The organism is Lactiplantibacillus sp. ME-2, assembly GCF_022549155.1.
Taxonomy (GTDB): Bacteria; Bacillota; Bacilli; order Lactobacillales; family Lactobacillaceae; genus Lactiplantibacillus; species Lactiplantibacillus plantarum.
In genome coordinates this window covers 1-57,671 of the sequence record NZ_JAKZEQ010000019.1, presented here as the reverse complement: position 1 = coordinate 57,671, position 57,671 = coordinate 1, and the positions used below count along the sequence as shown (strand labels likewise).

Annotated in this window: 53 protein-coding genes (1 of these 53 running past the window's edge); 15 read left to right on the top strand and 38 right to left on the bottom strand. The window is 45.5% G+C overall.

Annotation, left to right across the window (positions count from 1 at the left end; translation table 11 throughout):
- Positions 1–1,945: the 5' portion of an LTA synthase family protein gene (locus MMY95_RS08565; RefSeq protein WP_053267058.1), read on the bottom strand. Its footprint begins 161 nt before the window's first position; only the first 1,945 of its 2,106 coding nucleotides appear in the window; the start codon lies at positions 1,943–1,945; its stop codon lies beyond the left edge, outside the window.
- A 155-nt stretch (positions 1,946–2,100) separates the two neighbouring features.
- Positions 2,101–2,337 (bottom strand): YkuJ family protein, encoded by a 237-nt coding sequence (locus MMY95_RS08560; RefSeq protein ID WP_003643297.1) that lies wholly within the window; start codon positions 2,335–2,337, stop codon positions 2,101–2,103.
- A 191-nt stretch (positions 2,338–2,528) separates the two neighbouring features.
- Here MMY95_RS08560 and MMY95_RS08555 point away from each other — a divergent pair, with 191 nt between their 5' ends.
- Complete coding sequence (locus MMY95_RS08555; protein WP_053267059.1) at positions 2,529–3,716, top strand: pyridoxal phosphate-dependent aminotransferase; 1,188 nt, start codon at positions 2,529–2,531, stop codon at positions 3,714–3,716.
- 160 nt (positions 3,717–3,876) lie between these two features.
- On the opposite strand, the gene MMY95_RS08550 is transcribed toward MMY95_RS08555, so the two are convergent.
- The 7 genes from MMY95_RS08550 to MMY95_RS08520 all read right to left on the bottom strand — a co-directional run bounded on the left by MMY95_RS08550 (position 3,877) and on the right by MMY95_RS08520 (position 11,398).
- Positions 3,877–5,115: a D-alanyl-D-alanine carboxypeptidase family protein gene (locus tag MMY95_RS08550; RefSeq protein WP_016511307.1), complete on the bottom strand. Its 1,239-nt coding sequence runs from the start codon at positions 5,113–5,115 to the stop codon at positions 3,877–3,879.
- Positions 5,116–5,178: 63 nt separating this feature from the next.
- Entirely contained in the window at positions 5,179–6,234 is a 1,056-nt protein-coding gene (locus tag MMY95_RS08545; RefSeq protein WP_003643294.1) for a lysylphosphatidylglycerol synthase transmembrane domain-containing protein, read from the bottom strand.
- Positions 6,235–6,237: 3 nt separating this feature from the next.
- Positions 6,238–7,260 carry a glycosyltransferase gene (locus MMY95_RS08540; RefSeq protein WP_003643293.1) on the bottom strand — a complete coding sequence of 341 codons (1,023 nt, stop codon included), beginning with the start codon at positions 7,258–7,260 and terminating at the stop codon, positions 6,238–6,240.
- Between the two features lie 75 nt (positions 7,261–7,335).
- Entirely contained in the window at positions 7,336–8,514 is a 1,179-nt protein-coding gene (locus MMY95_RS08535; protein ID WP_003643292.1) for a glycosyltransferase family 4 protein, read from the bottom strand.
- Between the two features lie 540 nt (positions 8,515–9,054).
- On the bottom strand, positions 9,055–10,785 hold the full coding sequence (ptsP, locus tag MMY95_RS08530; protein WP_053267061.1) for a phosphoenolpyruvate--protein phosphotransferase: 1,731 nt from the start codon (positions 10,783–10,785) through the stop codon (positions 9,055–9,057).
- A complete protein-coding gene (locus MMY95_RS08525) occupies positions 10,785–11,051 on the bottom strand; it encodes a phosphocarrier protein HPr (RefSeq protein WP_003638282.1) in 267 nt (88 codons plus the stop codon). The genes ptsP and MMY95_RS08525 overlap by 1 nt, the downstream gene beginning before the upstream one ends.
- Before the next feature lie 149 nt (positions 11,052–11,200).
- A complete protein-coding gene (locus MMY95_RS08520; RefSeq protein ID WP_003646540.1) occupies positions 11,201–11,398 on the bottom strand; it encodes a hypothetical protein in 198 nt (65 codons plus the stop codon).
- 482 nt (positions 11,399–11,880) lie between these two features.
- On the opposite strand from MMY95_RS08520, the gene MMY95_RS08515 reads away from it, so the two are divergent.
- Positions 11,881–14,100, top strand: a complete 2,220-nt coding sequence (locus MMY95_RS08515; protein ID WP_003644206.1) for an ATP-dependent Clp protease ATP-binding subunit — start codon at positions 11,881–11,883, stop codon at positions 14,098–14,100.
- A 114-nt stretch (positions 14,101–14,214) separates the two neighbouring features.
- On the opposite strand, the gene MMY95_RS08510 is transcribed toward MMY95_RS08515, so the two are convergent.
- The 10 genes from MMY95_RS08510 to MMY95_RS08465 all read right to left on the bottom strand — a co-directional run bounded on the left by MMY95_RS08510 (position 14,215) and on the right by MMY95_RS08465 (position 24,607).
- Positions 14,215–14,766, bottom strand: coding sequence for a tyrosine-type recombinase/integrase (locus MMY95_RS08510; RefSeq protein ID WP_003646539.1), 552 nt, complete (start codon positions 14,764–14,766; stop codon positions 14,215–14,217).
- A gap of 193 nt (positions 14,767–14,959) precedes the next feature.
- Positions 14,960–15,349, bottom strand: coding sequence for a MarR family transcriptional regulator (locus MMY95_RS08505; RefSeq protein ID WP_003643287.1), 390 nt, complete (start codon positions 15,347–15,349; stop codon positions 14,960–14,962).
- 540 nt (positions 15,350–15,889) lie between these two features.
- Positions 15,890–16,855 (bottom strand): ATP-binding cassette domain-containing protein, encoded by a 966-nt coding sequence (locus tag MMY95_RS08500; RefSeq protein ID WP_104795629.1) that lies wholly within the window; start codon positions 16,853–16,855, stop codon positions 15,890–15,892.
- Positions 16,856–16,861: 6 nt separating this feature from the next.
- Positions 16,862–17,941, bottom strand: a complete 1,080-nt coding sequence (locus tag MMY95_RS08495; protein ID WP_241277592.1) for an ABC transporter ATP-binding protein — start codon at positions 17,939–17,941, stop codon at positions 16,862–16,864.
- Between the two features lie 15 nt (positions 17,942–17,956).
- The gene (locus tag MMY95_RS08490; protein WP_003643239.1) at positions 17,957–18,991 is read right to left on the bottom strand and encodes an ABC transporter permease; all 1,035 of its coding nucleotides are present in this window, start codon (positions 18,989–18,991) and stop codon (positions 17,957–17,959) included.
- 3 nt (positions 18,992–18,994) lie between these two features.
- Positions 18,995–19,924: an oligopeptide ABC transporter permease gene (opp3b, locus tag MMY95_RS08485; RefSeq protein WP_003644204.1), complete on the bottom strand. Its 930-nt coding sequence runs from the start codon at positions 19,922–19,924 to the stop codon at positions 18,995–18,997.
- Between the two features lie 157 nt (positions 19,925–20,081).
- The gene (locus MMY95_RS08480) at positions 20,082–21,725 is read right to left on the bottom strand and encodes a peptide ABC transporter substrate-binding protein (RefSeq protein WP_003643237.1); all 1,644 of its coding nucleotides are present in this window, start codon (positions 21,723–21,725) and stop codon (positions 20,082–20,084) included.
- Between the two features lie 546 nt (positions 21,726–22,271).
- The gene (locus MMY95_RS08475; protein ID WP_003643236.1) at positions 22,272–22,652 is read right to left on the bottom strand and encodes a DUF1634 domain-containing protein; all 381 of its coding nucleotides are present in this window, start codon (positions 22,650–22,652) and stop codon (positions 22,272–22,274) included.
- Positions 22,652–23,497: a sulfite exporter TauE/SafE family protein gene (locus MMY95_RS08470; protein ID WP_003644203.1), complete on the bottom strand. Its 846-nt coding sequence runs from the start codon at positions 23,495–23,497 to the stop codon at positions 22,652–22,654. The genes MMY95_RS08475 and MMY95_RS08470 overlap by 1 nt, the downstream gene beginning before the upstream one ends.
- A gap of 228 nt (positions 23,498–23,725) precedes the next feature.
- Complete coding sequence (locus tag MMY95_RS08465) at positions 23,726–24,607, bottom strand: LysR family transcriptional regulator (protein ID WP_087509516.1); 882 nt, start codon at positions 24,605–24,607, stop codon at positions 23,726–23,728.
- A gap of 140 nt (positions 24,608–24,747) precedes the next feature.
- Between MMY95_RS08465 and MMY95_RS08460 the strand changes: the two genes are divergently transcribed.
- Entirely contained in the window at positions 24,748–25,773 is a 1,026-nt protein-coding gene (locus MMY95_RS08460; RefSeq protein ID WP_104795627.1) for a MucBP domain-containing protein, read from the top strand.
- A gap of 89 nt (positions 25,774–25,862) precedes the next feature.
- On the opposite strand, the gene MMY95_RS08455 is transcribed toward MMY95_RS08460, so the two are convergent.
- Both MMY95_RS08455 and MMY95_RS08450 read right to left on the bottom strand, forming a co-directional pair.
- Positions 25,863–27,317 (bottom strand): hypothetical protein, encoded by a 1,455-nt coding sequence (locus MMY95_RS08455; RefSeq protein ID WP_202861332.1) that lies wholly within the window; start codon positions 27,315–27,317, stop codon positions 25,863–25,865.
- Positions 27,318–27,915: 598 nt separating this feature from the next.
- Complete coding sequence (locus MMY95_RS08450) at positions 27,916–29,493, bottom strand: peptide chain release factor 3 (RefSeq protein WP_003643227.1); 1,578 nt, start codon at positions 29,491–29,493, stop codon at positions 27,916–27,918.
- Positions 29,494–29,790: 297 nt separating this feature from the next.
- Between MMY95_RS08450 and MMY95_RS08445 the strand changes: the two genes are divergently transcribed.
- The 4 genes from MMY95_RS08445 (at position 29,791) to MMY95_RS08430 (ending at position 35,077) form a co-directional block, all read left to right on the top strand.
- Positions 29,791–31,113: an NAD(P)/FAD-dependent oxidoreductase gene (locus MMY95_RS08445; RefSeq protein WP_053267066.1), complete on the top strand. Its 1,323-nt coding sequence runs from the start codon at positions 29,791–29,793 to the stop codon at positions 31,111–31,113.
- Between the two features lie 170 nt (positions 31,114–31,283).
- Positions 31,284–32,180 (top strand): phosphogluconate dehydrogenase (NAD(+)-dependent, decarboxylating), encoded by an 897-nt coding sequence (gene gnd / locus MMY95_RS08440; RefSeq protein WP_003644199.1) that lies wholly within the window; start codon positions 31,284–31,286, stop codon positions 32,178–32,180.
- Positions 32,181–32,195: 15 nt separating this feature from the next.
- Entirely contained in the window at positions 32,196–33,710 is a 1,515-nt protein-coding gene (locus tag MMY95_RS08435; RefSeq protein ID WP_104795626.1) for an FGGY family carbohydrate kinase, read from the top strand.
- Between the two features lie 11 nt (positions 33,711–33,721).
- The gene (locus MMY95_RS08430) at positions 33,722–35,077 is read left to right on the top strand and encodes a gluconate:H+ symporter (RefSeq protein ID WP_003643223.1); all 1,356 of its coding nucleotides are present in this window, start codon (positions 33,722–33,724) and stop codon (positions 35,075–35,077) included.
- A 164-nt stretch (positions 35,078–35,241) separates the two neighbouring features.
- Here MMY95_RS08430 and tagD read toward each other — a convergent pair whose 3' ends face one another.
- Positions 35,242–35,640 (bottom strand): glycerol-3-phosphate cytidylyltransferase, encoded by a 399-nt coding sequence (gene tagD, locus MMY95_RS08425; RefSeq protein WP_003643222.1) that lies wholly within the window; start codon positions 35,638–35,640, stop codon positions 35,242–35,244.
- Positions 35,641–35,692: 52 nt separating this feature from the next.
- Positions 35,693–36,886, bottom strand: coding sequence for an AI-2E family transporter (locus tag MMY95_RS08420; RefSeq protein WP_003643221.1), 1,194 nt, complete (start codon positions 36,884–36,886; stop codon positions 35,693–35,695).
- A 163-nt stretch (positions 36,887–37,049) separates the two neighbouring features.
- Here MMY95_RS08420 and MMY95_RS08415 point away from each other — a divergent pair, with 163 nt between their 5' ends.
- On the top strand, positions 37,050–37,976 hold the full coding sequence (locus tag MMY95_RS08415; RefSeq protein ID WP_003644197.1) for an L-lactate dehydrogenase: 927 nt from the start codon (positions 37,050–37,052) through the stop codon (positions 37,974–37,976).
- 126 nt (positions 37,977–38,102) lie between these two features.
- Here the strand turns inward: MMY95_RS08415 and MMY95_RS08410 are convergent, their stop codons facing one another.
- Both MMY95_RS08410 and MMY95_RS08405 read right to left on the bottom strand, forming a co-directional pair.
- Entirely contained in the window at positions 38,103–38,297 is a 195-nt protein-coding gene (locus tag MMY95_RS08410) for a type II toxin-antitoxin system Phd/YefM family antitoxin (protein WP_003645953.1), read from the bottom strand.
- Positions 38,298–38,450: 153 nt separating this feature from the next.
- Positions 38,451–38,828: a helix-turn-helix transcriptional regulator gene (locus MMY95_RS08405; protein ID WP_003645954.1), complete on the bottom strand. Its 378-nt coding sequence runs from the start codon at positions 38,826–38,828 to the stop codon at positions 38,451–38,453.
- A 175-nt stretch (positions 38,829–39,003) separates the two neighbouring features.
- On the opposite strand from MMY95_RS08405, the gene MMY95_RS08400 reads away from it, so the two are divergent.
- A complete protein-coding gene (locus MMY95_RS08400; RefSeq protein WP_027822088.1) occupies positions 39,004–39,735 on the top strand; it encodes an NlpC/P60 family protein in 732 nt (243 codons plus the stop codon).
- 212 nt (positions 39,736–39,947) lie between these two features.
- On the opposite strand, the gene MMY95_RS08395 is transcribed toward MMY95_RS08400, so the two are convergent.
- The 3 genes from MMY95_RS08395 to MMY95_RS08385 all read right to left on the bottom strand — a co-directional run bounded on the left by MMY95_RS08395 (position 39,948) and on the right by MMY95_RS08385 (position 42,188).
- Positions 39,948–40,496 carry a DUF402 domain-containing protein gene (locus tag MMY95_RS08395; protein WP_003643214.1) on the bottom strand — a complete coding sequence of 183 codons (549 nt, stop codon included), beginning with the start codon at positions 40,494–40,496 and terminating at the stop codon, positions 39,948–39,950.
- Between the two features lie 97 nt (positions 40,497–40,593).
- Positions 40,594–41,397, bottom strand: coding sequence for a recombination regulator RecX (gene recX, locus MMY95_RS08390; protein WP_016511295.1), 804 nt, complete (start codon positions 41,395–41,397; stop codon positions 40,594–40,596).
- Between the two features lie 32 nt (positions 41,398–41,429).
- Complete coding sequence (locus MMY95_RS08385) at positions 41,430–42,188, bottom strand: competence protein ComK (protein WP_053267069.1); 759 nt, start codon at positions 42,186–42,188, stop codon at positions 41,430–41,432.
- A gap of 234 nt (positions 42,189–42,422) precedes the next feature.
- Here MMY95_RS08385 and MMY95_RS08380 point away from each other — a divergent pair, with 234 nt between their 5' ends.
- The 4 genes from MMY95_RS08380 (at position 42,423) to MMY95_RS08365 (ending at position 43,785) form a co-directional block, all read left to right on the top strand.
- Positions 42,423–42,971, top strand: coding sequence for a sigma-70 family RNA polymerase sigma factor (locus MMY95_RS08380; protein ID WP_003645957.1), 549 nt, complete (start codon positions 42,423–42,425; stop codon positions 42,969–42,971).
- Between the two features lie 47 nt (positions 42,972–43,018).
- Positions 43,019–43,201, top strand: coding sequence for a hypothetical protein (locus MMY95_RS08375; protein WP_225442998.1), 183 nt, complete (start codon positions 43,019–43,021; stop codon positions 43,199–43,201).
- Positions 43,202–43,315: 114 nt separating this feature from the next.
- Positions 43,316–43,528, top strand: a complete 213-nt coding sequence (locus MMY95_RS08370) for a hypothetical protein (RefSeq protein ID WP_003644190.1) — start codon at positions 43,316–43,318, stop codon at positions 43,526–43,528.
- 29 nt (positions 43,529–43,557) lie between these two features.
- Positions 43,558–43,785, top strand: coding sequence for a DUF2922 domain-containing protein (locus MMY95_RS08365; protein ID WP_003643208.1), 228 nt, complete (start codon positions 43,558–43,560; stop codon positions 43,783–43,785).
- 101 nt (positions 43,786–43,886) lie between these two features.
- Here the strand turns inward: MMY95_RS08365 and MMY95_RS08360 are convergent, their stop codons facing one another.
- A complete protein-coding gene (locus MMY95_RS08360; protein ID WP_011101326.1) occupies positions 43,887–44,192 on the bottom strand; it encodes a hypothetical protein in 306 nt (101 codons plus the stop codon).
- 876 nt (positions 44,193–45,068) lie between these two features.
- Between MMY95_RS08360 and MMY95_RS08355 the strand changes: the two genes are divergently transcribed.
- Complete coding sequence (locus tag MMY95_RS08355) at positions 45,069–45,737, top strand: sugar transferase (protein WP_047673142.1); 669 nt, start codon at positions 45,069–45,071, stop codon at positions 45,735–45,737.
- Between the two features lie 436 nt (positions 45,738–46,173).
- Positions 46,174–47,592 (top strand): polysaccharide biosynthesis C-terminal domain-containing protein, encoded by a 1,419-nt coding sequence (locus MMY95_RS08350; protein ID WP_104795623.1) that lies wholly within the window; start codon positions 46,174–46,176, stop codon positions 47,590–47,592.
- A gap of 189 nt (positions 47,593–47,781) precedes the next feature.
- Here the strand turns inward: MMY95_RS08350 and MMY95_RS08345 are convergent, their stop codons facing one another.
- The 9 genes from MMY95_RS08345 to MMY95_RS08305 form a co-directional block, all read right to left on the bottom strand.
- Positions 47,782–48,558 (bottom strand): DUF4422 domain-containing protein, encoded by a 777-nt coding sequence (locus tag MMY95_RS08345; protein ID WP_202861331.1) that lies wholly within the window; start codon positions 48,556–48,558, stop codon positions 47,782–47,784.
- 135 nt (positions 48,559–48,693) lie between these two features.
- The gene (locus MMY95_RS08340) at positions 48,694–49,773 is read right to left on the bottom strand and encodes an acyltransferase family protein (RefSeq protein WP_241277591.1); all 1,080 of its coding nucleotides are present in this window, start codon (positions 49,771–49,773) and stop codon (positions 48,694–48,696) included.
- Positions 49,757–50,866: a polysaccharide biosynthesis protein gene (locus MMY95_RS08335; RefSeq protein ID WP_104795620.1), complete on the bottom strand. Its 1,110-nt coding sequence runs from the start codon at positions 50,864–50,866 to the stop codon at positions 49,757–49,759. The genes MMY95_RS08340 and MMY95_RS08335 overlap by 17 nt, the downstream gene beginning before the upstream one ends.
- Entirely contained in the window at positions 50,863–52,083 is a 1,221-nt protein-coding gene (locus MMY95_RS08330) for a polysaccharide biosynthesis protein (RefSeq protein WP_104795619.1), read from the bottom strand. Before MMY95_RS08330 ends, MMY95_RS08335 begins: the two co-directional genes overlap by 4 nt.
- Positions 52,070–52,693, bottom strand: coding sequence for a polysaccharide biosynthesis protein (locus tag MMY95_RS08325; protein WP_223843879.1), 624 nt, complete (start codon positions 52,691–52,693; stop codon positions 52,070–52,072). Before MMY95_RS08325 ends, MMY95_RS08330 begins: the two co-directional genes overlap by 14 nt.
- A gap of 5 nt (positions 52,694–52,698) precedes the next feature.
- Positions 52,699–53,826 carry a polysaccharide biosynthesis protein gene (locus MMY95_RS08320; RefSeq protein WP_238352289.1) on the bottom strand — a complete coding sequence of 376 codons (1,128 nt, stop codon included), beginning with the start codon at positions 53,824–53,826 and terminating at the stop codon, positions 52,699–52,701.
- 21 nt (positions 53,827–53,847) lie between these two features.
- A complete protein-coding gene (glf, locus tag MMY95_RS08315; RefSeq protein ID WP_003644178.1) occupies positions 53,848–54,981 on the bottom strand; it encodes a UDP-galactopyranose mutase in 1,134 nt (377 codons plus the stop codon).
- A 512-nt stretch (positions 54,982–55,493) separates the two neighbouring features.
- Complete coding sequence (locus MMY95_RS08310) at positions 55,494–56,426, bottom strand: glycosyltransferase family 2 protein (protein WP_024002496.1); 933 nt, start codon at positions 56,424–56,426, stop codon at positions 55,494–55,496.
- A gap of 33 nt (positions 56,427–56,459) precedes the next feature.
- Complete coding sequence (locus MMY95_RS08305; RefSeq protein ID WP_053338797.1) at positions 56,460–57,368, bottom strand: glycosyltransferase family 2 protein; 909 nt, start codon at positions 57,366–57,368, stop codon at positions 56,460–56,462.
- Between the last annotated feature and the right edge of the window lie 303 nt (positions 57,369–57,671).

The window sequence follows — 57,671 nt, the reverse complement described above, 5'->3', positions numbered from 1 at the left end:
TCAGCTTATAACTATAGTCCGACTTATTGCCCTTCTTAAAGCCCTTAGGCGTGTAGAACCGTAGTAAGTCACCCTGGATGACCCGATCAGAGAGTGAGAGTTCCGTCGTCACATGATTTTGCATCTGTTTGACAGTATCCTTCTGCTTCGTCGTCATATCCGTTAGCTTCTTACCGGTCTTCGAATCATAGACTGTCCCACTGATCTTCGTATATGTCGGTGAGACAAAATCCCCGTTCCGGAAAGCCACTGTCTGGTTATGCTGTTTCGACAGTAAGTCCGTTCCGAACTGGATGTAACCCTTGTTCTTGATCCCTAACAGGTCAAAAATCGTTGGCAACGCATCAATTTCACCACCATACGTGTGGTTAATACCACCCTTGATTCCTTCAGAATGAATCATAAATGGTACTTTCTGGAATTGAGCCAAGTCGAAACTCGTTACCGACTTTTTACCCAATAACTGTGCAATGGCAGCCTTATGGTTGTTTGAAATCCCATAATGATCTCCATAAAGCACAATCATACTATTCTTATATAAGCCGGCCTTCTTCAAGTAACTAATGAATTCGGCAAAGGCTTGATCAAGATAATGGGCCGTTTGAACGTAGCCATCAACGGTTGAATCCCCGGTCGTCGTCTTATCGATCGACTGGTTCTTCTTATCCAATTCGTATGGATAGTGGTTCGTCAACGTAATCAGCTTTGCGTAGAATGGTTGTGGTAATTGCTCCAAATACTTAACAGAGTCTTTGAAGAAGATTTTATCCTTCAAGCCATAACCAATATTGTAGTCTGACTTCTCTTTATAGTAAGAAGAGTAGAAGAAGTAGTTATACCCCCACGACTTATACGCGTTATCCCGATTCCAGAAACTAGCCACATCACCGTGGAAAGCCGCAGTCGTATAGCCCTTTTGTGACAGGATTGCTGGCGCTGCCTGGAACGTATTCGACGTCCCATACTGCGTCATCGCTGACCCGGTTGGTAAACCAAACAAGGAGTTTTCCATCATCATTTCAGCATCAGAGGTCTTCCCTTGCGCCACTTGATGGTAGAAATTATCAAAACTCAAAGTACTCTTATCATGATAGAACTTGTTCAGGTTCGGGGTAACTTCCTTACCATCGACCTTATAATCAATTAAAAATTGCTGGAAACTTTCCAAATGAATCACGAAGACGTTCTTGCCCTTCGCTTTACCAAAGTATTTGACGTTCTCGCCAGCCTGGTTTTTCTTGAGGTAGGCTAACACACTCTTCATATCACTACTACTTGCTTGGGCGCGCGTCGCACTTTCCTTTTCGGTCTGATAGAAGCTATACCCTGCATATGTGTTGAGTCCCAAGTACTTAACGATGTAGTTGTTATCAAAAGTCCGCGTCAATAAATCTGAACGGTCATGTTCAGACATGCCGAGGTCAACAGCAAACAACGCCACCCCAATCATGGTCAGTGTTGCCGCATACCGAATTTTGAAAGGCCGTGGATCGATCCGAATGACCTTGAAGGCTAATAACAGAATCAGCAACACGACATCTGCATAAACTAGGAAGTCGGTTCCATGAATGATCTGTCCCAAACTCTTTCCGAGGTTATTACTAGCAGCACCGGAACTCTTAATTACCCCCGCCGACATGAAATCAGAGAATTCCCGGTAATACAAGATATTGGCAAATAACCACGTCGTCTGTAGGGCGTCAATGATCATCATAATCCAATACTTTAAGCGACCACGGAAATATAGGGCAATACCGAGCAGCACGATCGCTGTCGGAAATGGATTCAAGAACAAGATAAATTCCTGAACGGGTCCCTTAACCCCTAAAGTAAACTCGCTCTTATAAGCGATATATGTCTTTAGCCAAAATAAGACCACGGTTAGGAGGTAAAAGCCCAACGTTGTGTTGACCTTCCCAACCGTGTTTTTTATAAATTTAGGCATGGTAATTTCTTCCTCCGTTATTGCTATTAACAAATCCATATTATAACGGTTGCGTACTAGTTAGCAATATCTTGAAGATTTCTTCAAAAATTCTTCAACATTACAACGCGTCATAATATGGATCTATCGAAAATCTATCTGGATTTTGGGGGAATCTAGTTATCCGTTAGCAAATCGTATAATTCAATTGCCACGAGGTCAATGTTATCAAATTCAAACGTTTGGTCTGGATTGAATTCTTGTAACGTGTACGTCGAGGTAGCGGGATCATACGCTACTTGCCCACGTTGAACGCCTTCCTTTTCGAACCGCCGTGATTGCACTTCGGTTGCTTCAGTTGTGCGCATGGCTTCTAGTCGTTTGAGAATTGCTGATAGTTCAGATTTATCCATTATACTAATCTCGCTCCTTCAAGTTTTGTTTACATTCTAGCAAAAAATAGGACTAATAACACGTTTTTTTAGTAGAAAGCCCATTTTTACCACAAATTTTCACACTTATAATTATACCCTAACTTCCTGCTAAGACGGTGAGAAGTTGTGCTAAAATTAGAACAACTTATAAATTAAAGGAGTTCGGATATATGACACTATTTAGAGACGATCTCAATGAAACCATCAGTCACATTCAAGTTTCAACCATCCGCCAGTTTGACGAAGAAGTTAGTGCGATACCTGATATGGTCAAGTTAACGCTCGGTGAACCCGATTTCAACACGCCTGAGCACGTTAAAGTGGCTGCTAAAAAGGCGATTGATGACAACTACTCCCACTATACTGGCATGGCAGGTCTGTTGGAGCTACGCCAAGCGGCCGCCCACTTTCAAGAGACAAAGTACGGCGTCCACTATGATGCTGAAGACCAAGTCTTAGTGACCGTGGGAGCGACTGAAGCTATCGCAACTGCATTAACGACGATCTGTAATCCTGGTGACGCCATTATCATCCCGTCCCCAATCTTTCCAGCGTACATCCCCATCATTCAAGAAGCACATGCCAAGCCCCTCTTCATGGATACGGGCGTTAACGATTTTGTCATTACGCCTAAGATGGTCGACGATTTTATTGCTGCTCATCCTGACGAGAACTTCAAGGGAATCGTGTTAAACTACCCGAATAACCCCACTGGTGTCACCTATGTTGAAGATGAAATCAAAGCGCTCGCCGACTGTTTCCATCGCCATAACTTGTGGGTCGTATCCGATGAAATTTACAGTGAACTGACTTACGGTAGCGACCACGTCTCAATTGCTAAATTCATTCCTGACGAAGTGATCCTGATCAATGGCTTATCGAAGTCTCATGCTATGACTGGCTGGCGAATCGGCTTCCTGTTTGCCTCTAAGGAAATGACGGCCCAACTTAAAAAAGTCCACCAATACTACGTCACTGCAGCAACCACGATTGCTCAGAAGGCCGGTGTTGAAGCCCTCACCAACGGAATCGATGATGCGCAACCAATGCGGCAAGAATACCAAGCTCGGCGTGATTTCGTTTATCAAACGATGTCGAAGCTCGGTTTCAAAATCGCACGTCCTACCGGAGCCTTTTATATCTTCGCGAAAATTCCAGCTGGCTTTGAACAAGACTCGATGGCATTCTGTAAAGACTTAGCACGCAAGAATCAGCTCGCGATTATTCCAGGGACTGGTTTTGGTGCCGAGGGGGAAGGCTACGTGCGTCTAAGTTACGCTGCTAGCATGGAAAAGCTCCACCAGGCCATGGATCGCCTCACTGCATATATGCAGGAACCTGCTAACTGTATCAACTAAGCAACGACAGTCCACCAACTAACTGTCCTAGGTCATCACTGTTAGTCATTTCAATGACTGAATTGGATTCAACTCAAAAAGGTGCGCCAACTACTCGTAAATTACGATAGTTGGCGCACCTTTATTTGTCTTCAGCATCACACGATCTATTAAGCGAGCATCACTTTGCGAACGCATACGTGCCCGTGGTGGTCCGTTTCGCGGGCGCCGTTGCCCATTGAAGTGGTCCAAGCATCGTCAGCGCTTCAGGCGTCCGATAAATGACTTCCTTCGTCGTTCCTGACAATGGATCCGTCAATCGCAATTTAAGAACGGCCGTATTAGCAGCCAGATAATTTGGCGCTGTCCGATGTAATGGCCACAAAGCAATTTTGGTCTGCGTTATTGGCTGCTTACTATTCACCCACAGTTTTGAATTGTACTTCGTCACCAGACGCACTTTGGTCTGCGTCCCCGGAATCTGATAATTGATGCTCTTAGGTACAACCTGTTTATACTGCTCGGTCGTTTTGAGCATCAGCCGCAAGTTGTTGTTCGCCGTAAACTGCCACGCACCGCCAAGTGTTGTTGCAATCATCCGGTGGCCGTTCTGCCGGTATGTAGCGACTAAGCAAGCACCGGCCTGATTCGTATAACCGGTCTTCAGTCCATCGACTGGCACGCGGGGATCATAGTACTCGGCGCCCTTCAGGATCTCCACCGAAGTTGGGACCGTATACTTATGAATTTTGACTGAACGTTGATTAGCAACTTGAATAACATCGGGGTAAGCATCAATCAAATGTTGTGCAATGGTCGTCACAGCCCTTGCTGACACCAGATTTTGGTCCTGATCGCTGGTTCCCTTGATTTTTAAATCGTAATTTTTTAAATCAGTATTATCAAGTCCCGAAGCGCTAATAAAACTCGCATCCAAATGCCATTTGGCCGCTTGTTGATTCATTAATTTAATGAACTTATCATTACTGCCAGCAACATACTCCCCCAGCGCAATGGCACCACTATTCGAAGACCCTACCAAGGTAGCTGCGAATAACTCCCTAACCGTAAACGTCTCCTTGGCAGGCATCGGCATTACGGATAAAGTTGCACTGGTTGCCATCTTGCGGACATTTTTGCGAATTGGGACTGCATCCGTCCACTTGATTTGACCATGCTCGATGGCCCGTTCAACTAAATACAGCGTCATGAGCTTACTCAAGGACGCAATTGGTAATTTCTGATCGGCATTCTGCGCATAAACGACCTGACCAGACTTGGCATCCATCACGTAGGCGGCTTTGACCTCATCCGCCTTACTACTGGTCGCGTGTGCCGCTACATTGCAGCTCAACACCCCGCTGACTGTCGCTGTCAACACTAGTCCCCATACCAACCGTTGTTTGATTAACTTTAACATAGTACCTTCCTTTAATTCGTAACCGCGAAAAATGGGTCGAACAATGATGTCGGCCCATTAAAATTACTGTTCTTGTGAATCCGACCGGCTAGGTGCCGCAATCGGAATTTCTTCTGCTTTTTCAGGCCGCATCGCCATGGCGATCATCCCTAAGAATAGTCCTAAATAATACGTTAAGATCCGCCAGATCAGCATCGCTAAAATCAGCTTACTGTGGCTGGGAATGAACTTAGCAAACAACGCCGTGAAACCAAATTCAGCACCACCGGCCCCACCTGGAATCGGGAATAGTGATGTCACTAAGAAGATCAACACGTTCAAACTAGTCACCATAATCAAATTAACATCATCGATTCCCATTGCCCGCATAATAAAATACGGAATCAGGTAGTAAAACAGTAGCTGTAAGAAGGTGACGATACAAACTTCGACCAGCATCCGCCAGTCCTTGGTCATTCGAACGCTTTCTTCGTAGAACGAATCGATTTTTTCACTAATATTGTTTTCGAACTTGGCAAATCGCTCAGCTTTCATAAACCAGCTGACCGGGATCAAGACGATCTTCACCGCTCGTTTTGTAAAGTTGTACCAGTACATCACCAGCAACAGACCAACAATCACCGCAAAGTGAATCAGAAAACCTAACAAAACGTATAGTGACAGGTAACTTAACTTTTCAGCTAAATAATGAAAACCAATTAACATGGCGAATAAGAAATTCAATACCACCATGGCCTGAAAAACAACAAACTTCATCAATGCAACTGAACTTGCCCGCCCAGCGTCAATCCCTGATTGTGCCATCACGAAGATTTGGGCAGGTTGGCCACCCGAAGAAAACGGGGTGATACCGTTGAATAGTTGCTCGGCTAAAGGAACGCGCAGGGCACTCTTAAAGCGATAGTTCCGATAACGGTGCCTGACAAACTTTTGCACCACCACGGCTTCCAGACCGAAGTATAGTCCGACACACCCTAACGCAACTAATAACCACCACCAATTCAAAGTGAGAATATCGTCCATTAGATTGCTTAGTTTGACATTGCGCAGTGAGTACCACGAAATGCCGACGCCTAACGCAACCATTACGAGTAATGACCAGATATTTTTTCTTGTCATTGACTACCCCTCTTTTGCCTGTTGCAAATAAAAATCATGCCAAACTTTGGCAAGGCGCTCTTCCGAATAATCCTGAGCAGCCAAAACCGCCTTGTCATGCAAGAATTGCAACCCGGCTGGATTATGGCGTAACTGGTCGATCTGTCGTTGCATATCATCAACATCACTGGCTGCTTGATAGTAGCCATCAATGATTGCCCGGTACAAATCTAAATCCCGGAGCAATACTGGTGTCCCACAACTGAAGGCTTCCAACACGGACATCGGAAATAACTCGTTATAAGAAGGCAGTAAGAAAAGATCCGCCATATTATAATAGTCCACCAATTTCTCACGAGGAACGATGCCTGGAAACGACAGATTAGCTGGCGGGTTATCCACCACCTGCTTCAACTCCTGATAACCATCCGTAATTCGGCCAAACGAGAACCCACCGGCCCATACAAACTGGATATCTGGATTCTGCTTTGCAAGCGTAATAAAATCAGGAACACCTTTCCGATCCTGAATCTGACCGGTCCCGATAATCATGAATTTATTTTGATCATAGCCGTATTGTTGGCGCAAGCGCAACTGTTTAGCCTTAGTCATTTCGTAAAATTCACGTTTGCTGACAAAATTCGGAATATACGTTACATCTGCTCTTTTGATATGGTATGCTTCCAATTTTGGAATGAAAGTCGGGTTCACCACCACAATGTGGTCCATCCGCTTATAAAATGAGATTAAATAACGATTGAAAATCATTTGGAATGGTCGTGGCAACTTCAAGCTACCCTCGAGCGTCTCTGGTAAGAAATGCACGTAACCGATTTTACGGCCTCGATTAGGCATAAACGTAGACAGGTAAAACATTGGATTAACCGTATGGTAATGTGAAACGGCGGAGCGCCCATATCGATTGACTTTAATATTAAATTCATCCTGCCAATGGGTCCGCAACAACCGCATCAATTCTAGATAGGCGCTGCCGACTCCCTGACCCTTGACGGAGTCAGCTTTTGAAAACATGGTAATGTCTAACATAATTCGTCCCCTTACGCGTCATACGTCGAATAAGCATCCCCGGTTTGGCGGTGCTCATTGACGATTTGACACACGTTAATTACTAATATTCGCCGATTTATCCGCTGATTCAGAATACGCCAGCTGTACGTCTTGATAGTAGTTGATCACTTGCTTGCCGAAATACTCTGCGGAAATTTGGTAAAGCTTCTTCTGCCGTGGCTTGGGATCGTTAAAAGTATTGGGATGTTGTAAATAACGCACAACATCCTTGATCAGATCGGTCTCACTTGTAAAGGTCGTCCCCAGTGACGGATCATCAAGTAATTGATCCGTGTACGGACTAGCAGCCACTACCGTTTTAAGGCCCGCAGCCATTGCTTCAATGTACGTCAGCCCCTGTGATTCTGAGTTCGAAGCCGAAACGAACAGGTCAGCCATCTGGTAATAGTTATAAACTTCATCATTATCAATTTCACCGGTAAATTGTACGTGCGCCGTTAAGCCGGCGTCTTGAACCTGATTTTCCAGTGTTTCACGTGCCGGACCATCACCTACAATCAGGAGTTGGGCATTCGGCACCTGTTCTAAGATCGCCGGTAGGGCTGCAATGACTTCGTGAATGTTTTTCTCGTAGGCCAAACGACTCAAGGAAAGTAATACTGGCGTATCAGACTGATAGCCGAGTCTTTGCCGATAATCCACCGTCGACTGCTGCTCGTACTGATTAATGTCGATTCCAGTCGGAATAATGCGAATTGGCGCTTTAACGCCGTAGCCCGTCAGTGTATTTGCAACCCGCTCACTCGGTGCTACAATCCCGTTCAGATGATAACAATACGCCCGTGTGGCCTCCTTAACGTGGTATGGCTTTAACAACTTACCATTCGCAATATAATGTAGATAATCCTCATACATCGTGTGGTACGTATGGATACATGGGACTTTTAATTGTTTGGCAACAAACTTACCAATCATCCCCATGGAGAATTCTGTCTGCGTATGAACAATATCCAGGCCAAGATCCTTAGCAACCTGGTAAGCCTTAAAAAGCCCGCGAACGGCGATGCGCCGATCCGTGAACGAAACAAATGGAATACTCGTAAACCGAAAAATATTGCGTTCATAAATATTCTTATCAACATGGGGATCCGTGGTCGTAAAGATATAGACTTGATGACCAGCCCGTTCGAGTTGATTGCGTAACACCTTGATTGACGTTGCGACCCCACTCACTTGTGGATAGTATGTGTCTGTAAATATCCCGATATTCACGTAGATTCTCCCCTTATTTCCATCAATTAACCGTGCTGCTAATCGATGTTGCTTAACCGCGCTTAGATCATTATTTCATGATCATCACGAATTCGACTTAATGCCTGTATTATAAACATTATATTGGTTAAATATCCGAGTTGCAAATAATCTTAATATAAATTAAGAGTTCATGACAAAATCTATCTGACCAGCTACACCTATAGAAAATGAATTCGAAATGATGAATTGTAATCGCTAGGCATCACTCAACACCGCCATTACATCGTTTTCACTACACCAACTCTTCACCGTCAACAGCGAGTAGCAATGTGCCCTGTGTCCATCATTGACTAGCGCGCGGTCGCAACTATGGACAATTGTCACAATGCCTAAATGTCCAGTCAATTCGCGTCATGTACTGTGCCAGCTCTCATCATACCGGTGCGGGTAGCCCACTCCCCCGTCGTGCTAAACCCGGGGCTAGTACCAACTGGTTAATGACCCGCATTTACCCACAAAAAAAGAGCAAATCTGCAGATTTGCTCTTAGTTTGATTGTTTATTTACCGAAGACGTTCTTTTCAACTAATTCTTTGACTTCTTCGTTAGTAACACACTCGTTAAGTGCCTTATCAGCTAATTTAGCCATTTCCTTAGTATCAAGTTTCTTCATTAATGAACGTGTCTTAAGCACGGAAGTTGAACTCATTGAGAATTCATCCAAACCTAAGCCCATCAATAATGGCACCGCAATCTGATCCCCAGCAACTTCACCACACATACCCGTGAAGCGGCCGTTCGCGTGAGCAGCGTCAATAACATGCTTGATCAAACGCAACAACGATGGGTTGTATGGTTGATACAAGTATGACACTTGTTCGTTACCACGATCAGCAGCAAATGAGTATTGAATCAAGTCGTTAGTCCCAATACTAAAGAAGTCGACTTCCTTAGCAAACTGGTCAGCTAAAATAGCTGCCGCTGGGATTTCAATCATGATACCAAGCTTGATGTCGTCAGCAACAGGCGTACCAGCTGCAACCAACTTGGCTTTTTCTTCCTCAAAGATAGCTTTGGCTTTACGGAATTCGTCAAGCGTTGCAATCATTGGGAACATAATCCGTAATTGACCGTAATGTGACGCACGTAATAACGCACGTAACTGGGTCCGGAAGATGTCATCACGATCGAGGGAAATCCGAATAGCCCGATAACCCAAGAATGGGTTCATTTCATCAGGTAATGGCAAGTAAGGTAATTCCTTGTCACCACCGATATCCATGGTCCGAACAATAACGGGTTTGCCGTTCATCCCTTCGACAACCTTCTTGTAAGCTTCAAATTGGGTATCTTCGTCAGGTAATTCTGAACTGTTCATGTACAAGAATTCTGAACGGAATAATCCAATGGCTTCAGAGCCAGCATCCAAAACCCCATCCATATCGTCAGGTGTCCCGATGTTAGAAGCTAATTCAAAGTGCTTGCCGTCCTTAGAAACGGTGGCCTCGTTCTTCAACTTAGCCCATTCAGCCTTTTGCGCAACAAAGTCTTTAGCCTTTTGTTGGTAATCAGCAACTTCAGCATCCGTTGGGGATACTAAAGCGTCACCGTTGATACCATCCAAGACGACCGTATCGCCTTCTTTGATATCAGTCGTGGCAGATTCAGATCCAACGACCGCTGGAATTTCAAGCGTCCGTGACATGATGGCTGAATGACTAGTCCGACCACCAATGTCAGTAATGAAGCCCTTAACATACTTACGATCAAGTTGAGCTGTATCACTAGGTGTTAAATCGTGGGCAACCACGATTACTTCGGAGTCAATTAAAGCTGGACTTGGTAAGGTTACCCCTAACAAGTGGCTTAAGACCCGCTTCGTTACGTCGCGAATATCACCGGCTCGTTCTTGCATATATGCATTATCCGTCATCGCTTCAAACATTGAAATGAAAGTATCAGTAACTTCCTTCAAAGCTTCTTCAGCATTGACTTTATCATCCTTGATCTTACCTTCAATTTGTCCGAGCATTTCTGGGTCAGACAAAATGGTGATATGAGCTTCAAAAACTTCTGCTTCTTCTTCACCCAAGTTTTCAACCGCTTTGTCTTTAATGACCTTTAGTTCAGCCTTGGAAGCATCGAAAGCGTCATGTAACCGTGCAACTTCAGCATCCGTATCGGAAACTGTTGTCTTTTCGAATGATAAATCTGGATCAACTAGCATATAGGCCTTAGCAATTGCAACACCATCACTGGCCGCAATTCCTTTTAGTACCTTTTCAGCCATTATTCAGATAATCCTTCTTTCTTCATCGTTTCAGTTAAAGCTGCGATAGCGTCGGCTTCGTCGGCACCTTCAGCAGAAATGGTAACGTCAGCGTCTTTACCAACACCGAGTGACATAACACCCATGATGGACTTTAAGTTAACGGACTTGTCTTGGTATTGCAACGTAATTTCTGAGTTGAACTTACTTGCTGATTGTACCAATAAAGTTGCGGGACGTGCGTGGATACCAGTGTCTGCGATAACGTGAAATTCTTTCTTTTCCATAACTATTCGATCTCCTTCAAGATAAATAAATTTAAAATTGGTTCCGAGTCAATTCGAGTTGCCGCCAACACGTATACTCAAGAGCCCTTAATAATGATGATAGCAATTATCCAATTAAAATACAAGCCCTTTCATTCAAGCTAGGCCTATTAATTGGTTGTCTTACCATCCTTCTCGAAATGGTAAACAATGCGGCCATCTAAGTCCGCTGTACCAATGACTCGTTTACGATACTCATACTTCATATAGGCGTCGTGAAAAGCCATAAATTCATCCGGCGTTACGGTAAAACTGTCGCGTTCGCCATGACGCAACGCTTCCATTAACTGGGTATAATCCGTTGCCAAACAATTACCGCCTCCTCAAAGTTAGGTTGACACATTACTGCATCATTATTTTGATATTTACGAACAAAGTTCTCCGCCGCTCACTGGCTGTTGACGGTCACCAATGAAAAACGATGCGCTGCAAACATCAAAACTGGTCAGGCTCGATACATGCAAAAAAACCGCTTTGTACTATAATATAGACAGACAGTTACATCATCACTTATCCTAACCAGATAATTAATATACAACGAATCCGGTTACATGACAAGCTATGAGTTGCGACTATCCAGACTATTCAGAAATAATTGAATCAATCAGCCATTGCGAATTATCCCGGCCGCACGTCCAGTTTTGACCCTGAGGCTTTTCACTTGCAACAGTCCGTAAATTCGCTATACTAATAGTCAAAGGTCAACAAAGGTCAAAGAGCCGATGAACCTTTAACTATGATCCTAATCGATTTAGTTATATTTCTGATGCGAAAGGTGTGTGACAGCATAATGCTTTGTGACAATTGCCATAAGAACGAAGCGACGATCCATTTATATACGAGCGTCAACGGTCAGCGGCGACAAATCAACCTTTGTCAAAATTGCTATCAACTGCTAAAGAATCAGGAACAGCAACCAAATAACGGAGTTGGAGGTGCTGATATGGCACAAGATCCATTCGGTTTTGGTGGTCTTGACGACATTTTCCGTGCAATGCAGGGTGGCGTTGATCCTAATAACGCTTACCGGCAACAACAGACCCCACCGACCCAGCCAGCTGGTCCTAATGGCGGCAATCGTCGTGGCAATAACAACGGCGGTGGCCTCCTTGGCCAATACGGCTTCAACTTAACAGCGCAAGCTAAACAGGGCAAAATCGATCCAGTGATTGGTCGCGATACCGAAATTAATCGGGTTATCGAGATTTTGAATCGCCGGACCAAGAATAACCCCGTTTTAATTGGTGAAGCTGGGGTTGGTAAAACGGCGGTCGTGGAAGGACTAGCACAGAAAATCGTTTCTGGTCAAGTTCCACAAAAACTGTTAGATAAAGAAATTATTCGTTTGGACGTGGCTTCCCTTGTTCAAGGTACCGGTATTCGAGGTCAATTTGAACAACGAATGCAACAATTAATGAAGGAAGTTCAAAGCAATCCGAATATCATCCTCTTCATTGACGAAATCCATGAAATCATGGGTGCCGGTAATGCTGAAGGTGGTATGGATGCTGGGAACGTCCTGAAACCCGCCCTTGCCCGTGGTGATTTCCAATTAGTTGGGGCCACGACATTAAACGAATACCGCGACATCGAAAAGGATGCCGCCCTCGCCCGCCGGTTCCAACCGGTCACGGTCAACGAACCGAGCGTGGAAGAATCTATCAAGATTCTCGAAGGTATTCAGAAGAAGTACGAAGACTATCATCACGTTAAGTACGATCAAGATGCCATTGTGGCAGCCGTCAAGTTGTCAAATCGTTACATTCAAGATCGTTTCTTACCTGATAAGGCCATCGATTTACTCGATGAAGCTGGTTCACGTAAGAACTTGACGTTGAAGACGGTCGATCCAAAGACGATTCAAGAAAAGATCGACGAGGCAGAAAAGCAGAAACAGGACGCCTTGAAGAAGGAAGACTACGAAAAAGCCGCCTACTATCGCGATCAAGTTGCTAAGTTAGAAAAAGCTAAGCCCGATGAAAGTTCAGACCAGCCTAATAACGATACTGCCACTGTAACAGTCAAGGACATGGAACAAATTGTCGAAGAAAAGACAAGTATTCCAGTTGGTGACTTGCAGGCTAAGGAACAGGCTCAAATGAAGACCTTAGCACCCGACCTTAAGAGTACGGTTATTGGTCAAGACCAAGCGGTTGAAGCAGTTGCCCGGGCCATCCGGCGTAATCGAATCGGTCTGAACGGAACTGGCCGGCCAATTGGTTCCTTCATGTTTGTTGGCCCAACCGGGGTTGGTAAAACTGAATTAGCTAAACAACTTGCTAAGGAACTGTTTGGTTCCCAAGACGCCATGATTCGGTTTGACATGAGTGAATACATGGAACCACATTCAGTAGCTAAGTTGATCGGTTCACCGCCTGGCTATGTTGGCTATGAAGAAGCCGGTCAGTTAACTGAACAGGTTCGTCGTCATCCATATAGCCTAGTCTTACTAGACGAAGTTGAAAAGGCTCATCCGGATGTCATGCACATGTTTTTGCAAATCCTCGATGATGGCCGGCTGACCGACTCACAAGGTCGGACTGTCAGCTTCAAGGATACGATCATCATCATGACTTCCAACGCTGGGACTGGCGACAGTGAAGCTAATGTCGGTTTTGGTGCCGCTGCTGAAGGCAAGACGCACGATATCACTAGCCGGTTGACGGACTACTTCAAGCCAGAATTCTTAAACCGGTTCGATGACATCATTCAATTCAACGCTTTATCTAAGGAAAACTTGATGAAAATTGTTGGTTTGATGATCGAAGATGTCAACGGCATGTTAGCTAACCAAGGCTTACACGTCCACGTCACAGAACCTGTCGAGGAAAAACTCGTTGAACTAGGTTACAACCCTCAGATGGGGGCTCGCCCACTCCGGCGTGTTATCCAGGAACAAATCGAAGATCGCATCGCCGATTTCTATTTGGACCACGGCGACGTTAAGAACATGGTTGCAAAAGTTGAAGACGGCAAGATTGTTTTGGCGGCTGAGACGAAGTCCGAATAAGATAATTAAATTTAGAGCCAGAAGCGTAAACAATCGTTTACACTTCTGGCTCTTTTTTGTGCCTACCTCAAATCCTCATTGAGTCGCTATGAATAGCCCGCGTCTCTGCCATAATTAAACGCCTAATTTAAAGTCCCATAATTGTCGTTCCAAATTATCACGCTCAATGCCAATATAGCGTTTTGTCACCTGCTCGCTCGAATGATTGAAAATCATCATCAATCCGGCAATGTCACGAGTCTTTTGATAATAATGATAGCCAAATGTCTTGCGCAACGTGTGCGTACCAATATCATCCCGCTCCAGGTACTCACCGGCCGTCTGAAAGACTCGATAGACACCATTAACGGTTAAAGCTCCGCCCCGACCACTACAGAATAACGGTTCATTTGCCCCCCGATACCGCGTAAAGTGGGCTAATTCCGTTTTGAGGTTTTTCAAAAACAACCAGCGCTTCTTGCCCGTTTTTTGTTCCATGATCATAACACGATCTTTGCCACGTACTTGCCCAACCTTCAGTCGTAAAATATCACTCATTCGTAATCCCGTGTTAATTCCAACCAAAACAATCATGCGATTACGCTCCCCATAACGCGCTTGTGAAACAGCCCATAAAAAATCATCGATTTCTTGGTCCGTTCTTAGCGGTTCAACATTATAATGCATACGCTCCATTACACCTCAATCAATCTTATTAAGTTTAAATTACTTAACCTAGAGTAAACTAAACAAAGTAATTGTTAACCTATAATGCTCCCCACTATTAAGTGCTAAAACAAAAGCGCGGGACAAAGAGTCTCCCCTTTATCCCGCGTTAAGGATATTACTTCACTTAATATCCGTGAACGTGTACATCTGCCTATAATTGCAAAGCTGATAATTGATCCGCTAACTGTGTTGCTGGTGTCGTGTCAAGTGATTTAGTCAATTGTGCATCAACATCCTTCATTCGATCCTGACCAGCCTTCGTAAGCGTTAAGACCCGTAAACGCCGGTCTTGTTTAATTGGTTGACTTTTCAACCATCCTTGGGTTATCAAGGTGCCAATATTTTGTGCCAACGAGGCTTTCGCCACATTCAACGCATTTGCCACATCACCAATCTGGATACCAGGATGTTGTTCGACATAAACTAAGATCCGTAACTCGTTCAAACTAAGCCCTGTGGCGGACGACCAGTTCGACGTAAGTCGTTTTAAGTCCCGTTCAAGGTGCATGATATTCATAATATAATTAATTGGTTGTTGCATACTAACAGCATCCTTCCTGAAATTTGTACTTTTTTCATTAACCGTTCAAAACAAGCCATTGTCCCTTCGCATGATTTTTAAAAAAATAGTGCGAATTGATTCCTGTTAAATCAATATTTTTGATACGATTCGTCATTGCCGCTCGATAACCGTATCCTTGACGACCTCAATTAAGTCAACGTTTCACTCGCAATATTTTTTTAAAAATGGTGCGAATCAATTATTAAGACGAATAGTTATATTTGTTAACAAACTTTATTAACAATATTATTATTGCATAATTACAAAATTTACACAAATAACTTTGACTACCGGTCACAGTTTAGCTGGTCAAAAATAGCCGTCTATCCCCGATTTAATCGGCTTTTTGACAATTGATTCCATCAATATTTTTTACATATTAAATTTATATGTCAAGTTAACATGAGTTAATTATAATGGTTATTAATTAATAAACTTATCTAAACAGTTAATTAAATATTCTACTGAATAATAAAACAGACGTCGAGTATTCGCACTCGCCGTCTGTTTTATTAGCCGTTACTCAGAAAATTCCGTAATTAACCCCGCGTCAACAGCCCGCTTGGTGTATATCGGGATTTCGTCTTCAGTTGCCCGGACAAAGTGCCCTGGTGCAATTTCGACCATTCGCCGCTTCTTACCGTCATGTTCGGTCGTTTCGTCATAAGGAACCTGCTTACGGTTACGTTCAAACTCTGGATCAGGTACCGGCACCGCCGAGATCAAACTCTCGGTGTACCTGTGTAACGGATGATTATACACTTCATCCGCAGGCCCAATTTCCAGAATCTTACCGTAATGCATAACGCCGATCCGGTCACTGATATACTTAACCATTGACAAATCATGCGCAATAAATAAATAAGTCAAGTTCTGCTTAACTTGTAATTCCTTCATCAAGTTAACCACTTGGGCTTGAATCGAAACGTCCAGCGCAGAAATTGGTTCATCAGCAATGATGAATTTAGGCTCTACCGCTAACGCCCGGGCAATCCCGATCCGTTGACGTTGACCACCTGAAAATTCATGTGGATAACGACTAGAGTGGTCCTTGTTAAGACCAACCGTCTCCAATAAGTCTTCAACTTGCTTGGTTCGGTCTGCATCATCCTTGGCTAAACCGTGAATATCAATCCCTTCCGCCACGATATCCTTGACTTTCATTCGTGGATTCAATGAGGCGTATGGGTCCTGGAAAATCATTTGGATCTCCCGGCGAAATTCATGGCGTTCCTTCTTAGTGTATAATTTAGAAACGTCCTTACCGTCAAAAATGATTTCACCATCAGTTGGTTCATATAAGTGAATGATGGAACGTCCGGTCGTGGTCTTTCCTGAACCAGATTCACCAACTAACCCAAATGTTTCACCTTCATAAATGTCAAAGGAGACGTCATCAACGGCCCGGACTTCATCTTTTTTGCCGACATTAAAATACTGCTTTAAATGGCGAACTTCTAGAATTTTTTTACGTTCATCAGGCATGTCTACTTACTCCTTTGCTACGAGATTTGAAATTGGTGCTTGCGGTTTTTGCATGGCCGCAAACTTTTGCTGACGCCGAACGATTTCAGCAGGTGGCGTTACCTTTGGGGCATCTGGATGAAGCAACCAGGTTGCCGCGTAATGGGTATCAGAAACCTTAAAGAATGGGGGTTCCTTCTCCGTATCAATCTTCATCGCGTAATCGCTCCGCGCTGCAAAGGCGTCACCAACTGGTGGTTCCAACAAATCTGGTGGGGTCCCTGGAATCGCTGATAATGAGCCACTTTCAGTATCCAAGGTTGGCATCGAATTGAGTAACCCCCAGGTATAAGGATGTTGTGGATTGAAGAAGATCTCATCGACTGTCCCGTATTCCACGATTTTACCGGCATACATCACTGCGACCCGATCAGCCATTCCGGCCACGACACCTAAGTCATGGGTGATAAAGATAATCGACGTATCAATTCGATTTTGTAAATCCTTCATCAAGTCCAGAATCTGGGCTTGAATCGTCACGTCCAAGGCAGTCGTTGGTTCATCAGCAATCAGAACTTCAGGATAGCAGACCAATGCAATCGCAATCACAATCCGTTGCCGCATCCCGCCTGAGAATTGGTATGGATAATCATTGATTCTGCCTTCAGGATTAGTAATCCCAACCAATTTCAACATCTCTAGCGCTTGGGCAATCGCTTCTTTTTTCTTCAAACCCTTATGTTTCATCAAAGGTTCCGCAATCTGCATCCCAATCCGCATTGTTGGATCCAATGATGTCATTGGGTCTTGGAAGATCATGGCAATATCCTTACCACGAATGTGTTGCATGTCTTTTTCGGACTTTTTAATAATATCTTCACCGTGGAACATAATGCTCCCACGTTTAATTTCAGCATTAGGTGCTAACAGGCCCATCAGTGAACGTGTCGTCACTGACTTACCAGACCCTGATTCACCAACAATTGCCAAGGTTTCACCCTTACGTAAATCAAAGCTAACGTCACGGATGGCTTTAACTTCGCCCGCATAAGTATGGAAATTGATTTCCAAGTTGCGGACCTCAATCACATTTTCTGGTTTTTCCATAGTGCTGCCGTCCTCCTAACGTTTTGACTTTGGATCAAACGCATCGCGCATCCCGTCACCTAACAAGTTAAAGGCGAGCATCAAGATGATCAGCACGATGGCTGGGTACCACATCTGATATGGCAAGAATTGGAAGTTCTTCTGCCCATCAGAGATCAACGTCCCCAATGAAGCTTGTGGTGAACTGATCCCAATCCCGATATAACTCAAGAACGCTTCGAAGAAGATCGCACTTGGTATCGTGAACATCGTTTGAATAATAATGACACTTGAAAGGTTTGGTAACAAGTGTTTCCAAGCAATCTTGACGGGTGATTCACCCAGTGTCCGTGCAGCCAAAATAAAGTCTTGATTCTTCAATTGCAAGGTCTGTGCTCGAGTCAGCCGGGCCATCGTGGTCCAACCAGTGATCGCGATAGCCGCAATGATTGAGGCCATCCCAGTCTTCGTGAAGGCCGTGGCCATCAACACCATGATAACCAATTGTGGGATGGACGAGAGGATTTCAATCACACGTTGCATGAATAAATCGACGCGCCCACCTTTCCAACCGGAGAGTATCCCGAATCCGACCCCAATCGTCAGGTCAATCAAAGTAGCAATCAACGCAATTTCAAGTGAGATCCGGGTCCCATACATAATCCGCGCCAGTAAGTCCCGGCCCAGATAATCAGTCCCGAGAAGATAATGCACGTCAGACTTTGCACCGGCCGCCGCATACGCATCAACGTCCTTACCAGATTGAGTCAAGTGACCATTCAAACCATGGATACTAACACCCGGAATCTTCGGAGGGAGGTTCGCATACCGTGGCGACTGTGCATTAGGATCAACATGGTAGACTGCCCGTCCACCAAATGCCACTAAGAATAAGAATACTAACACGATAAAGCTGATAAAAGCGGTCTTGTTAGACTTCAATCGCCGCCATACATCTTGGCCGAACGTTAAGGAAGGTGCTGCGATCCGTTCATTATCAGGACCCGCTTGTTTATCTAACGGCTCGAAGTCGCCGGGCTTAATATCGATACTACTTGGATTTTCTGCCATTAACTAGTCCCCATTTCCATTTAAACGAATCCGCGGATCAATAATTCCGTAGACAATATCGGTCAACAATAATAGTAAGCAAAGGAGTGCTGAATAGAAAATCGTCACACCCATGATGGTTGGGTAGTCGTTAACCAGAATTGATTTAACGAATTGTTCCCCAATCCCAGGTACTGAGAAGATATTTTCAACAACCATTGAACCCGTCATCAAGGCGGCGGCCAATGGTCCAATCAGCGTAACCATTGGAATCAAACTGTTCCGCAACGCATGGTGATACACGATACCAAATTTCGACAACCCTTTGGCTTTAGCTAGCTCAATATAATCCGAACTCAGCACGTCCACCATGTCGGTTCGGATAAACCGAGCCGTTTCGGCCAGCGGACTGGCGGCCAAAGCTAACGTTGGTAAGATCGTGTAAGCGAAGCCTTCCCAACCAGCAACAGGGAACCAACCAGCCTTTAAGCCGAGGTAGTATTGTAACAGGATGGCTAACACGAAACTTGGAACTGCGATCCCTAAGATCGATAAGATGGTTGCTAAACGGTCGGCCCAAGTATCCTTCTTGATGGCCCCAACGGCCCCTAGGATAATCCCAAAGACGATTCCGACGACCATCGCTTGACCACCTAACTGCATTGATGGTCCCATCCGGCTACCAATCAGGTAACTGACGGCTTGATCAGAGAACTGGAAGGATAGCCCTAAGCTCCCCTTGAAGATCCCGCCAATGTAAATGAAGTATTGCAACCAAACAGGTTTGTCCAACCCGTATTGGGCCAAGATCGACGCCTTTTCGCTAGGGGTCAATTTAGCTTCATTTTGCAGCGGTGTTCCGGGCATTAACTTCATTAAGAAGAACGTGGCGGTCGCCACAATGAATAATGTCAGGAACAAGTAAAATATCCGCTTTAAAAGATACTTTCTCATGAGAATTCCTCGCATTCTATTAAAATCAACTTAAAAAATAATGACATCCCTCATTATAAAACAAAATGGTAAGGATTAACAATGTGTCAATCCTTACCCCTTTGCTTCACATTCATTCAGTTAAAGCACACACACTTTTTTCTGTGGATTTACATCATTATTTTACGGACATGTACTTGAAGTTGTAGTTTGAGCCCGCAGTGTTGTAGATGATGCCCTTCAGATTGCTCCGAGTCAACGTTGCTGAGGCTTGTTGATAGATTGGGATGACCCCTTGATCATTCATCAATTGCTTTTCAGCAGCAACCATGTCAGCCCAACGTGCAGTCTTGTTATTGGCATCGGCACCTTCCGCCTTCTTCACAGCATCGTCGTATGCGGCACTGTCATACTTCCCATTGTTGTATGAGTTGTCGGACGTGAAGAGTGACAAGAAGGAAATTGGGTCGGTAAAGTCAGCATTCCAGGCAGAGATAACCGTATCGAAGTTCCCGTTTTGTGACCGTTGAAGACGGGTCTTGAATGGGACGTTCTGGTTAGTAACGGTCAGACCAGGTAATTTCTCCCAAGCACCTTGAATAAATTCAGTAGACTTCTTACCACCATCAGTATCGTCAGAAAGAAGCTTGATGTTCAGCTTAGTTTCACCAATTTCTTTCATCCCTTCTTTCCACAACTTCTTAGCTTTCGTTAAGTTGTAGTCAACTGCAGAAGGAACGGCAGCGTCAGTCGTAAAGTCCTTACCAGTTGTCGGGTTTTTAGCTAAGTCTTCAGAAACGTAACCTTTAGAAACGGTCGAACCGTTACCTAACGTATTATTAACGTAGGACTTCCGGTTAATTGCTAATGACAAGGCCTGACGAATCTTCTTGTTCTGGAAAGCTTTGGCTAAAGTCTTATCGCTATCCTTACGATTAAATTCAACGTAGAAAGTTGAAGCCGTCTTCCGAACTAAGTAGTTCTTATCATTCTTATAATTCTTAACTTGTTCGTTGGAAAGTGTCGTAAAGTCGAGCTTATTGGAATTAAATAAGTTCAAGCCAGTTGAAGGATCCTTAACGACTTGGTACTTGATGCTGTCCATCTTAACAGCTTTCTTATCCCAATAATCGTTATTCTTCTTCAAGGTCCATGACAAGTTTGTCCCAGTCCAACCAGTCATCTTGTAAGGGCCGTTATAAACCATGGCCTTACTGCTCGTCCCATACTTAGAACCGTACTTCTTAACCACTTTTTCATTTTGTGGGAAGAAGTTGACAAAGCCCATCAGCTTGTCAAAGTAAGCAATTGGCTTATCCAAAGTGACCGTCAACTTGTAATCACCATCAGCCTTGATCCCTAAACTAGAAACGGGCTTCTTGCCATTGACGATAGCGTCAGCGTTCTTAATCCCTGAATATAAGTATGCGTATTGTGACGCAGTCTTTGGATTAACGGTCCGTTGCCAACCATAAACAAAGTCTTTGGCAGTAACTTTATCCCCGTTACTCCATTTTGCGTTCTTCCGTAAAGTGAACGTATATGTCTTCCCACCATTAGTAACCTTAGTGGATTTCGCAATTCCGGGTGTGACCTTCCCGTTCTTACCGAGACGGTATAACCCTTCATTAGTGTTATTCAACGCGTTAGAACTAACCACATCGGTGGACTTAGAAATGTCCATCGTTGGTAATTCGGCTGATTCGGTCCAATTGGCCGTTTGCTTAGAACTTGAAGAACTCTTGCTTGAGCCACAAGCAGCTAAGAATAGTACGGATGCGCCGGCAACGACGGTTACTTTTGCAGCTGTTTTGAAATTCATATAACCCAACCCCTAACTTTAAAATAGTTTGTGTGTGCTTTTCCCTCGAAAAGTTAAAGTAATTGTATATTATAAATAAATTAAAATCAATCCTAAACTCTAATTTTTATCATTATTTCGTCATAATCGTCTTAATTATTTCATTTTGCGATTATTATCCATACTGATAAACATGCCTGAAATTACTGATATATAAGCAATTATATTCTCACATCAGTGTTCAATTATCAAGTGAACACAATCGGCAATTTTTCTTAATAAATAATTCAAATAACGATAAAAATGACGATATTAGGTCTTTTTTACGTTAGTCAAAACAGCTAAAAGTGCACAAATAAAAAAGAATGCTGATTTTTTATCAGCATTCTCTTATTATTAAACAATATTGGCTAGTTAAGTACTCGTACATCGGCATAAAACACACCAGCCCGTGAATTTACACCAACTTAGATTCTTTCCACATTAACCTCGAAACAAGCTGGTAGCCATTTTAGATGTGCGCCCATTTTAATCACGACTCAACCTGATTAATCAGCTCCGTCTAGCCTAGTTACCGAGATACCCAATCACCGAAGCAACAATCAAGATGATGAGAACAATCGTCGTAATCCAAACATATAAGTGGTCTTTTTCCACTGCAAAGGCGTAGATAGAGACCGCAACCCGCAAAGTTGGCGTTAAAATCAATAGAAATAAACCTAACATAATCACGGCATATGGTTTAAGTGCCACAATGCCGGCTAGAATATCAGCGACCGTATGGGGTTCCATACCATTTGCATAACCACCATTGCCCTGAATCAACATCAGAAGCATCCCAATAATAATCACGATTGCAGAAACAATGACGCCAATTCGTAGAATATACCCAATCATCATTTCAACGGCGTGCATCTCTTGCGCTTTAGTTGTTTTTTGCTTATCCATTAGATGGTCACCCCGAATCCTTTAGCAATCATTTGAATTCCCAGATAGAGCATCACGGGCACAAAGATCATGCGAATCAAGCGTGGCTTGAGCCGCGTCATGATTCGTGAGCCGATTAAGGCACCGACGATAATCCCGATAGCTAATGGGGCCGCGATTCCGGGTTTGATTGACCCATTAAAGAAGTAGACCATCGCACTCGCTGCCGCCGTCACCCCCATCATCAGGTTAGAAGTTGCTGATGACGGTTTAAGCGGCATATGCATAATCGTATCCATGGCTAGCACTTTGAACGCGCCACTCCCGATCCCCAACAAGCCACTGGCGAAACCAGCACCGAACATCATGGAAAAACCACCCGGCACGTTTTCAACCTGATAATCAACTTGCTTATTCAATGCTTTATCATAATAAGTACCATTTAAGTTCAACTGTGTCGCCAGCTTGTCATCTTTGACTGACGGTAATTCACCGTTCTTACTCATTAATTTACGAATCATATTATACGTCGTGAAAACTAACAGCGCCCCAAATAGGAAGTACAGGAATGTTGCATTAAGCACCCCCGTCAACACTGCCCCGAGGACGGCCCCGACCGTCGTCGCAATTTCAAGAAACATCGCGACGCGTAAGTTCAACATCTCATCACGTAAATATGCAATGGTAGAGCCCGAACTCGTGGCAATCACGGCGATAATACTGGCCCCAATCGCATACTTAATATCTAATCCCAAACCAAGTGTCAGGATTGGTGTGACGATCATGCCACCACCGATACCTAAAATAGCACCGAAAATTCCGGCAATTACCCCAACGCCGAGCATTAGCCCTAACGAATAAATCATTTCCTTCACCTTCACCCTTTAAATTTCAATTGTTAGTGTACCATTTAAACCGATTGATATCTAATTATTAAATGAAGGTTAGCGTATCCCCAGTACGACAGTCATTAGGCTTATTTTGCGTCTGAAAACACCACTTCAATTTCTAGCTAGTGTAATCGGTAACAACCCGATTAAATCAGCAATCCACCCTTAACCGCGATTAAATTTTTAGATATCAAACTGATTAAACTAGTCTAGCGACTGCGCTTGCTGGAATTGTGCCATCAAACCGGCAACTAATGGGGTCACTAAGGCTTCCGGGGTCGTTGCTAGGGCCAGTTGAGTCTGAAAACGATGATCCGCCAATGATCGAATCAGCACGTCACCACCGTCATAGGTTTCAGCCAATGACCGTGGCACCAGGGCCACTCCCAATTGGTGATTAGCCCAGTGCATCGCCGTGCGGGCATCATCACAAGTCATGATGTAAGTCGGCGTAACCGACGCTTCCAGAAAGGCAACGTGGAATAATTCATTAAAACGACGGTACTTGATCAATGGTAACGTAGCGAGGTCACTTAGTTGTAACTGGCGCCGCTTTTCAAACCGTGAATATCGCTTCGGAATGACTGCTGCCATCCGTTCTGCGGGAAAGTAACGACAGACTAGATGTTGCGCGTTGAACGGTGTTCGTAACACCGCCACGTCTAGCAACCGTTTATGCAGATCGTCTAACAACTCATACGTATTGCCTTCCGTAATCGCAAGCTGAACATCGGGATGTTGCCCTAACCACTTTAGTAATGCCGTATTCGGCATGACCCCTGCCGAGGATGAAACTGTCCCCAGATTAATGGTCCCCGTCACGCCGTGTGCCAGGGCCCGGACCTTGTTCTCCGCAGTCGCCGACAACTGCGTGAGCTGTTGGGCATACCCCACCAGTAGCTTGCCAGCTTCAGTAACAGTCACACCCTGAGGCAAGCGATTGAAGAGGGTGACGCCTAGTTCAAGTTCTAATTGCTTAATCTGATAGCTCAGTGGTGGCTGCGCCACGTGCAAGCGTTTGGCGGCCGCTGTCATCTGACCTTCCTCTGCCACGGCCAAAAAATATTGTAATTGTTTTAGATTCATCCGTTAACGCCCCCTGTTATTAAATATTAGTATACACGACTGACAAAGCGGGAATTTTACAATTTATTTAAGACGTGCCAGAACCCTTGTGAATGCGTTATACTAGTGATAATTAATTTATTAATGAAAGGAGTGGTCACGTGTCGTTTCTTGACCGACTTAAAGGAATGCTTCAGGCACTAAACAGCACGGAAGCCGCCACAAGCGCTACTGAGGCACCACGTTCCATTGCCGCACAAACTGCCGCAGCACCTACAGTTAACCAAACAGAAGCATTAGTTCTCGTTCACCACCTAGATCAGGATGGCAATGAACTGCAGGCTGCTGATATGATTGCTGGCACCATTGGCGAAGAGATTCACTTGCCAGCCGTCAGCATCACCGGCTACCACCTCGTCCATATCGAAGGCTTGACTCGCTGGTTTACGACCCCACAGGCTAGCATCACGTTGACTTACGAACGCCAAGCTGGCCAACCAGTCTGGATGTACGCCTATGACATTGACCGCCGCGAACTAATTGGCCGGCCGACCATGTACCGGGGGAAATTAGGAACCCCTTACGAAGTCAGTGCGCCGACCGTCGCCGGTTTTAAGCTCCTCCGTTCCGTAGGCGACGTGACTGGGGAATACACGACCACTTCCAAGACGGTCCTTTTTTTCTACCGCAATCAAAATTGGCAGAAAACTGACCTCAGTACTGGTTTTGTCCAAGTCAACAAGTTGACCGCCGTTTATCCGTATCCTGGGGCAACTACGACCAACTATTTAACTAAGCTCCAGCCCGGTAGCACTTATAAAACGTACATGCGCGTTCGCTTAGTCACTCACGAGACCTGGTATGCGATTGGCGATGATCAGTGGATTCCGGAGACGCACCTCCAATTAACTACCGGTGACACACTGTTACTCAAGTTGCCAGCCGGCTACCGCGTCCAAAATAAACGGCCTGTTCGCCAAACCGGCGTTGTCAGTTTTGTCCCTGGCAAACAGGTCCACACATACATCGAACCATATGGCCGCTATTTAACCACCGTCACTCATGGTGACACGGTCAATTTGATTGAGCGAATGGCCGACGACAACGGGGTCGTCTGGTATCGCCTGCAAGATCAAGGTTACTTGCCGGGCCGTTATTTAACGAAATTAGACCCACCGTTTGCTTAAACAAGACTTTTGTTCGATTAACGCGAACCATGCTAAAATGCGCCACTCGCTAGCTTCAATCTAATCTAGCGAGTGGCGCATTTTAATATCTACTTATCAACAATTATGCGCATCAACTCGATGCCCCGATTCGTCAGCAAGAAACCTTCCTGGCTGTGGTGCATGAAGACTAACCCTTCAAACTCGCGATCACTAGCAAAGTTCGCCTCACCGACCTGACTAGTCGTCAAGTGTCCCAGTTTAGCCGCTGGAAGTGACGTAATACTCTCATCGGAGACCAGGTAGAGCCGACCAGTAATCTCGTTATATCCAATCGATTGGGCGAAGAAACCCGGATTATTAGCTAACCCCTGCGCGAGTTGTTCAAAATGTACACCAGTCGTCGAACTGATTGTGCCACGATAAAGCGTGACATTGCCATTTCTGAGCTGACTCGCATGCGTCCAATAATAGGCCTGCCCAGCGCGATCAAAAGTCAGTTCATCACCTAGACGCCCGCTACCAGTAGTAAAGGCAATTTTAAGATCCGGCGTCAGGGATTGCGGATTTAGTCGCGCAACACTTGCAAGCTGATCACGTGCCGTCGATGAAATAAACCACAGCTCGTTCGTCTTAGGATTTAAAGCTAGTGACTGAACGTGTCCCGCCGTAAACTCCGGCCCCACTTCAATGGCGGCCAGCACCCGACGGTCAAAAGCCGTCATCTTCCCGTCGAATTGGTGAGCTGCTGCTACTCGGACCATCGCCATCTTCCCTGATTGCCCAGCCCCTAAAGCCATCAGGCGTTGCCAATCATAGCGAACGACCCAGCCAGTCTGGTCGGCGCCACCCAACTGTTGATCATTGACGTACATGACGTACAAGTACCGATTGTCAGCTGAAAACGTCGCACTCTGTGGGTCATTCAATAAGCGGCTCCCTAACTGTTGCGGTAAATACAGTGCTGTTTTGAAATGATAATGGTCGCGATAGCCACTACTCTGGCGCAACGTGTCTGGCTGATTTTGTAGCCCCTGAGTCGCTAGATACGCGGCGGTAGGACGAAACAAAATATGCTCAGTGGTGTACCGTCCCGCCCCTTTTAAGGGTAAATAACTCAGCTTATTGGCCGCGCGCGTCACCCCGTGTTCCTGTTGATCCGTTGTCACCACGCGCATCGGTTGCCGCGTGGGTGTCTTAATATCAGTGACCCTGGTTCCGACAACTCGTACGGTGTCCGCCAACGCCCAGCTCAGTCGCCCAGCAGTCCCGTGACGCACCTGCCAATAAGTCACTAACCGCTTGTTTTGTGTCACCATCACCTGACCAACCCGTTGCCAGTGACTAGTCGTCCGGGCCGTCCCACGTGGCGTTAATTGCATCGTTGCACGATTTAATTGATATAAGCGCGTTTGTTTCGATTCAAGTTCACAATTCCGGGGCGCTAAGCTTTGCACCGCTGGCCACCGTACCAAGTTCGTCGCCGCGTGCACCGTCACCGGGCCCCACAACCCCATTCCTAACATCAATCCCAGCATCCAGCGTCCCCTTATTTTCAATCTCATCGCCCCCTACAATCTAAATTGCAGATTGATTGTATCGTAATTCTCTCACCTTAGCAGTGCTACAACGTTGGTTTACATGGTGAATTTACATGGACCGATAAGCATGTTAGAAGAACCTCTCATATCACTTCTATCCGGTCCCGCCACACAAAAAATGATGAGACCGCCAAATCAACTTGGCAGCCCCATCATTTTATGAACTATTCACATATTTGTTTGTGCTTTTGCTTGAGACACATTGTAACTTTTCTATCCGTTAAATCAAGAGCAGCCAGCTTAGGCCCGCTGGAAACATTTCGAGTTAGCGACCAATTGCACCAAGTTAAGTGGCCGTTCATCAGCCATTCGAGCGGGTTCCCGAAACGTGCTCGGTGACAATGCTCAGTAGCCAAATTATTCTTAGCTGGAAGTGATTTTCTTCCGGCTTAGAATAAGACTCGTATTTGAGCTAACGCGGGTTGTGCGTTAACTCAAATTGATGTCGGCTTACGTTCCAGCAATAGTCACCCAGCCCCGGAGGTCGAAATAGGACGCACATCGACTGACGAACAGTAATCTAACTAGATTGGTCAGCTAAGTGTAAACCACAATATAAATCCTAGAGCTTCGAGGTCAGCTTGACATCCGGATACTTATCCGCAAACCAGCGTTCGGCAAAGGCATTTTCGAATAAGAAGAGCGGTGCCCCGTAACGGTCCTTGACCAATAGATTCCGCGAACTAGACATCTTTTCATCCAATTGTTCGGGATCGATCCAACGGGCAGTCTTGCTACCCATTGGTTCCATGACAACTTCCGAATTATATTCATTTTGCATCCGGAATTTGAAGACTTCAAATTGAAGTTGACCGACTGCACCGAGAATATAGTCACCCGTTGAATATGAAGTGTACAACTGAACGGCACCTTCTTGAACCAGTTGTTCAATACCTTTATGGAAGGACTTCTGTTTCATGACGTTCTTGGCTGTAACGCGCATGAAGAGCTCCGGCGTAAATTGCGGTAACTTTTCGAATTGAACCGCATTTTTGCCAGCGTAAATCGTATCTCCAATTTGGAAGTTACCTGTGTCGTAGAGGCCGACGATATCGCCAGCAACGGCAGTTTCCACCGTTTCACGGGTATCGGCCATGAATTGCGTAGAGTTGTTTAAGCGCATCTTCTTACCAGTCCGCTGCAAGACCACGTCCATCCCCCGGTCAAATTCGCCAGAACAAATGCGGACAAAAGCGATCCGGTCACGATGGTTCGGGTTCATGTTGGCTTGGATCTTGAACACAAAACCGGCAAATTCATCGTCGGTTGGCTGAACGACTTGGTCATCACGAGTCTTATGAGCAGCGGGTTTAGGCGCATACTGCAGATACGTCTTCAAGAACGTTTCGACCCCGAAATTGGTGAGGGCGGACCCAAAAAATACTGGCGTCATGTCTCCCGCCATTACTTTAGCTTCGTCAAAATCATTACCAGCTTCGTTGATCAATTCGACTTCATCCAACGTGTCACGATAAATACTGTCCTTGGTCAATTCATTACTAGGATCAAGCTCACCGTTCTCGTCTAGTGGTAAGAACGTTTCGCCATGAGCTTCATTATGATAAAGTTCCACACGGTGATTGTAACGATCGTATAAGCCCTTTAAGCCCTTACCCATACCCATTGGCCAGTTCATTGGATAAGTTTCGATTCCGAGGACTTCTTCGACTTCGTTCAACAAGTCCAATGGTTCGCGACCATCACGGTCCAACTTGTTCATGAACGTAAAGATCGGAATGCCCCGCATCTTACAAATTTGGAATAACTTCTTCGTTTGTGGTTCGATCCCCTTAGCCGAGTCAATGACCATGACAGCGGAATCGACCGCCATCAAAGTCCGATAAGTGTCTTCCGAGAAATCCTCATGTCCGGGCGTGTCCAAGATGTTGATCCGTTTGCCATCGTAATCGAATTGCATCACGGAACTTGTTACTGAGATTCCCCGCTTCTTTTCAATTTCCATCCAGTCAGACTTGGCAAAGTTCCCACTTTTACGGGCTTTAACCGTTCCGGCCTGACGAACAACGCCACCAAACAATAACATTTGTTCCGTAATGGTGGTTTTCCCGGCATCCGGGTGAGAAATAATCGCAAAGGTACGCCGGGTATTGACCGCGGCGGTTAATTCTGTCTTATTCATTAAAAATTCCTTTCATCATAACCTGTATATTCAACGTGCACGGTGGTACCGTCCCACCGTAAAAAAACATAGCCTTACATATTTTACTGATATTTGACCAAAAAATCCAGTACCACCGACTATCTTGCACCGATTCGGTGGGAATTCACTTAACAAAGTCATGACAGACCAGTTGCAATCGATTTCAGGGCCATACTTTTAAATTAAGGCCGCGTTTTATTTGGCATGTTAAATTAAGTTGTGTACAATGTATTTGTTTTTAAATAACTGTGATTTGGGAACGAGGAGGATTTTAATATGTCAGAAAAATTTGACGTTGTATATCTAGGTAGCGGTCACGGAACGTTTGACGGGGCCATTCCGTTAGCGGCTCGTGGCAAAAAAGTAGCCGTCATTGAAGCTGATTTGATTGGTGGTACCTGTCCTAATCGGGGTTGCAACGCTAAAATCACCTTAGACCAGCCGGTAGCATTAAAAAATCAAGTTGCTAACTTCCAAGGATACGGTCTGCGTGGTGAACCGACGATTGATTGGCAAGCCAACTTTGACCACGAACGCGACGTCATCGCCGGCTTACCAGATATGATTGCTGGCTTAATGACTAGTGCCGGCGTGACCCTCATCAATGGCCGCGGAACGTTCGTCGACGACCATACGATTCAGGTGGCGGACAAGACGTACACCGCCGATAAGATTGTCATCGCAACAGGTCAGCATCCACATCGTTTGGACATTCCCGGCACCGAACTCGCCCATGACAGTAACGACTTTTTGAATCTGACCACTTTGCCACACCACATCACCGTGATTGGTGCCGGCTACATCGGACTCGAATTCGCCAATATGGCACTAACAGCCGGCAGTCAGGTCACCCTACTCATGCGTGGTGACCAAGCGCTTCGTCAATTCCACCAACCATTCGTTGAACGATTATTGGCCATTCTCGTGAAACAAGGTTTAGTCCTAAAACGTGAATGGGTGCCAACTGCGATCAAGTCGACTGGTGACCACTTCGAAGTCCTCAGTGCGGATGACAAGATTACAACGGACTGGATCTTGGATGCGACGGGCCGCCAGCCCAACACCGCAAACTTAGGACTTGAAAAAATCGGTGTGGACTACACAGCAGCTGGAATCACCGTCGACGACCACTTGCAAACGAGTGTCGCTGGCATCTACGCATCCGGTGACGTTCTCGCCAAGGATCAACCAAAATTAACACCCACTGCTATCTTTGAGTCGCAATACCTGACCCACCTATTCATGGGTGACACCAATGCCCCCATCAAGTATCCGGCCATTCCATCGGTCGTCTTCACGTCCCCACGATTGGCCCAAGTTGGTACACTTCCAACCAGTGACACTCATAATGTCAAAGTTACCGTCAATGATTTAAAGGATGACTGGTTCCGGCAGACAACGCGCGATGTCACCGGCCATAACTTACTCGTGACGGATGACCAGCACCGGTTGATTGGTGCCGCTGAACTCGGTGAACAGGCCGAAAATACCATTAACACGTTGCTACCAGCGATCCAATATCAATTGACACCGGCGCAACGTGAACAACTCGTGACCCTCTTCCCAAGTATCGGCGCAGCCGTTTGGTCAGTAATTTAACAAATTTTTTCTTGGCAATCAGGCCTGTAAAACCGGGCTTGGTTGCCATTATTTTCAGTCTAATGAAAATAATTTACAAATATATGGTTGATTTATGTAAATAGTTTTATTACAATGTAAGCGAATACAAAAAGCACTTAATATTTTTCATATAAAAGAGGGGTTTCATCATGAAATTAGGATTGATTGGCTTAGGTAAAATGGGAATGAACTTAGCGTTGAACATGCAGGATAACGGGCACACGCCAGTGGGAATGGATCTTAACCCCACTAATCTTAGTACCGCCAGTGCTCACGGGTTGGCGACGGCCACGGATCTCACCAATTTGCTTGACCAGTTGCCAACACCACGGATCGTGTGGATCATGGTACCCGCTGGTAAGGCAACCAACAGCGTTATCGAACAGTTAGCCCAGACTTTAAGTGCAGGTGACATCGTCCTCGATGGCGGTAATTCGCACTATCAAGATAGTATCCGCCACGGCGAATTACTGGCAAGTCACCACATCAACTTCTTAGACGTCGGGACGTCGGGCGGTCAAGCTGGTGCACGCCACGACGGCAATTTTATGATTGGTGGCGACCTCGCCACTTTCCAAGTCGTCGAACCACTATTTAAAGCGATTGCCGCTCCCGATGGGTATTTGTACACCGGCCCTGTTGGCAGTGGTCATTACCTGAAGATGGTCCACAACGGAATTGAGTATGGTATGATGGCAGCAATAGGTGAAGGCTTTGACGTTTTACAGCATAGTCAGTTCACTTACGACAACGCGGCCGTCGCCAAAATGTGGAATAACGGCTCAGTCATTCGCAGCTGGTTAATGGGCTTAGCTCAAGATGCATTCAGCAAGGATGGTAATCTAGATGACATCAAGGGTGTTATGCATTCATCCGGTGAAGGTCGCTGGACCTTAGACACGGCCCTAGACCAACAAGTCGCCACCCCGGTCATTGCGATGGCCTTGATGATGCGCTACCGTTCAGAAACCGATGACACATTCACTGGTAAAGTTGTTGCCGCCCTACGTAACGAGTTTGGTGGCCACGCTGTCGATCACGAATAGGAGGAACGAAGCACCATGACTTACCTTATTGGAACTGATTTAGGAACCACAAGTACCAAATCCGTCTTGTACGACCACCAGGGTCACGTAATTGCGAGTGCCAACGTTGGCTACCCACTCTATCATGATACCGTGACCACGGCCGAAGAGGACCCGCAAGAAATCTGGCAGGCAGTCCAAGCGACCATCCATCAAGTAAGTGCTGGCATTGATCCCGAAGACATCGAAGGAATCGCCTTTTCATCCGCAATGCACAGCTTGATCCTACTTGACAGTCAGAAACAACCGCTGACCCGGGTCATCACTTGGGCAGATAACCGGGCCGCACAAGACGCCGCTGAATTGAAAAGTCAACCCCTGGGCGATCGCCTATATCACCTTACGGGAACGCCGATTCACCCGATGAGTCCCCTGGTTAAGCTTCACTGGCTTGCCCATCATTCACCGGAATTACTAGCACAAACCTGTCACGTAGTCGGAATTAAAGAATACTTGATTTACAAAATGACGGGCCAACTTCAAATGGATTATTCAATGGCCAACGCCACTGGCCTATTCAATCTTTATAACTTCGATTGGGAACCTGTCGCGCTCGACTATGCACGCATCACCCGCACGCAGCTACCACCATTGGTCGATACCGACGCCGTGATCGATGGACTGACACCAGTCGCAGCATCAACCCTGGGACTCGCACCCACAACGAAAATTATCATGGGTGCAAGTGACGGTGCCCTTTCAAACTTGGGGGTGGGGGCTGATGAACCAGGAGTTGCGGCCATTACGATTGGCACTTCCGGTGCTGTACGGGTGATGACGAAACAACCATACTTGGATCCTGAAGGCCGACTATTTTGTTACTACGTCGCGCCGCACCACTGGATTGTTGGTGGGCCAATCAATAACGGTGGTCAAGTCTTCCGGTGGGTCCGCGATGAACTCTTCACTACTGAAAGCCAAACCGCCCGTGCGAATCAACAAGATCCATACGACCAATTGACAGCGCTTGCCGCAACCGTTCCCGTCGGTGCCCACGGACTCTTATTTCACCCCTACTTAAGTGGTGAACGCGCGCCTCTCTGGAATGCGGATGCCCGCGGTTCACTGCTAGGCGTCACCACAACCACGACCAAAGCCGATATCGCGCGTGCAGTCTTAGAGGGTATCGTGATGAACCTGAATACCGTCCTACAATTGACGGCAGCCGCCGAACCAGTTCATGCGATTCGGGCCACTGGTGGCTTTGCCCGTTCAAGTTTATGGCGGCAAATTTTGACTGACGTATTGGGACAACCCATTACGATTCCAGCGAGCTTCGAAAGTTCCTGTCTAGCAGCGGCCGTGATTGGACTCAAGGCACTGGGGCATATTGATGATTTAACCGCGATTCACGCCATGATTGGTGCAACCGAGACTTATCAACCCAACGCCGCCAACCACCAGTTATATCATCAACACCAAGTCGTTTTTGACCACGTAACGGCGCAATTGGCACCGTTATATCACGAAATTGCTACTCTAAATCGTTAGGAGTGTCCACTATGCCATTTGTTGTTCTTACACTCGGCATCCTACTACTATTACTATTAATTATTAAATTCAAGCTGAATACCTATATTGCACTGATTGTTACGGCCGTCGTCGTCGGAATCGGACTAGGGATGCCATTAACTAAGATTGCTACTAGTATTCAGAACGGGATTGGCAGTCAACTGGGTGAGTTAGCACTAGTCTTCGGCTTCGGTGCCATGCTCGGCCGCTTAGTAGCCGATGCTGGTGGTGCTTACACGATTTCCACGACACTATTGGATATTTTCGGGCGCAAACGGCTACAAATTGCCATCGTAGTCGCCTCATTTATCATCGGGATTGCCCTCTTCTTCGAAGTTGGGATCGTCTTGTTGATTCCAATCGTCTTTGCCATTGCGATCGAAGCACAAGTTCCCGTTCTCTATCTGGGGATTCCCATGGGCGCCGCATTATCTGTTACTCACGGATTCTTACCACCGCACCCGGCACCAACTGCAATTGCGACGACGCTAAATGCGAACGTGGGTCATGTGCTACTATTCGGGATCATTATTGCGATTCCAACTGTTTATATCGCAGGACCGCTCTTTTCACGCTGGGCGCAAAAGATGGTTCCTGACGCATTCACCGGTAAACCACACCTGCCACTTAGCAGTAACAAACGTCAATTCAAAGTATCTGAAGCACCCGGGTTTGGACTCAGTGTCTTAACGGCGCTCTTCCCCGTGATTCTGATGACAATCACCACCGTCTACGAATTAGTCGTTGATCACGGTGTGACACCTAAAAACCCGTCGACCCTTGACCAAATCATTCGTTTGATTGGGGCACCCGGAATTGCCATGTTAATTTCACTATTATTCGCCCTCTGGTCAATGGGGATTCACCAACACAAGACCAATAAGGCCATCACGGCCACCATCGAAGATGCCACTAAGTCAATTGCCATGTTATTACTAATCATCGGTGGGGGTGGCGCCTTCAAACAGATCTTAATTGATGGGGGTGTTGGTAAGGCCGTGGCCCAGTTGTTCAGTGGCAGCAGCATCTCACCACTGATTCTTGGCTGGCTAGTCGCTGTCATCTTACGGGTCTCACTCGGCTCCGCTACCGTAGCGGCCCTCACGGCAGCCGGCCTAGTTGCGCCGTTAATGACGCAAGCTGGTATCGACCCCGCCCTGATGGTAATTGCCATCGGCTCTGGGAGTGTCGCCGCTTCTCACGTGAACGACGCTGGTTTCTGGATGTTCCGGGAATACTTCGACCTGACCGTCAAGCAAACGCTGCTTACATGGACGATGTTAGAAACGATCATCGCTGTCTGCGGTCTCGGAGGCGTGTTGGCGCTCAACGCCATCTTCCATTAAGCCCTTTGAACTGGCTGAATGCTAACTATAATCCGCATCGAACCAGTCCATGGTCATTTAGGCGTGACTTACTAATAACTGTTAATTAAAACACCGCTGTTACGCAGCTTGAAGTTGCGGGTAACGGCGGTGTTTTGTGACTGATAAATCATCTAGCTTAGTGGTTAATCCTTGGATTGCATCCCTAAATCGTGCTTGATACGCGTCGATGAGATGCCTTCAGTACGGGGCAAATAGACCACCTCGCAGTAGTCTTTTAGAAAATCAAACTTGCCGCGCCAATCGTCACCCATCACGAAAATATCAATATCGTTATCAACGACATCCCGGATTTTTTGATCCCAGCTTTTCTCAGGTAACACTTCATCGACATAGCGAATGGCTTGCAAAATATACTTACGATCCTCATACGAGGTGTACGCATGCTTACCCTTCTCAGCATTGAATTCGTCGGTCGAGACGCAAACGGTCAAATGATCGCCCAAGGCCCGTGCACGCTTAAGCAACCGAATATGGCCTTTATGCAACAAATCGAATGTCCCATACGTAATTACTTTCTTCAAAAAATCACTCCTTATGCCACGTTCAATCTTAATTCACCAATTATAGCACAGACTACTTTTTTGATTTAGTGGTCGTCGTCAAGTCTGCTTTAGTCGCCTTAGCAGGTTGCGGCTGATAGACCGTCGTTTGCTTGCGCAAGTGCTCCTCATTTCGTAACTCGACAATATTATAGAGGTAAATAACCACGGTCCGGACCACAGCATAGAACGGAATCGCTAAAATCATGCCAAGAATTCCGGCAATATTTCCCGCTGCTAGTAATAAAATAATGATCGTTAACGGGTGGATTTTGAGTGTCCGACCAATAATGTTGGGATAGATTAAGTTTCCATCAACCTGTTGAACAATCACGACTACGATAATCACGTACACTACCTGCATCGGTGACTTGGTGAAGGCCACGATGAGTGATGGCGCGATTCCAATGTAAGGTCCTACGTACGGAATAATGTTCGTCAATCCAGCAATCACGCCAAGCAATAACCCGTATGGTTGCGAGATCAACATGTAGCCAATCGCCGTAAACGTCCCCACGAAGAGACACTCAATAACCTGACCACTGATATAACTAGAAATCGTGTCGCCCATCTTTTGTAGTAAACCAATGACTTCAGGCCGCTGTTTCTTCGGTAAGAACCGACTGATAGCTGGAATGAATTTCTCACTATCCTTCAACATATAGAACAATACGACTGGAATCGTAATTGCCATGATCGTCACACTCGTAATCGTGGAAATCACCGTAACAACACTACTTGATAATGATGACAAAAAGTTCTGAGAATACTTACTGATTTCACCATTGAATTGCTTGGTGTACGAGCTAATGTCAATTCTTTTCAGTACCGAACTATTATTGATCAGCTTAGTAGCGGCTTTTTGCATCTCAGTGGCAATACTTGGTAGGTTATAAATCAGTTGTGTCACCTGACTGACTAACCGTGGCAATAGGGAAACCGCTCCCCACACCAGTAACCCGAATAATAGCACAAATACGATAGCCACAGCTCCGGTTCGAGAAATCCGAAACTTCTTGTAATGAACCTTAGTCAACAACTTGACCAAGGGATTCAACATATAAAATAAAAATCCTGAAATCAAAATTGGCATGAACACGACACTTAAAAACGTGCCGATTGGCTGAAACAAAAAACCAATGTTCGTGCAGACCCAGATCAAGGTCGCCACAATCAAAATTTCAAGTGACCAAAATAACAAGGCCGAATCTTTTAGGCGCTTAAACACTCGCGCTCCTCCCTTTCTTGGTGCAACTATTAATGCGTTAATTATACCCTATTTCACTTAGTCCGAATACGATTTCGATATTTCTCACAAAATCTATTTAAAATCAATGAGAATAATGGTAATTTAATTAATGAACGATAAACTTTCAAAGGAGCGCTACATTATGTCACGTAAAATTGCCATTATCGGAATGGGACACGTCGGTTCAACCGCCGCTCACTACATCGTCGCCAATGGCTTTGCCGATGACCTTGTCCTCATCGATACGAACACCAGCAAAGTTGAAGCAGACGCGCTTGATTTTCAGGATGCAATGCCTAATTTACCTTATCACACGAATATCATTATCAATGACTATAGCAGTCTCATTGATGCCGATGTCATTATCTCAGCTATCGGGAATATTAAGTTACAAGATTCACCAACTAATGACCGCTTCCTAGAATTACCCTTTACCAGCACACAAGTCAAAGACGTCGCTGCTAAAATCAAAGCCAGTGGTTTCAACGGAATTCTAGTCGTCATTACTAATCCCGTGGACGTCATCACGTCGATCTACCAAGCGGTTACCGGGTTGCCAAAGAATCATGTGATTGGGACAGGAACACTACTGGACTCTGCACGAATGAAACGAGCGGTCGCCAGTGCACTACACCTGGATTCACGGTCCGTGGCCGGCTACAACCTGGGTGAACACGGCAATTCCCAATTTACAGCTTGGTCAACGGTACGCGTGTTAGGTCAACCAATTACCAAATTAGCCGCTGACCGCGGTTTAGATTTAACCAAACTAGACGCCGAATCACGCGACGGTGGCTTCCGGGTCTTCCATGGCAAAAAATATACGAGTTATGGCGTGGCAACGGCCGCGGTGCGCTTAGCCAACACGGTCTTGAATGACGCCCTCACCGAACTCCCCGTTTCAAATTTCCGGGAAGAATACGGCGTATACCTTTCATATCCAGCCGTCGTTGGTCGTGACGGGATCGTCGAACAAGTTCAATTGGATCTCACAGACGAAGAATTGAAAAAATTACAAGTTTCAGCTGATTATATCAAAACCAAGTACGCTGAAAGTCAGACCGACTAATCAGCACTCAAACGTCAACGAACTAACACTTTCAAAAAGGCACCACCGACATGATTATGTCGGTGGTGCCTTTAGCTTATTGGACTAAGCGAACCTTGACTGGCACGATTAGTTCTTTGTTATTATTTAACTGAATTCCATGTCATGATGATTCGTTTTGGCTAATTGGCTGACAATCTGCAACCAGTCTTTCATACTAACCATTACCGCTGAATCTTGGGTACTGGGATTTTCCACCTCAATGGTATCGTGGCCTTGATTAACAATCGTTAACAACTGGTTGATATTCTTTTTTGCTAATGCGGTAGTAACTTTTTTCATACGCCCATCTCCCAATCCGTTCCATAATTGTTGCCATTGTGCACCATTCATTCAAACCCGTCAAGCGCTGCTAGCAATTATTCAAGTAACTGAGCAATATTTTACACTAAGCAGGTCCCAGTTGCACCTAAAAGAACCGAGTTTTACTTAAAATTAAAGTCGCGGGGTCTTGAACATCGACTTCAAGACGTTTCTGATAATTTTCATTTGTTCATTAGTAATCGGCTGGCCGTCGTATTCAAACTGGTTTTTCTTGTTTTCAATCACTTTTTTAAGATCAACAGCAGCGGCATTGGTCGCCTTAGCTGTCGGTTCTTTATCCTTACCAACCAATTTGGTATAACTCGTACCGAGCACTTGAGCAACTTCCTTAAGCGTACCGACTGACGGCGTGTGCTTTTTCCAACTATAGATGGCACTCGCACTTAAGCCTGCTAAGGTCGCTACTTCCGCTAAGGTCAATCCATTCTTCTTGGCAAATTGCCGAATATTCTTAAGTAATTCACCGTTATCAATCTTCAAAAAAGCCAAGTTCGTCACTCCTATCGGTCAAGATCTAATCAATTATTGTTAATCCACTCAAGCTGTAGACATTACTTAATCGAACCGCAACTCATTTGCAACAACTTTGTTACAATGAGCGCTTATGATGGGGTCAGCGTTATTGAATGAGATGGACATGGGGATTTTCGGGGAGGAAATACATATGAAACAACGTCTTATCACACTGATTGTTGCTATTTTAGGCCTCACGGTGGGGCTTTGGCAAGCACCAAACGTCGATGCCAGCTCAACGAATCGCGTCATTAAAACCACTAATCTTACTAAAAGCGCCTACCTGACGAAGAATACTCAGGGCGGCTTCTATAACATGAGTGGTGCCGCAAATAATCTTAAAATCCAGAGTCGGGGAACGCTTCGACAATATGGTAATACCACTTGGTTTGTCACCCAACAACGGCAAATTCGTTTAGCTAATAATACCACGGCTAATTATTATTTTATAACGAGTGCTAATACCCGTGTTCGTGGCTGGGTCAAGACCGGCTCCCTCAAGAAGAGCACCAGATCTTTCACTAACCTCTATAACGTGGCCAAATCCAAACTTGGCCATCGCTATGTCTATGGTGCGGTCGGTCCGAACACGTTCGACTGTTCCGGTTACACTAAGTATGTCTTCCAGCAAGCTGCGCAGAAAACCTTACCACGCGTGGCCCAAGCTCAGTACCGACAATATCCCAAAATTTCCAAACAGCGCGCCCAAAAAGGCGATTTAGTCTTCTTTGGTAGTGGCACAGGTTCGATATCACACGTCGGTATTTATGTTGGTGGTGGAAAGATGATTGACGCTCAGGACAATGGTGTCAAAAATGAAAAAGTCTATGTTCCGTGGTGGCACGCGGTTGGCTATTCACGACCAGTCAACTTTGGCGCTTAAAAGTGTAATTCCTATTTTCACCCGACCCACAGAGGCGACTTGTGGGTCGCTTTTTATTGTCCTAATTATCATGACTTGTGTCAACCATGACGGCCGGTAATCACCTTTTATTATTCAATGTCGAGACGCAACCAGAACACAAAAGGGAGCACCCCAGCACGGAGTCACTCCCTTTGTACTTTAATTACGCCGCTGACAGACCGTCAGCAGAGCTATTGCCGACGTGATAATTCTTGATAGCGACTATACCAGATATCAATGTAGTCTTGTGAAAACGGGCCTTTTTTGTTTTTGATCCAATCAACTAAGACTTTCACATTTGCTTTTAAAATGCGATCAGTATCAGCCGAATAACGCCATTGGGCACCGTGTTCTTCGTACTCATCAACATCCAACAACCGCCGCTCACCATCGGGAAAGACTTTGACATCCAAATCATAGTCGATGTACTTCAAAGCCTCTTTATCTAACACGTATGGTGATGCTAAGTTGCAATAGTATGAAACGCCGTTATCGCGAATCATCGCCACGATATTAAACCAATAATGCTTATGAAAATAAACGATTGCAGGTTCCCGCGTCACCCACCGGCGACCATCATCCTCGGTGACTAGTGTGTGATCGTTACAACCAATTAGTACGTTCTCGCTTGTTTTGAGTACCATTGTATCGCGCCAAGTTCGATGTAAACTTCCGTCGTGCTTATAGCTTTTGATCGTAATGAAGTCGCCTTCCTTAGGTCCCTTAGCCTCGCGCGCCATATTAACCCAACTTTCTAAAATGAGGGTAAATTTTCATCGAATTTCATTAAACATTATACCAGATTTTTATGGCGTGCGGGCAGGTAATTCAACCTTTTCATTCATCAGCAACTTGTTCGTCGATAAATCGATTGATATCGTCCATCATGAAGCCCTTTTGGAACAGGCTGCGTTTCGTGCGCATCATGCGTTCACGAAACGCATACTTGCGATTGCGTTGCCACAACTTCGCCCCCTGTGCAACGAGGGCTTCCCACTGTTCATCTTCGTCGGGTTCTAATGCCAAACTCGCAATCGCAGCCGTAATCGTGTCATTATCAAAGCCCTTCGTCATCATACCTTGGCGAACTTTCTGTTGCATGGTCTTAAAAGCTTGGCGGTGATACCGTTTTGCCAGTTTACGCGCAAGTTCACTGGCATTATCGATCTGCTCTTCAGCACTAAACTGCCCGGCCAGCGCGTCATCAATCAGCTGCTCTCCCACACCCTTTTGTCGTAAGTTCTGCCGAATCACCCGTGGCCCCTTGTCACTGGTCCGTTTGGCCGTCCGCACAAAGGCATCCGCATACTGTTGGTCGTTCAATAACCGCAACTCACGTAATTGTTGCATCGTCGCGTCGATAACCGACTCGTCAATTTCTTCATCCCGTAACTTGTCATGAACTTCTTTTTCGGTACGCAACTGATGTGAGAGATAATCCAGCGCGCGCATATACGCCTTGGAGACATCGTCCGCCGCAATCATCGCTGCTTGCAGTTGTTCATCAACTTCCATGCCCTTAAAAACGCGGAACTTGATCATCACCGACTCACTGATTGGAAAAGCGTACTGCTCGTCTAAATAAATGTTATAACGTCCAGCTCGCTTTTGCGCGACAATCTTCGTGACTTTCTTAGTCAACGACACCAACTCCCATCATTTAATCTTTACTCCTATAGTTTACCGAAAAATCGCCGCGTCAAACAACTAATTTCTCCAGGAAGTGCTAAGATGCCAAAGTGCTTTAAGACTTGGTCAGTATACGACTGCATCATCTCGTGATCCGTGTCCGCCATTGAAAGTACCGATTGATCGGGCACTAATCGCCGGCGATGATGTTCCTGTAGCGCTGCTTGTAATTGACCAGCCTTCGCAAGTTGGCGAGTGGCCACGCGCTCGCTCATATCTACTTGAATCGTAATTTGACCATCATAAACTAAGGCCGTCATAAATCCTTGAGCCTCGATATGCTTCAAATAATGCCGATTGTACCAGCTGGTTGTTCCCCGTTTGGCCGTACTTAACGGCATCAGGATCGCATCACCGTGAATCACAGGTAACTTGTGTTTCGATAAACCGAGTTCACCGGCGAGTTGCTTGATCAACTGTGTCCCAGATAACCCCAGACGGCCAGCGTAATTCATCATGATCTGGCGCGTCGTCAGTTTTGTCTTGATCAATCCCCGTTGACGATCAAAGATTAGCGTATTTTCAACACATGTCAGGTGTTTTATGTCAAGTAGAAAAAGTGTCTCCAGCACGTCGATTGTGGCAAGTTCTGAGCGTTGCGCGATGACTAATAATCGTTGTGGCTGTCGGGTGTCCCAAGTACCAGCGTGGCACTGCCAAAAAGTGTTAACGTGATGCGGAACGTCAATATTTTGGTTCATAGATGGAAAATCCCCCTCAAAGTCGGTATTTATCTCTAACATTCACCAGCCGAGCCCCCGCTGTCCGCGGTTATTTTAGATTAATCACATCATAACAATTACGTACAATCTAGGAAAGTGGTTGGTCTGTAATCTATCCAAATCTCATTGGAACATTAATAATGAAAATAAATCGTCACTTTTCAGTCCATTTTCACGACCTGCGTCAGTTGCGACCGCTCGCTACACTGATATCAACCTTGGCCAAGGAAATCGCTCATAAATGGGGTTATTTAGATGCACGCTGACCGTTTTGATAATCAAATTGCTTTCGATTTACTCGCCCGACCCGAGCACCAACGGTTACTATACGGCGCTTTAAAAGCCGCCCAAGTCACCAAATACCACCCGCAATTCGAAGATTGTGTAACCGTGGCCCACCTGACTTGGCTGTCTGCTTACCAGAACTACGCGCCCGAATTGCCCGCTAACTTACCAGATTTTCGTAAATTTGCATTTCGCCGTATCAAGTGGCGAACTGTCGACTATCTACGTAAACAAACTTTGCGCACCCAGTCACAAGTCAACTTAGAACACGCACTACCCATTACCATTGATCCCATGACCGAACAAGAGACCCATTGGCAATTAACCGCCCTCTTAACAGAACTCCTTGTTCAATGTCGGCCAGGTGAGCGGATTTATCTCACCGAATTCTTTTTCGAAGAACAGACCGTTAGCAGTATCATGCGGCGCCACCAGGTCAGCCGCCGAACAGTCTACAACTGGCGGGCCAGTCTGCTCGTCAAGGCCCACAAGCTTTACCAGCAACAAACCACCAATTAACTAACAAGACTGTCGCAGTCTGAAAGGAACTCACGATGTATATTTGGATGAACACACATGTACTGCTCACAGTAACTAATTCTAACCAACGCCAGTTCCACCAACACTGGTTAGCAGGTCGCGAACTGACCGACAGCGACCTTACTAGCTTGATTACCATTCTGACCCCACTATTCGCTGAGAAGCTCATCAGTATTACCGTTCGAACCATCACCGAGTTTGCGGATTAAATGGGTGCTAGTCAAAAAAGTTTGGGCAAACCTTGCACAAATCGTCAAGCTCAACCGTCTGTATTAATGTAAGCTGGCCAGCCTACCACCACAAAATTCAAGGAGGAACTCATCATGACTAAAACTTGGTTAAAAGCAACCCTGACTGTTCAAACAACTACGGAATTGGACGAACAACGTAAGCAAACCTTTAACGCAATCGCCCAAGACGCAACTGACGAACAACTTGCCGCTTTTGGCAAGATCGTCGAAGTCTTGACGGGCGACCAGTTCACGGCCGCTAACTTGGCCAACGCCTACCGCTACGATCCACAACCCATCGCTTAACACACCCATAATAATAGGAGGAAGCGCCCATGAAAACTTTAGACTTAAGCTTTAAGACTAGCACAAACAAGGTTCACCACTTGAAGTTACACTACGCCAACGACAACTTGAGTAAAGACGTTGTTAGCAAGGCAATGGCGGACCTCGCTGCCACCAAGCTATTCGTGAAGGATGGCGAAAACTTAGTCGCCGAACCGCTTGCCGCTAAGTACGTCGAAACCATCGAGACACCAATCGTCACTGCACCAAAGGCTTAACCTCGCGTTACCTGCAATTACAAGAATCCCCGGTCAGTAATTGACCGGGGATTCTTTGGTTATCATTTAAAGTCGTCTTACTCTTGGCAATCACTTCAGAGCTAAATATCACAAGATAGCCGCATTGCCTTCGTCTCTTGACGGTCGACAGGGTAAATCTCGATAATAATACTGTTACCGACCGGATGCCAATCAATTGCTTTAACCAGTGCCCGCATAAACGTCCGCGTGATCTGAGTCTTGATTGAAATACCGCTACGCTCAATGTCATCATAGAAAATGACCCGTTGATCTAGCTTATCAACCTTAAAGTAGTAGTACGCATAATGGGCCGTCCCCCGTTTCAAAATTAAGTGGTACGAATTATTATAATCCGCGGGAAAAACCGTGATCCAATCGTCATTCATATCGGACATCCTTTTCACTTGAATTTGAGCTCTAATCTAATTGTACCTTGAACGGTGGTGAAAACCTAGGGGGAATGTGTGAGAAATCACGCGAGAAAGCCACCGTAGCAACCTAAAATTTGCCAGCTTACTTTCGAACGATGGGCCAATATCAGCAGCCATTGTAACCATAGCCACAAAAAGATTCATTAATTTGGACTATCTTCTACTTAATGACCGTGATAAGAACGAGCTCTTTACGCTTCATTCAGCTTATAACTTATTCTAACCGTATGTCTTAAATTACGCGATTGCTAGGTTAACACATAGTTAATGCTTAGCAAATATTTATTCACCAATTGGCAGAGTCATCACTATCATACCGTTTTTAGTACTATAATCACCTCAATTATTTTTTCATAGATTGATTCACTTTCCCCTCATATTTTATCCCGGTCACAATTATTAGGCCTAAACCCATAACTCATTAGAATACGTAGCTGCTATTTTTTCTGTTCATTAACTAATTTTACGACGCACCACTTTTACTAACAGTTGCGCGCTTTTAAGTTGCTAATAATTGCAACTTGTTAAAATGCTGGTAAATTATAGTTAACCAAACTTCCACTAGCCAAAATAGCTAAAACCGGCTGTCGCACGATTGCACTTCAAATATTGGTTTATTCCAGTACAATATTTGCTATAATGAGATTAGCAAGGCTGCAAAGTTAATCGTATCAAGCATATTTACTTGATAGCTATTTTGTACTATAATCATTAGGTTGTATCAATATGGTTCATACATAGTCAGTTTGTGGTAACCCGAACAGTAGTAATAGATTAACCTGGCTGTGATTTACGGGGGAAAATATTTAAAGGAAGCATAGGGTGTTACTTATGGAATTGAAGGAACGAGAAATCAGGCCGATTACGATTGACGCCGGGCGTCAGCATCGTCGTTATGGTTATCGGTTCATTAAACGCGTGTTTGACTTTGTCGCTAGCCTCTTAGGCCTCATCATCTTATCACCACTCTTCTTGATAATTGCAATTGCGATTAAAGTTGAAGATCCTAAAGGCGCCGTCTTCTACTCGCAGACACGGTTAGGTCGTGGCGAAGTCCCATTCAAGATGTATAAATTTCGCTCGATGGTTTCCAACGCCGATGAATTGTTGGAAAAATTACTTAAAGATAACGAGATTGATGGTGCCATGTTCAAAATGCAGGATGATCCCCGCGTAACTAAGATTGGGCGATTCATCCGTAAGTATAGCATTGATGAACTACCACAATTGCTAAACGTCCTTCAAGGCTCGATGAGCTTAGTTGGACCCCGGCCGCCATTGCCACGGGAAGTCGAAGAATATTCCGACTATGACAAACAACGGTTAGCCGTCAAGCCAGGTTGTACCGGTTTATGGCAAGCAACCGTTCGTAACAGTGTCGGTTTTGATGAAATGGTTAAGTTAGACTTAACTTACATTTCTAAACGGAGTGTCGCATTTGATGTCTACATTCTGTTCAAGACCGTGGTCATTATGTTCAAGCCTAATGGCGCTTATTAAACATAAAAACAAAACGCGCAACCAAACTCAAGGGGAAATTTGGTTGTGCGTTTTTGTAACCCATTGATTTGAACACACCACGCACCATTCGCTCGCCATACCATCAAAGTTATCTCCCCGCTCCTGCAATCATCATTGATTCCACAACCCTACCGGCCAAATTTTCAGTCCTTGATCATAAGTGCGCACGAACACAACTTACTGGGGTTCTCCAAGTATTAAGCCAGTCCTCCAATTTAATTATCGTTGATATAACTATGTCACTCCTCAGTTAATTAACAATAAAAATACTTTCTAATTTATAAAATAATAAGTTTGTTAATAACCAACCCTAGCCAGTTAAAACCACTATCAACCGGCTAATTGGCTGTGATACAATGAATTGAATGTTGAGAAATTCGACGTTAGACTGCTTAACTGCCACAAGGAGCCACTCATGCGAATCATAAGGAATTACTTTTATACAGCGGGGTATAACCTCTTAATTTTACTCACGCCCCTCCTAACCGTCCCGTATATCTCACGGGTCTTAGGGCCGACCGGCGTCGGTATCAATGCAACGACCAATTCGATCATTACTTACTTTCTATTGTTCGGAACGGTCGGTATTACAATTTATGGTAATCGCGAAATTGCCTTTATTCGTGATAATCGGGGGCAACGCTCACAAACTTTTTGGGAAATTGAAATATTACAGTTATTGACCATCAGTTGTGCTTATCTCGCCTTTTTAGTTTTTCTTTTTTTTGAGCACCAATTGCAAATTTATTTTTTCTATCAATCATTTTATATTATTGCGGGTGCTGTTGATATTTCTTGGTACTTTATGGGTCTCGAGGATTTCAAGAAAACCGTACTCCGTAACATGCTTGTCAAGATTGCTTCTGTGATTGCGATTTTCGCATTCGTGAAGACTCGGCAAGACACCGGAATCTACATTTTGATTTTAGCGGGCTCACAAGTTTTGGGCAATCTGACACTGTGGCCATACTTACGACATAGTGTCGAACGGCCCAACTGGCGTCAATTGAATCTCTTCCGGCATCTGCGGCCCTCATTAGCGTTATTCGTGCCACAAATCGCCACGACAGTTTACCTTGCCTTGAATAAGACCATGTTATGGCAAATGGATTCGCTAACCGCCGCCGGATTTTACGATTACTCCGACAAGTTGATCAAACTCGTTTTAGCGCTCGTGACAGCGACTGGGACAGTCATGTTGCCCCACATTGCCAACCTCTTCATGAAGCAGCAACTTGAACGCGTCAAACAATACTTATACATGTCCTTTGACTTTGTGCTCGCGATTGCGATTCCAATGGCTCTCGGCGTGGCAGCGGTCGCAACGACGCTCGCACCCTTATTTTTTGGACGGGCATTTGGGGCAGTCGACCGACTGTTGATGATTGAGGCACCCGTCATCATCCTAATTGGGATGAGCAACGTGCTTGGTCAGCAGTTTCTGCTACCGACTAAGCAGACTAAGACCTATACGATTTCCGTCACTATCGGGGCCCTCGTCAACATCGCTTGCAACATCCCACTTATTTGGTTTTGGGGCGTGGCCGGTGCCATGTGCGCCACTTTGATTTCGGAAGTTTGTGTCACTGGCTACCAGTTAGTCGTGACTCGACATACGTTGGCGACCAGACAATTATTTACGGGTAGTTTGAAGTACGTGCTCGCCGGTGTGGTCATGTTCGCCGTCGTTTACGCCTTGAACATCAGTATGACCGCTTCTTACCTTAATCTGGCCTTGCAGATTGGCATTGGTGCCCTGATTTACGTCGGACTATTGTTCCTGCTTCAGCCGCCAGTACTGACTAATGCTGCGAAATTGCGAACCCGGATGTAATAACCACTACGTTCAATTACTAATTTATACAACAGACTTAAAATGCGCCACTCACTAGACCGATCATCGTCTAGTGAGTGGCGCATTTTTAAACTATTAAGTCGTTATCTCATTAATTGGCATGCCGCATCATTCATCAGCGGCTGACTCCCACTTACCACTTCAATATTCTAATTAATCGCCGGCACCCTAAAAATGAGTCCGTTTAGCAGCTTGTGGGAAGAACTTACGTTTCAACAGATTATACGCTTTCGCCGGTAACTGTTGCTTTTCCATGTACATTACCGGGACTTCCACGTACTCAAGTTGGTTATGGTTGATCCACACGTCCAATAGGAACTCAGATAAGTACCCGAAAACGCGAGCTTCTTGGACATCGTAATCCGCAATATCGATCCGGTCACGCACAGCAAACAGAATATCAAAGACCCATTTGGCATAGTCGTCAAACTTAGGACCCGCCATAATCATCATGTTAAACATGTGCGCCGACGTTTGATGCATCAACTGATCAAAATCATCTAAGTAGGCGGCATGACGTTCACTAATAACCGTTCGCATCATGTCCAGTGGTTCCCGATGATGTGCGTGAACGTAATGTGAATAATTCGATTCAATATAATAATGGCGCTTTTTTGGTACGATGACATCATATTGCTGCAATAAACTTTCAATTTCGGTCATTGATAAAATACCGGCTAATTTGCGTTTAGGTGCCTCAGACAAGTAGCGTCGATATTGATTCAAACCCTTAACATCCGCATGACAGTTCTTCCAGATCCAGTACATCGCCGTTAGCTCGTTAAAGTTCGGGTTGCTTGCCGAAATGTTGTCACCGACGTTATCAGGTTGATAATTTTGTGGTGCACCCCCATGGATCGCAGCACCAACAAAAATAGGTCGGTAAGTTGGATCCTGTGGCATTTGATACGGCTTATGAGCCGCTACATAAATTTGTACTTTCATTTGCCAGTCCCCCTCTGGTATGAAATTTGTGATTCAAATCATGATAAATTTTCCATCATTTAATAATGCAAGTATTTGCACGTGACTGTTAGGTCAATTAATTATCTCAGTATTTGCCGGATTATACACAGTAATTTAACGACGTTGTAGCCGGCGAAATAGATACTGCCGAGGTAAAAAACAAGCTCGAATTCCCGGAAGATGCGGAATTGCCAGCATGGCAACCGTCACGAAGCCAATCCGGTAACTGATTGCGATGATCGTCGTCACGAGTGGTCCCATATGGGTAATCAAATGATTCGTCAACCATCCTTCAATGCCAATCACGTTTAGATCGATCAAATGAAAACACAGAACCACTAGCGATAACTGACCGTAGCGTTTTAACCACTTAATCGGCCGCGCATTCGGATAATGACTAAGCCAGTCACTGACGCGAATGATACACAAACTGCCAGTAACGCCCCCCGTGACGCTAATCAACAGATTAGGCGATGTTGGAACTGTCAACGCAAAATAACCCTGAAAAGCACTCACTAACCACATGAACGTGAATAATAAATACCAAGCTGATGATATCCGACTTAGCAGGGCTGTTTGTTTAACGAGGTAGCCAGCATATAAAAAGAGCTGTGCTAACAACGCGGCGTTAACGGCCCACGGTAAATAAGCGACATGACCGAGCCAACCACCTAAGATTGCGAAAATAGCGAACACCCCGCCCCGTACAATGGCCTGATGCCAGCGCTGATGACGTCGGACCGTTAGTAGCATCACAACATTGAACAGTTGCAGCGCAATAAACATACTGAGCAAGAACCACACGGCCCCAATCGGTTGAACTTGCCAGTGCCACGGATTGAACACTGCCGAACCGGCCCCGTATGCCGTGGCAATTAGTCCTTGTCGCCAGCTTGGAAAATACGCATTAAGGAGCGGATTCGGTAATAATCGGGCTATCGCACTTACGACTAAGAGCACAACTGCCGTTGCGAGATACGGTAGTAATAGGTTAATGATGCCACGCTGACATTCTTGTCGTGCCGGGCGTGAGTGATACAAATAACCGCTCAACATGAAGAAAATCGGCATGTGAAAGGCGAAGATCAAACTACCGAAGAATTGCCCGTTATAGGGGCCCAAGGTATGACCAATCACGACCGCTAAAGTTGCGATTCCCTTTGCAATATCGATCCACTCAATTCTTTTGCGCATTAACTGAGCCTCCTATTAACTGGGAGCCACCAAATAAATCTGGTAATAACCGTTGCAACCAGCGGACATGTCGTAATAACCATACTAGTTCAACGCTAACGATCAGCACCGCGATACTCCAGAGCCAACCAGACCACCACGCACCAATAATTGGTGTCAGCAACCGATTAATGACCATAAATGGTGTAATCAGTAGACCGGCCACCAGCATATCACCATAACCCGTTTGAACAAAGTTATGCCGGCGTACTGCTTTGGACCGTGGCCGGTTCATCATCCAGGTGGCAATCGTCACCCACAGCGTCAAACATGGAATTGCCTGAAAGGTTTGGGCAAATGGCTGGCTGCTGATAAGGTCAAAATTCTTTTCCAGATTCACTTGATACATCGTGACTGACACCATCACGGCATAGCACCCACATGTCAGCAACCACGCCACTAAGAGGTGTTCTCGCGTAATCCGGTGTAACACCTCCGTTTGGCTCAACCAATACCCCATCAATGCAAAAAAGCAACCGGCCGTAATCGCGAGCGGCGGATTAACACTGATCGTCGTCAAGCCAGTGAAATAGGCCAAGATTGGTACCATGCCAATAAATACGAGCTCCGCCCAAAATAGGTATTGCTGAATCGCAACACTCGCATGGTGTGCAATCACCCTTAACAACGGCAAGGTGACAAAGAAGCCCAATAGTTCATATAAAATATCATAAAAGCCCACCGGCGCTTGGGCTAACGCGGTAAAAAAGCCGGCGATGTTAAAACTAGTTAAACTGCCTTGCGTCACCAAGTCTTCAAGATAGAAGGCCAGTGAGAATAAGGTAATTCCACCCATTATCCATAAGACTCGGCGAATCAACTGCGATACTGGTAACGCCGCGCGTCGCAATTGATAGGCACCCAGGGCCATTAATAATAAGTTGGGACCTGCTGCCGTCATCAATGCAATGACGAGCTGCGGATAGAACCAGATACTTTGTGGTTGGTGGCTAAAACTAAATACCGCGTTCATCCCGGTATCACCGAATAGAATTAACATCAGGGCGATGATCAGGATCAACCGCTGGACCCGATAAGCCTGTTGATGATTCATCGGCACGACGCCCCCCTTCGAATAACGACAGGTTGGTCAAATACGGGGCCGACTGCCGTTTGATAATTTGGTAAATCAGCGAATAACATCAGAATAAAGACGTTATACGTTACTTCTAAGAAGTGCTGATCAAACATACTACTGATGGCAATGGCCACAAAGATTACCGGCAACAAATAACCGTGTTGCCGCGTACGTTGATACAAAAACCAGGTCATACCGATAATTATAATCAGCGTTAATAGTAATCCGTATGAAATCAACATATTTAAGAATGACGAGTCAATGAAGAAATACGTTGCATCACCAACACCATTGGTAAACGTTTCAAACCGATCGCCGCCCCAACCATTAATTGGAATCGGGGCTTGGCCGAATAATTTAACGCCATATGCTAATAACGCGTTATTCCCTAGCGCGAGTCGCGTGGACAAGGTATTATTGAGCGCTACCAGCAACCGGTCTTGATAATTAAAAATATTCGACAACCCAATAATTAGCCCACTAGCAAGTGGTAACATCAAAAAGCTATACCGAATCATCGGCCGAAGCCACCGAAGCTGACGGCGATAGATATAGACCAAGTACAAGCTGATCAAAACGAGTAAAGCAATCACATCCGTCATCGTTTTCGTAAACTGGTAAATCATTGCCAGGCCAAACAACACGGGTAATAGCGCTACTAATCGAAAACGACGGGCCAATAAATACAAATACGCCGCACACAGATAGAAAATATGGGCCGCAAAATCAGTGGTATACACGACACCAAACGACTGACGTAACCCATCGGCAGTTGCAAACGTAATATTTTTAATCAGTCCGACTTCCGCAGCAACTAGCGCTAACAAGAGAATCGTCCCCACGACGCCCAGATAAACTTGAATGATCTGCCGAAACGAAACTTCCCGGGCTGCAATCACCAACATGATTGTCGGCATCAAATAATGCGCACCCGATGTGAGCATCACGACAGTCACCAGTACAAGTAAACTGACTTCGCCAATAATTTGGCCGGGGGTCAAGGTATCTAAGCAAACCACGAGGCCCAGTAATGCGGCCAAAGTCGCTAATTCAATCAAAACGCCCACTCGATGCGGTATCATCTCGTTAAAGGTCGTCGTCTGTAGTGTGACTGAGGCTAAGTAGATTCCGAAGATAATCAGATAGAGCACATTACGGTGCTGCTGTATACTTGCTCCCCTACGTCTCATCATCGTGCCGCCCCCAACCCTGACCATATTTCACGAGGTACGGACTCAGCAACGCCAAGCCGCCCCCAACAACTAATATTAACTTCCAAAGCGCCCCGCGAATCACGTTCGTCTCACGCGTTACGGTACGTTTAACTGTCTTCACTCGATAATTTTTTAAGCCCGTCAGATTAGCTTTAATCGCCACATTGAACGCCTGAGCATTCTGCTGGGCCACTTGCCGTGAACTACTCGTTGCTGTCACCCGTAAGACCGGTCGCCGCGCAACTGGTGCCGCTTGGACCGACTCACTCAGTTCCTGAATCGGTTGCCAAATGCCATAATGCGCATAGGCATAAGTGCTGGCTTGAGTCAGCACTGCACTCTGGTGTGGCATCACGTTGAACTGCGTGATAGCTTTGATATCCTGGCGTCGCTGACGTTTTAGACGGGCTGTTGACAGCCCTGAACGCGGCGTTTGCGCAATCTGAATATCAACAGATGCTTGATACACCGGCTTAGGTAGCCATCGATTGCCCGCCCATCCAAGGCCGACGCTTAGCATAATGATCAGCAATTCGAGCGGCAACCACCGCCACGCTAGACTAAAGCGTTCCTTTGGCTGTACCTTCATGTGCCTCACTCACTCCCACGTAGACTAATTTGAAATTGGCTCCAGAGATAATCAGTGACCAATAGATGCTGCTGCCCCACTGCTTTAAATCGCCGATCAAGTAACCGATAACGTGGCTGTTTCTGAACTTTTTCAGCTGTCGTCAAGTCAAATATTAACCGGTAGCGATTCTTGGTGGTCGGTATCAAATTCACCGCGGTCACTCGTTGTGACTGCGCATGATTTAGCTTAACGCGACCAACCAACCTGACCGGACGCGTCAACCGATTGGCACGATAAATGGCCAACTGCGTACCGCGCTGACGAAACAGGTATAAGTGTTGATCAATCAAGCTCATTCCAGCGACTTGGCGCGCTGGGAGCTTTCCTAGTTGTAACGCGTGCCAAGCTTTGATCCGTCCAGTCTTCGTGAGCTGTCCATAATAGAGTTTGGCGCGACTGCTTTGGCGATCAATGCCGCGAACCATAACAACCGCTGAACGAGTCGTACCTGGAAAGACGGCCTGAACCCGACCTTGCTTAAAATCAGCCCCGTTAAAGTTCAACCGTTGATGTTGCCAATCTTTAAAATTAGTCGTCCAGTAACGGTCTTGCCCATCTATCAACGTCAAGCGGCCATTCGCGTACCAGACACTCGGCCGTGACAATTGCACATGCGGATAACTAATGGGTAGTTTCGTCCATATCCGGCCGTCTTGGCTGGTACTGATACGACCGTACGTTGTCGCATCACCTCGCTGCTGTCGATTTTGAAAGACCGGCGTGGCGGTATTCTGAGTACCGGCCTGTAAATACCGTGCTTGACGTAGCGTCTTGCGTAGCTCCGCCGTCGTCTGTGCAGAACGATACTTTAGATGCACTGTTTGATTACGACGCGGCAACAAAGTCGACAATGGATCGCGATTCGTTAAGACATAGCCATTAATGCCAGATTGAAATAAATTGCGGTGATTGACCTTACCTACTAAGGTAATTGGTCCGGGTGAAATAATCGGCGTCCCATTTTGATCAGTTTGATAAATCCGCGTGACCGTGTCTTGACCGCGCTGAATACTCAGGGCGTAGCAAGCATATCCCAATAATAGTGCGAGCAATGCTAGGCTCCCCCACACAATTGCTAGCCGTTTTCTCATCTTCAATCATCACACATTCTTTTATTTGGTCGTTGCAAATTCCGACGCGACTGTCACTAAGGCCGCGTGAATCACTTGGTGCATGTCATAGTAGCGATACTGGCCTAGTCGACCACCAAAGATGACTTGGGGTTCAGCCGCGGCGAGCTTCGCATACTGTTTGTAGAGCGTATTGTTGGTTTGATTATTGACCGGATAATACGGCTCGTCACCCCGCTGCCAGTTCGCTGGAAATTCACGTGTAATTACAGTTTGATCCGCATCGCCCTTACCGAACTCAAAGTGTTTGTGTTCGATAACACGGGTATACGGCGTCTCAGCATCAGTGTAATTGACTACGGCATTACCTTGATAATTATCCACGGGCACGGTTTCAGTCTCAAAACGTAGTGAACGGTAGGCTAATTCCCCTAACTGATAGTCAAAGAATTGGTCAATCATCCCGGTAAAGACGACTTTCGGGTATTGGGCAAGATACTCAGCCTTATGCGCAAAGAAGTCGGTGTTCGTTTCCACGGTAATTTCAGGATGAGCTAACATCTTCTCAACAATCTGCGTATAACCACCGATGGGAATACCTTGATAAGTATCGTTAAAGTAATTGTTATCGTAAGTGTAGCGTACCGGTAACCGCCGAATAATGAACGCTGGTAAATCCGTAGCCTTTTGTCCCCACTGCTTTTCCGTATAACCCTTGATCAGCTTTTCGTAAATATCGGTCCCAATCAACGCAATTGCTTGTTCCTCCAAGTTGCGTGGTTGGTGATCACCGAGATTCGCCGCCGCGCGTTGTTCCGCAATCTTAGCGGCTGCTTCTGCCGGTGTCCGAACGCCCCAGAGTTCACTGAACGTATTCATGTTGAACGGCAAGTTGTACATGTGACCCTTGTAATTAGCGACTGGGCTATTCGTATAACGGTTAAATTCCGCAAATTGATTAACGTAATCCCAAATTTCACGATCCGAAGTGTGGAAGATATGAGCCCCGTATTGGTGGACTTGAATCCCCGCCACTTCCTTAGTGTAGATATTACCAGCAATGTGGTCGCGCTTTTCAATCACTTTGACCCGTTTACCGCGTAAGGCTGCTTCATGAGCAAAGACGGCACCAAATAGTCCCGCACCAACTACCAAATAATCGTATTGTTCGTTCATGTGAATTCCCCCAAAATCAACTTGTTCTTGGTGAATTATAACAAACATTACGTGATAAACAATCGCTCAACATACGGATATAATGGGTTTTAATCAAATATTGGGGCTTGCTAAATTAAATTTACTATCTAAATAACAAATAATATTATGATTACCGGTTTCAACCATTGCGACTAAATACAAGCAATCATCTGAATGCTTTCTGGTGGTCACTGGTCAAAAGACCAATAAACGTTGCTGTAAAAACAGTAAAATTATCCATTCGAATTACAAAATAAATCTAAAAATTAAATTTTGCTTTTCCGTCTAAAATGTCACCAAAACACAAAACTAGTTGTGCCAAGAAGTTTTTTCTCAGCACAACTAGCTTTTAATTCGTTGTTAATAATGATGAAGCTGATGTCCAAAATTGAGTCGGCCTGGTTTAGTAATCTGACCTTAAATTGCAATAATCACTGGTTTCGCCTGTATACGGTTCCCATGTCATCAGACAGCTCACGATCAGGCCCACACTAAAACTTCTGTCCCGGCATGAAGTTGGGATTCAAGCCCTCACGCTCGCGACTCGCATCACGTAACGCCTCCAAGTAAACTCTGATAACCATTTTGCGATAGCCACGATAAAACGGTCCACAGAGTTTAATGGCCAATCGGGCGTAGAATCCAAGCAACCATCCGAGACTGACCAATGAGTTTGCACGCCACCGCTTAATCGTAATCAAGCGATTGCGCTGCCCGTAATAGAGACGCCAATCGGGTACGAATTTAGACTTGAAGTCCAGGGAAGGTAAAGCCGTCTTGTGAATTAATTTAGCCGCACTCACATTGACCGGTCGACTCAGCTTGGCCGTCCGTACCGCGTACTCACAGTCATCCCACCAGATAAAGTAGCCAGCGTCCGCCACTCCCACTTGCTTGATCACGGCCACACTCATGAAAACACCGCAGAAAGTGTACTGGTCAAACTCAAAATTACCGCGATATTCACGTTCAGGGACCGCCTGCGCTTGAAAGGTACTCCAATTGGTGAACCGGTTCCGCTGATCCGCTTGCAAACGGCCATCCTCAATATACACACTCCCCGTCAAGATTTGGCGATTTGGATGATCTTGCTGATAAGCAATTAGTTTTTCAAAATAGTCTGGCTCAAAAATTGCATCATCATCGGACATTGAAACCCAATCCAAGTTCGGATCTGCCGCCGCAATCTGCATCCCCCGAGCAAAGCCCCCAGCACCACCGATATTTTTGGTCAAATACCGGTAATCAACACTTGGATTAGCCAAAATATCAGCTGTTTGTAATTCAGCTTTTGTCCCATCCGTCGAATGATTATCAATAATAATAATTTTCGCGGGTGGGACCGTCTGATTCAGTAGTGCCGTAATTGATTCGATTAGTAATTGTTTGCGGTTGAAAGTTACCACAATCGCCCCATATTGCATGTTTGTCCACTCCTTGTCTTAGCCTAACGTCCTTTATGGTAAATAATCTTGATTGCGCCCAAGCCGGTCATGCCAACCATCACGGTAACCTTGAACATACGCTTTTATCAGTGGCCCCGCTTGGCCCCATCTATCCCGAAAAAGCAAGATGGCGAATAATTTGCGCGCTAAAAAGCGACGGGCATACCAGCAGGTCACCCGAGTTTGCCCACGGTGTTTGAATAATGATGCCAGCCGATTACGCATCACGTAATATTCCTTCCACGGCGCTATAGCAGTACGAGTATACGTCGTTTTGTGTAGGACCAACGCGTCGTGGACATTTAGAAACTGACCATACTTGCGAGCCCGGAGCGCATATTCAAAGTCATCAAACCGAATAAAGTAATCCTGTTCAGGTAGCCCAATTCGTTCAACAATGCCGCGACTCATTAAGATACCCACAAACGAAAAAATATCATACTTAAAGTCCTGCGCATAGTCGGCTTCGGCTATGGGCTTAACCGTCAGTGTTTGCGAATTGGTAATCATTTCACGATGCATCGCATCATGGTGTCCATTTGGTAATAACACCGATCCTGAAAATACGCCTTGTTGCGGCTGAGTCACAATCGCTCGCCGCATCGCCGCAAAGTAGCCGGTCTGAAAAATCGCATCATCATCAGAAATCGAGATCCAATCACAGTCAGTCTGCAATGCTAGCCGGATTCCAGTTGCAAAACCAGCGGAACCACCAAGATTTTGCTGACAACGAACGTAAACCAAGTGTTGATCATCAAAGTCAAATTGTTGCTGAATAAACGCCTCCGTCCCATCCGTCGATGCGTTATCGATGACGAAGACATATTCTGGCGCTTCCGGCTGCGTCAAGACACTCTCAATAGCCTCCGCAAGTAGCGCTTTACGATTAAAAGTCACAATCACACACGCAATTTTTGTCATAAGCTTCCCCCAAATTGTTATGATCACTTAAAACTAATCCGAATTAGTCAGTTAAACTGACTAGCCGTTTCAAGTAATTTTTCATTATACTAGTCTAGTTTGATTATAGCTAGACGTGATGGTTAGGATAAAATATTTAAACCTGATTTTTAAGGGGATTAAACATATTTGGAGGTTAGTTTGGAAAGATGCCTATCATTTCAAAAATATGTATTGATTACAAAGTAAATTCAAAAAGCACATCACAAAACTAGGGTCCGTCTTAAAACTACTTAAGTAAGATGCAAATTGAGGCAATGTAGA

What these genes read in the sequence shown, in the direction of transcription:
- MMY95_RS08560 (WP_003643297.1), bottom strand. Translation starts at nt 2,337, where the DNA reads ATGGATAAATCTGAACTATCAGCAATTCTCAAACGACTAGAAGCCATG.
- MMY95_RS08555 (WP_053267059.1), top strand. Translation starts at nt 2,529, where the DNA reads ATGACACTATTTAGAGACGATCTCAATGAAACCATCAGTCACATTCAA.
- MMY95_RS08550 (WP_016511307.1), bottom strand. Translation starts at nt 5,115, where the DNA reads ATGTTAAAGTTAATCAAACAACGGTTGGTATGGGGACTAGTGTTGACA.
- MMY95_RS08545 (WP_003643294.1), bottom strand. Translation starts at nt 6,234, where the DNA reads ATGACAAGAAAAAATATCTGGTCATTACTCGTAATGGTTGCGTTAGGC.
- MMY95_RS08540 (WP_003643293.1), bottom strand. Translation starts at nt 7,260, where the DNA reads ATGTTAGACATTACCATGTTTTCAAAAGCTGACTCCGTCAAGGGTCAG.
- ptsP (WP_053267061.1), bottom strand. Translation starts at nt 10,785, where the DNA reads ATGGCTGAAAAGGTACTAAAAGGAATTGCGGCCAGTGATGGTGTTGCA.
- MMY95_RS08525 (WP_003638282.1), bottom strand. Translation starts at nt 11,051, where the DNA reads ATGGAAAAGAAAGAATTTCACGTTATCGCAGACACTGGTATCCACGCA.
- MMY95_RS08515 (WP_003644206.1), top strand. Translation starts at nt 11,881, where the DNA reads ATGCTTTGTGACAATTGCCATAAGAACGAAGCGACGATCCATTTATAT.
- MMY95_RS08510 (WP_003646539.1), bottom strand. Translation starts at nt 14,766, where the DNA reads ATGCATTATAATGTTGAACCGCTAAGAACGGACCAAGAAATCGATGAT.
- MMY95_RS08505 (WP_003643287.1), bottom strand. Translation starts at nt 15,349, where the DNA reads ATGCAACAACCAATTAATTATATTATGAATATCATGCACCTTGAACGG.
- MMY95_RS08500 (WP_104795629.1), bottom strand. Translation starts at nt 16,855, where the DNA reads ATGCCTGATGAACGTAAAAAAATTCTAGAAGTTCGCCATTTAAAGCAG.
- MMY95_RS08495 (WP_241277592.1), bottom strand. Translation starts at nt 17,941, where the DNA reads ATGGAAAAACCAGAAAATGTGATTGAGGTCCGCAACTTGGAAATCAAT.
- MMY95_RS08490 (WP_003643239.1), bottom strand. Translation starts at nt 18,991, where the DNA reads ATGGCAGAAAATCCAAGTAGTATCGATATTAAGCCCGGCGACTTCGAG.
- opp3b (WP_003644204.1), bottom strand. Translation starts at nt 19,924, where the DNA reads ATGAGAAAGTATCTTTTAAAGCGGATATTTTACTTGTTCCTGACATTA.
- MMY95_RS08480 (WP_003643237.1), bottom strand. Translation starts at nt 21,725, where the DNA reads ATGAATTTCAAAACAGCTGCAAAAGTAACCGTCGTTGCCGGCGCATCC.
- MMY95_RS08475 (WP_003643236.1), bottom strand. Translation starts at nt 22,652, where the DNA reads ATGGATAAGCAAAAAACAACTAAAGCGCAAGAGATGCACGCCGTTGAA.
- MMY95_RS08470 (WP_003644203.1), bottom strand. Translation starts at nt 23,497, where the DNA reads ATGATTTATTCGTTAGGGCTAATGCTCGGCGTTGGGGTAATTGCCGGA.
- MMY95_RS08465 (WP_087509516.1), bottom strand. Translation starts at nt 24,607, where the DNA reads ATGAATCTAAAACAATTACAATATTTTTTGGCCGTGGCAGAGGAAGGT.
- MMY95_RS08455 (WP_202861332.1), bottom strand. Translation starts at nt 27,317, where the DNA reads ATGAGATTGAAAATAAGGGGACGCTGGATGCTGGGATTGATGTTAGGA.
- MMY95_RS08450 (WP_003643227.1), bottom strand. Translation starts at nt 29,493, where the DNA reads ATGAATAAGACAGAATTAACCGCCGCGGTCAATACCCGGCGTACCTTT.
- MMY95_RS08445 (WP_053267066.1), top strand. Translation starts at nt 29,791, where the DNA reads ATGTCAGAAAAATTTGACGTTGTATATCTAGGTAGCGGTCACGGAACG.
- gnd (WP_003644199.1), top strand. Translation starts at nt 31,284, where the DNA reads ATGAAATTAGGATTGATTGGCTTAGGTAAAATGGGAATGAACTTAGCG.
- MMY95_RS08435 (WP_104795626.1), top strand. Translation starts at nt 32,196, where the DNA reads ATGACTTACCTTATTGGAACTGATTTAGGAACCACAAGTACCAAATCC.
- MMY95_RS08430 (WP_003643223.1), top strand. Translation starts at nt 33,722, where the DNA reads ATGCCATTTGTTGTTCTTACACTCGGCATCCTACTACTATTACTATTA.
- MMY95_RS08415 (WP_003644197.1), top strand. Translation starts at nt 37,050, where the DNA reads ATGTCACGTAAAATTGCCATTATCGGAATGGGACACGTCGGTTCAACC.
- MMY95_RS08410 (WP_003645953.1), bottom strand. Translation starts at nt 38,297, where the DNA reads ATGAAAAAAGTTACTACCGCATTAGCAAAAAAGAATATCAACCAGTTG.
- MMY95_RS08400 (WP_027822088.1), top strand. Translation starts at nt 39,004, where the DNA reads ATGAAACAACGTCTTATCACACTGATTGTTGCTATTTTAGGCCTCACG.
- MMY95_RS08395 (WP_003643214.1), bottom strand. Translation starts at nt 40,496, where the DNA reads ATGGCGCGCGAGGCTAAGGGACCTAAGGAAGGCGACTTCATTACGATC.
- MMY95_RS08385 (WP_053267069.1), bottom strand. Translation starts at nt 42,188, where the DNA reads ATGTTAGAGATAAATACCGACTTTGAGGGGGATTTTCCATCTATGAAC.
- MMY95_RS08380 (WP_003645957.1), top strand. Translation starts at nt 42,423, where the DNA reads ATGCACGCTGACCGTTTTGATAATCAAATTGCTTTCGATTTACTCGCC.
- MMY95_RS08375 (WP_225442998.1), top strand. Translation starts at nt 43,019, where the DNA reads ATGAACACACATGTACTGCTCACAGTAACTAATTCTAACCAACGCCAG.
- MMY95_RS08370 (WP_003644190.1), top strand. Translation starts at nt 43,316, where the DNA reads ATGACTAAAACTTGGTTAAAAGCAACCCTGACTGTTCAAACAACTACG.
- MMY95_RS08365 (WP_003643208.1), top strand. Translation starts at nt 43,558, where the DNA reads ATGAAAACTTTAGACTTAAGCTTTAAGACTAGCACAAACAAGGTTCAC.
- MMY95_RS08360 (WP_011101326.1), bottom strand. Translation starts at nt 44,192, where the DNA reads ATGAATGACGATTGGATCACGGTTTTTCCCGCGGATTATAATAATTCG.
- MMY95_RS08355 (WP_047673142.1), top strand. Translation starts at nt 45,069, where the DNA reads ATGGAATTGAAGGAACGAGAAATCAGGCCGATTACGATTGACGCCGGG.
- MMY95_RS08350 (WP_104795623.1), top strand. Translation starts at nt 46,174, where the DNA reads ATGCGAATCATAAGGAATTACTTTTATACAGCGGGGTATAACCTCTTA.
- MMY95_RS08345 (WP_202861331.1), bottom strand. Translation starts at nt 48,558, where the DNA reads ATGAAAGTACAAATTTATGTAGCGGCTCATAAGCCGTATCAAATGCCA.
- MMY95_RS08340 (WP_241277591.1), bottom strand. Translation starts at nt 49,773, where the DNA reads ATGCGCAAAAGAATTGAGTGGATCGATATTGCAAAGGGAATCGCAACT.
- MMY95_RS08335 (WP_104795620.1), bottom strand. Translation starts at nt 50,866, where the DNA reads ATGAATCATCAACAGGCTTATCGGGTCCAGCGGTTGATCCTGATCATC.
- MMY95_RS08330 (WP_104795619.1), bottom strand. Translation starts at nt 52,083, where the DNA reads ATGATGAGACGTAGGGGAGCAAGTATACAGCAGCACCGTAATGTGCTC.
- MMY95_RS08325 (WP_223843879.1), bottom strand. Translation starts at nt 52,693, where the DNA reads ATGAAGGTACAGCCAAAGGAACGCTTTAGTCTAGCGTGGCGGTGGTTG.
- MMY95_RS08320 (WP_238352289.1), bottom strand. Translation starts at nt 53,826, where the DNA reads ATGAGAAAACGGCTAGCAATTGTGTGGGGGAGCCTAGCATTGCTCGCA.
- glf (WP_003644178.1), bottom strand. Translation starts at nt 54,981, where the DNA reads ATGAACGAACAATACGATTATTTGGTAGTTGGTGCGGGACTATTTGGT.
- MMY95_RS08310 (WP_024002496.1), bottom strand. Translation starts at nt 56,426, where the DNA reads ATGCAATATGGGGCGATTGTGGTAACTTTCAACCGCAAACAATTACTA.
- MMY95_RS08305 (WP_053338797.1), bottom strand. Translation starts at nt 57,368, where the DNA reads ATGACAAAAATTGCGTGTGTGATTGTGACTTTTAATCGTAAAGCGCTA.